This is a genomic window from Bacillus sp. B4EP4a, from assembly GCF_006680105.1.
Lineage (GTDB): Bacteria > Bacillota > Bacilli > Bacillales > DSM-1321 > Peribacillus > Peribacillus simplex_E.
On sequence record NZ_VHIK01000032.1, the window covers coordinates 1 to 56319 of the forward strand.

The 56319-nt window shown below is 40.8% G+C and carries 72 protein-coding genes and 2 other annotated features (1 of these 74 only partly in view); of the genes, 3 read left to right on the forward strand and 69 right to left on the reverse strand.

Annotated features, from left to right (window positions below; translation table 11 throughout):
* Positions 1-246: 246 nt before the first annotated feature.
* Positions 247-480, reverse strand: coding sequence for a hypothetical protein (locus FNK51_RS16550; protein ID WP_098373550.1), 234 nt, complete (start codon positions 478-480; stop codon positions 247-249).
* A gap of 132 nt (positions 481-612) precedes the next feature.
* Here FNK51_RS16550 and pdaB point away from each other — a divergent pair, with 132 nt between their 5' ends.
* Entirely contained in the window at positions 613-1365 is a 753-nt protein-coding gene (gene pdaB / locus FNK51_RS16555) for a polysaccharide deacetylase family sporulation protein PdaB (protein ID WP_141994045.1), read from the forward strand.
* Between the two features lie 92 nt (positions 1366-1457).
* Here pdaB and FNK51_RS16560 read toward each other — a convergent pair whose 3' ends face one another.
* Positions 1458-2138, reverse strand: a complete 681-nt coding sequence (locus tag FNK51_RS16560; RefSeq protein ID WP_141994046.1) for a KinB-signaling pathway activation protein — start codon at positions 2136-2138, stop codon at positions 1458-1460.
* A gap of 137 nt (positions 2139-2275) precedes the next feature.
* On the opposite strand from FNK51_RS16560, the gene gerD reads away from it, so the two are divergent.
* Complete coding sequence (gerD, locus tag FNK51_RS16565) at positions 2276-2836, forward strand: spore germination lipoprotein GerD (RefSeq protein WP_141994047.1); 561 nt, start codon at positions 2276-2278, stop codon at positions 2834-2836.
* A gap of 45 nt (positions 2837-2881) precedes the next feature.
* On the opposite strand, the gene FNK51_RS16570 is transcribed toward gerD, so the two are convergent.
* The 5 genes from FNK51_RS16570 to FNK51_RS16590 all read right to left on the reverse strand — a co-directional run bounded on the left by FNK51_RS16570 (position 2882) and on the right by FNK51_RS16590 (position 7235).
* The gene (locus tag FNK51_RS16570) at positions 2882-3940 is read right to left on the reverse strand and encodes an Mrp/NBP35 family ATP-binding protein (RefSeq protein ID WP_141994048.1); all 1059 of its coding nucleotides are present in this window, start codon (positions 3938-3940) and stop codon (positions 2882-2884) included.
* 139 nt (positions 3941-4079) lie between these two features.
* Positions 4080-4796 carry an N-acetylmuramoyl-L-alanine amidase CwlD gene (gene cwlD / locus FNK51_RS16575; protein ID WP_141994049.1) on the reverse strand — a complete coding sequence of 239 codons (717 nt, stop codon included), beginning with the start codon at positions 4794-4796 and terminating at the stop codon, positions 4080-4082.
* Positions 4797-4878: 82 nt separating this feature from the next.
* Entirely contained in the window at positions 4879-5304 is a 426-nt protein-coding gene (locus FNK51_RS16580; RefSeq protein WP_141994050.1) for a DUF2521 family protein, read from the reverse strand.
* 581 nt (positions 5305-5885) lie between these two features.
* Positions 5886-6416 (reverse strand): ECF transporter S component, encoded by a 531-nt coding sequence (locus tag FNK51_RS16585; RefSeq protein ID WP_098373557.1) that lies wholly within the window; start codon positions 6414-6416, stop codon positions 5886-5888.
* Between the two features lie 270 nt (positions 6417-6686).
* Positions 6687-7235 (reverse strand): TetR/AcrR family transcriptional regulator, encoded by a 549-nt coding sequence (locus FNK51_RS16590; RefSeq protein ID WP_141994051.1) that lies wholly within the window; start codon positions 7233-7235, stop codon positions 6687-6689.
* Positions 7236-7405: 170 nt separating this feature from the next.
* On the opposite strand from FNK51_RS16590, the gene FNK51_RS16595 reads away from it, so the two are divergent.
* Entirely contained in the window at positions 7406-8860 is a 1455-nt protein-coding gene (locus FNK51_RS16595) for a DHA2 family efflux MFS transporter permease subunit (protein ID WP_141994052.1), read from the forward strand.
* Between the two features lie 169 nt (positions 8861-9029).
* Here FNK51_RS16595 and rpsI read toward each other — a convergent pair whose 3' ends face one another.
* From rpsI to radA, 62 genes are all read right to left on the reverse strand, one after another.
* Positions 9030-9422: a 30S ribosomal protein S9 gene (rpsI, locus tag FNK51_RS16600; protein ID WP_034304957.1), complete on the reverse strand. Its 393-nt coding sequence runs from the start codon at positions 9420-9422 to the stop codon at positions 9030-9032.
* A 20-nt stretch (positions 9423-9442) separates the two neighbouring features.
* Positions 9443-9880, reverse strand: a complete 438-nt coding sequence (gene rplM, locus FNK51_RS16605) for a 50S ribosomal protein L13 (RefSeq protein WP_034304960.1) — start codon at positions 9878-9880, stop codon at positions 9443-9445.
* Positions 9881-10147: 267 nt separating this feature from the next.
* Complete coding sequence (gene truA, locus FNK51_RS16610) at positions 10148-10888, reverse strand: tRNA pseudouridine(38-40) synthase TruA (protein WP_098373560.1); 741 nt, start codon at positions 10886-10888, stop codon at positions 10148-10150.
* A gap of 14 nt (positions 10889-10902) precedes the next feature.
* Positions 10903-11700, reverse strand: a complete 798-nt coding sequence (locus FNK51_RS16615) for an energy-coupling factor transporter transmembrane component T family protein (RefSeq protein WP_098373561.1) — start codon at positions 11698-11700, stop codon at positions 10903-10905.
* Entirely contained in the window at positions 11700-12566 is an 867-nt protein-coding gene (locus FNK51_RS16620) for an energy-coupling factor ABC transporter ATP-binding protein (RefSeq protein ID WP_098373562.1), read from the reverse strand. The genes FNK51_RS16615 and FNK51_RS16620 overlap by 1 nt, the downstream gene beginning before the upstream one ends.
* Positions 12542-13378 (reverse strand): energy-coupling factor ABC transporter ATP-binding protein, encoded by an 837-nt coding sequence (locus FNK51_RS16625; RefSeq protein WP_141994053.1) that lies wholly within the window; start codon positions 13376-13378, stop codon positions 12542-12544. The genes FNK51_RS16620 and FNK51_RS16625 overlap by 25 nt, the downstream gene beginning before the upstream one ends.
* Before the next feature lie 371 nt (positions 13379-13749).
* The gene (rplQ, locus tag FNK51_RS16630; RefSeq protein WP_034304973.1) at positions 13750-14112 is read right to left on the reverse strand and encodes a 50S ribosomal protein L17; all 363 of its coding nucleotides are present in this window, start codon (positions 14110-14112) and stop codon (positions 13750-13752) included.
* A gap of 82 nt (positions 14113-14194) precedes the next feature.
* Positions 14195-15139 carry a DNA-directed RNA polymerase subunit alpha gene (locus FNK51_RS16635; RefSeq protein WP_034304976.1) on the reverse strand — a complete coding sequence of 315 codons (945 nt, stop codon included), beginning with the start codon at positions 15137-15139 and terminating at the stop codon, positions 14195-14197.
* Positions 15140-15316: 177 nt separating this feature from the next.
* Positions 15317-15706: a 30S ribosomal protein S11 gene (rpsK, locus tag FNK51_RS16640; RefSeq protein ID WP_028390438.1), complete on the reverse strand. Its 390-nt coding sequence runs from the start codon at positions 15704-15706 to the stop codon at positions 15317-15319.
* Positions 15707-15728: 22 nt separating this feature from the next.
* Positions 15729-16094: a 30S ribosomal protein S13 gene (rpsM, locus tag FNK51_RS16645; protein ID WP_063235804.1), complete on the reverse strand. Its 366-nt coding sequence runs from the start codon at positions 16092-16094 to the stop codon at positions 15729-15731.
* 22 nt (positions 16095-16116) lie between these two features.
* The gene (gene rpmJ, locus FNK51_RS16650) at positions 16117-16230 is read right to left on the reverse strand and encodes a 50S ribosomal protein L36 (RefSeq protein WP_003156543.1); all 114 of its coding nucleotides are present in this window, start codon (positions 16228-16230) and stop codon (positions 16117-16119) included.
* Positions 16231-16270: 40 nt separating this feature from the next.
* Positions 16271-16489, reverse strand: coding sequence for a translation initiation factor IF-1 (gene infA, locus FNK51_RS16655; RefSeq protein ID WP_028390440.1), 219 nt, complete (start codon positions 16487-16489; stop codon positions 16271-16273).
* A gap of 565 nt (positions 16490-17054) precedes the next feature.
* Complete coding sequence (locus FNK51_RS16660) at positions 17055-17708, reverse strand: adenylate kinase (protein ID WP_098373564.1); 654 nt, start codon at positions 17706-17708, stop codon at positions 17055-17057.
* Between the two features lie 58 nt (positions 17709-17766).
* Complete coding sequence (gene secY / locus FNK51_RS16665) at positions 17767-19062, reverse strand: preprotein translocase subunit SecY (protein WP_098373565.1); 1296 nt, start codon at positions 19060-19062, stop codon at positions 17767-17769.
* Positions 19062-19502: a 50S ribosomal protein L15 gene (rplO, locus tag FNK51_RS16670; protein ID WP_034304982.1), complete on the reverse strand. Its 441-nt coding sequence runs from the start codon at positions 19500-19502 to the stop codon at positions 19062-19064. The genes secY and rplO overlap by 1 nt, the downstream gene beginning before the upstream one ends.
* 32 nt (positions 19503-19534) lie before the next feature.
* Positions 19535-19717 (reverse strand): 50S ribosomal protein L30, encoded by a 183-nt coding sequence (rpmD, locus tag FNK51_RS16675; protein ID WP_034304984.1) that lies wholly within the window; start codon positions 19715-19717, stop codon positions 19535-19537.
* Positions 19718-19733: 16 nt separating this feature from the next.
* On the reverse strand, positions 19734-20234 hold the full coding sequence (rpsE, locus tag FNK51_RS16680) for a 30S ribosomal protein S5 (protein WP_034304987.1): 501 nt from the start codon (positions 20232-20234) through the stop codon (positions 19734-19736).
* Positions 20235-20256: 22 nt separating this feature from the next.
* Positions 20257-20619 carry a 50S ribosomal protein L18 gene (gene rplR / locus FNK51_RS16685; RefSeq protein WP_063235799.1) on the reverse strand — a complete coding sequence of 121 codons (363 nt, stop codon included), beginning with the start codon at positions 20617-20619 and terminating at the stop codon, positions 20257-20259.
* Between the two features lie 32 nt (positions 20620-20651).
* On the reverse strand, positions 20652-21188 hold the full coding sequence (gene rplF / locus FNK51_RS16690; protein WP_141994054.1) for a 50S ribosomal protein L6: 537 nt from the start codon (positions 21186-21188) through the stop codon (positions 20652-20654).
* Between the two features lie 30 nt (positions 21189-21218).
* Positions 21219-21617, reverse strand: a complete 399-nt coding sequence (rpsH, locus tag FNK51_RS16695; RefSeq protein ID WP_034304995.1) for a 30S ribosomal protein S8 — start codon at positions 21615-21617, stop codon at positions 21219-21221.
* A gap of 30 nt (positions 21618-21647) precedes the next feature.
* Positions 21648-21833, reverse strand: coding sequence for a type Z 30S ribosomal protein S14 (locus tag FNK51_RS16700; protein ID WP_034304998.1), 186 nt, complete (start codon positions 21831-21833; stop codon positions 21648-21650).
* 25 nt (positions 21834-21858) lie between these two features.
* On the reverse strand, positions 21859-22398 hold the full coding sequence (gene rplE, locus FNK51_RS16705) for a 50S ribosomal protein L5 (RefSeq protein ID WP_063235797.1): 540 nt from the start codon (positions 22396-22398) through the stop codon (positions 21859-21861).
* Between the two features lie 29 nt (positions 22399-22427).
* Positions 22428-22739 (reverse strand): 50S ribosomal protein L24, encoded by a 312-nt coding sequence (gene rplX, locus FNK51_RS16710; RefSeq protein WP_063235796.1) that lies wholly within the window; start codon positions 22737-22739, stop codon positions 22428-22430.
* Positions 22740-22782: 43 nt separating this feature from the next.
* Positions 22783-23151, reverse strand: coding sequence for a 50S ribosomal protein L14 (gene rplN / locus FNK51_RS16715; RefSeq protein WP_034305005.1), 369 nt, complete (start codon positions 23149-23151; stop codon positions 22783-22785).
* Positions 23152-23192: 41 nt separating this feature from the next.
* Entirely contained in the window at positions 23193-23456 is a 264-nt protein-coding gene (rpsQ, locus tag FNK51_RS16720; RefSeq protein WP_034305007.1) for a 30S ribosomal protein S17, read from the reverse strand.
* A gap of 18 nt (positions 23457-23474) precedes the next feature.
* A complete protein-coding gene (rpmC, locus tag FNK51_RS16725; protein ID WP_034305010.1) occupies positions 23475-23678 on the reverse strand; it encodes a 50S ribosomal protein L29 in 204 nt (67 codons plus the stop codon).
* Positions 23668-24102, reverse strand: coding sequence for a 50S ribosomal protein L16 (gene rplP / locus FNK51_RS16730; protein WP_034305012.1), 435 nt, complete (start codon positions 24100-24102; stop codon positions 23668-23670). Before rplP ends, rpmC begins: the two co-directional genes overlap by 11 nt.
* Position 24103: 1 nt before the next feature.
* Positions 24104-24760 carry a 30S ribosomal protein S3 gene (gene rpsC, locus FNK51_RS16735; RefSeq protein WP_034305014.1) on the reverse strand — a complete coding sequence of 219 codons (657 nt, stop codon included), beginning with the start codon at positions 24758-24760 and terminating at the stop codon, positions 24104-24106.
* Positions 24761-24763: 3 nt separating this feature from the next.
* On the reverse strand, positions 24764-25105 hold the full coding sequence (gene rplV / locus FNK51_RS16740) for a 50S ribosomal protein L22 (protein ID WP_034305017.1): 342 nt from the start codon (positions 25103-25105) through the stop codon (positions 24764-24766).
* Between the two features lie 17 nt (positions 25106-25122).
* Positions 25123-25401: a 30S ribosomal protein S19 gene (rpsS, locus tag FNK51_RS16745; protein ID WP_034305018.1), complete on the reverse strand. Its 279-nt coding sequence runs from the start codon at positions 25399-25401 to the stop codon at positions 25123-25125.
* A 60-nt stretch (positions 25402-25461) separates the two neighbouring features.
* Entirely contained in the window at positions 25462-26292 is an 831-nt protein-coding gene (gene rplB / locus FNK51_RS16750; RefSeq protein WP_063595511.1) for a 50S ribosomal protein L2, read from the reverse strand.
* A gap of 26 nt (positions 26293-26318) precedes the next feature.
* Positions 26319-26606: a 50S ribosomal protein L23 gene (gene rplW / locus FNK51_RS16755; RefSeq protein WP_179891199.1), complete on the reverse strand. Its 288-nt coding sequence runs from the start codon at positions 26604-26606 to the stop codon at positions 26319-26321.
* Positions 26603-27226: a 50S ribosomal protein L4 gene (gene rplD / locus FNK51_RS16760; protein ID WP_053349064.1), complete on the reverse strand. Its 624-nt coding sequence runs from the start codon at positions 27224-27226 to the stop codon at positions 26603-26605. Before rplD ends, rplW begins: the two co-directional genes overlap by 4 nt.
* Before the next feature lie 25 nt (positions 27227-27251).
* Entirely contained in the window at positions 27252-27881 is a 630-nt protein-coding gene (rplC, locus tag FNK51_RS16765) for a 50S ribosomal protein L3 (RefSeq protein WP_034305028.1), read from the reverse strand.
* 40 nt (positions 27882-27921) lie between these two features.
* Positions 27922-28230: a 30S ribosomal protein S10 gene (rpsJ, locus tag FNK51_RS16770; protein ID WP_019244375.1), complete on the reverse strand. Its 309-nt coding sequence runs from the start codon at positions 28228-28230 to the stop codon at positions 27922-27924.
* A 422-nt stretch (positions 28231-28652) separates the two neighbouring features.
* Positions 28653-29840 carry an elongation factor Tu gene (gene tuf, locus FNK51_RS16775; protein WP_034305030.1) on the reverse strand — a complete coding sequence of 396 codons (1188 nt, stop codon included), beginning with the start codon at positions 29838-29840 and terminating at the stop codon, positions 28653-28655.
* A gap of 120 nt (positions 29841-29960) precedes the next feature.
* Positions 29961-32039: an elongation factor G gene (fusA, locus tag FNK51_RS16780; RefSeq protein WP_061440380.1), complete on the reverse strand. Its 2079-nt coding sequence runs from the start codon at positions 32037-32039 to the stop codon at positions 29961-29963.
* A 44-nt stretch (positions 32040-32083) separates the two neighbouring features.
* On the reverse strand, positions 32084-32554 hold the full coding sequence (rpsG, locus tag FNK51_RS16785) for a 30S ribosomal protein S7 (RefSeq protein WP_034305035.1): 471 nt from the start codon (positions 32552-32554) through the stop codon (positions 32084-32086).
* A gap of 41 nt (positions 32555-32595) precedes the next feature.
* A complete protein-coding gene (gene rpsL / locus FNK51_RS16790; protein WP_034305038.1) occupies positions 32596-33018 on the reverse strand; it encodes a 30S ribosomal protein S12 in 423 nt (140 codons plus the stop codon).
* A 104-nt stretch (positions 33019-33122) separates the two neighbouring features.
* Positions 33123-33371, reverse strand: coding sequence for a 50S ribosomal protein L7ae-like protein (locus FNK51_RS16795; protein ID WP_034305040.1), 249 nt, complete (start codon positions 33369-33371; stop codon positions 33123-33125).
* A gap of 293 nt (positions 33372-33664) precedes the next feature.
* A complete protein-coding gene (gene rpoC, locus FNK51_RS16800; RefSeq protein ID WP_098373566.1) occupies positions 33665-37264 on the reverse strand; it encodes a DNA-directed RNA polymerase subunit beta' in 3600 nt (1199 codons plus the stop codon).
* 184 nt (positions 37265-37448) lie between these two features.
* Entirely contained in the window at positions 37449-41018 is a 3570-nt protein-coding gene (gene rpoB, locus FNK51_RS16805; RefSeq protein ID WP_048677874.1) for a DNA-directed RNA polymerase subunit beta, read from the reverse strand.
* Between the two features lie 238 nt (positions 41019-41256).
* Entirely contained in the window at positions 41257-41862 is a 606-nt protein-coding gene (locus tag FNK51_RS16810) for a class I SAM-dependent methyltransferase (protein WP_141994059.1), read from the reverse strand.
* A gap of 193 nt (positions 41863-42055) precedes the next feature.
* Positions 42056-42415 carry a 50S ribosomal protein L7/L12 gene (rplL, locus tag FNK51_RS16815; protein ID WP_053349071.1) on the reverse strand — a complete coding sequence of 120 codons (360 nt, stop codon included), beginning with the start codon at positions 42413-42415 and terminating at the stop codon, positions 42056-42058.
* 63 nt (positions 42416-42478) lie between these two features.
* Positions 42479-42979: a 50S ribosomal protein L10 gene (rplJ, locus tag FNK51_RS16820; RefSeq protein ID WP_063235792.1), complete on the reverse strand. Its 501-nt coding sequence runs from the start codon at positions 42977-42979 to the stop codon at positions 42479-42481.
* A 39-nt stretch (positions 42980-43018) separates the two neighbouring features.
* Positions 43019-43169, reverse strand: a sequence feature (ribosomal protein L10 leader region).
* A gap of 46 nt (positions 43170-43215) precedes the next feature.
* A complete protein-coding gene (gene rplA / locus FNK51_RS16825) occupies positions 43216-43911 on the reverse strand; it encodes a 50S ribosomal protein L1 (protein ID WP_057276474.1) in 696 nt (231 codons plus the stop codon).
* A gap of 104 nt (positions 43912-44015) precedes the next feature.
* The gene (gene rplK, locus FNK51_RS16830) at positions 44016-44441 is read right to left on the reverse strand and encodes a 50S ribosomal protein L11 (RefSeq protein WP_034305057.1); all 426 of its coding nucleotides are present in this window, start codon (positions 44439-44441) and stop codon (positions 44016-44018) included.
* Between the two features lie 174 nt (positions 44442-44615).
* A complete protein-coding gene (nusG, locus tag FNK51_RS16835) occupies positions 44616-45149 on the reverse strand; it encodes a transcription termination/antitermination protein NusG (protein ID WP_048677866.1) in 534 nt (177 codons plus the stop codon).
* A 258-nt stretch (positions 45150-45407) separates the two neighbouring features.
* A complete protein-coding gene (gene secE / locus FNK51_RS16840) occupies positions 45408-45590 on the reverse strand; it encodes a preprotein translocase subunit SecE (protein WP_076372883.1) in 183 nt (60 codons plus the stop codon).
* Positions 45591-45640: 50 nt separating this feature from the next.
* A complete protein-coding gene (gene rpmG, locus FNK51_RS16845) occupies positions 45641-45790 on the reverse strand; it encodes a 50S ribosomal protein L33 (RefSeq protein WP_081113075.1) in 150 nt (49 codons plus the stop codon).
* Between the two features lie 200 nt (positions 45791-45990).
* Positions 45991-46623, reverse strand: coding sequence for an RNA polymerase sporulation sigma factor SigH (gene sigH / locus FNK51_RS16850; protein WP_094246690.1), 633 nt, complete (start codon positions 46621-46623; stop codon positions 45991-45993).
* Positions 46624-46708: 85 nt separating this feature from the next.
* Complete coding sequence (locus FNK51_RS16855) at positions 46709-47218, reverse strand: NYN domain-containing protein (protein ID WP_098373569.1); 510 nt, start codon at positions 47216-47218, stop codon at positions 46709-46711.
* 4 nt (positions 47219-47222) lie between these two features.
* Positions 47223-47966 carry a 23S rRNA (guanosine(2251)-2'-O)-methyltransferase RlmB gene (gene rlmB, locus FNK51_RS16860; RefSeq protein WP_063235788.1) on the reverse strand — a complete coding sequence of 248 codons (744 nt, stop codon included), beginning with the start codon at positions 47964-47966 and terminating at the stop codon, positions 47223-47225.
* Positions 47963-48385 carry a Mini-ribonuclease 3 gene (locus FNK51_RS16865; protein ID WP_034305071.1) on the reverse strand — a complete coding sequence of 141 codons (423 nt, stop codon included), beginning with the start codon at positions 48383-48385 and terminating at the stop codon, positions 47963-47965. Before FNK51_RS16865 ends, rlmB begins: the two co-directional genes overlap by 4 nt.
* Positions 48386-48388: 3 nt before the next feature.
* The gene (gene cysS, locus FNK51_RS16870; protein ID WP_098373570.1) at positions 48389-49786 is read right to left on the reverse strand and encodes a cysteine--tRNA ligase; all 1398 of its coding nucleotides are present in this window, start codon (positions 49784-49786) and stop codon (positions 48389-48391) included.
* 1 nt (position 49787) lies between these two features.
* Positions 49788-50429 (reverse strand): serine O-acetyltransferase, encoded by a 642-nt coding sequence (gene cysE / locus FNK51_RS16875; RefSeq protein WP_483296125.1) that lies wholly within the window; start codon positions 50427-50429, stop codon positions 49788-49790.
* A gap of 93 nt (positions 50430-50522) precedes the next feature.
* Positions 50523-50771, reverse strand: a binding site (T-box leader).
* A gap of 42 nt (positions 50772-50813) precedes the next feature.
* Positions 50814-52271, reverse strand: a complete 1458-nt coding sequence (gene gltX / locus FNK51_RS16880) for a glutamate--tRNA ligase (protein WP_098373572.1) — start codon at positions 52269-52271, stop codon at positions 50814-50816.
* A gap of 90 nt (positions 52272-52361) precedes the next feature.
* Positions 52362-52841, reverse strand: a complete 480-nt coding sequence (ispF, locus tag FNK51_RS16885; protein WP_098373573.1) for a 2-C-methyl-D-erythritol 2,4-cyclodiphosphate synthase — start codon at positions 52839-52841, stop codon at positions 52362-52364.
* Positions 52842-52855: 14 nt separating this feature from the next.
* Entirely contained in the window at positions 52856-53542 is a 687-nt protein-coding gene (ispD, locus tag FNK51_RS16890; protein WP_141994056.1) for a 2-C-methyl-D-erythritol 4-phosphate cytidylyltransferase, read from the reverse strand.
* Positions 53543-53563: 21 nt separating this feature from the next.
* Positions 53564-54661, reverse strand: coding sequence for a PIN/TRAM domain-containing protein (locus FNK51_RS16895; protein WP_076372901.1), 1098 nt, complete (start codon positions 54659-54661; stop codon positions 53564-53566).
* A 225-nt stretch (positions 54662-54886) separates the two neighbouring features.
* On the reverse strand, positions 54887-55960 hold the full coding sequence (gene disA / locus FNK51_RS16900; RefSeq protein ID WP_076372903.1) for a DNA integrity scanning diadenylate cyclase DisA: 1074 nt from the start codon (positions 55958-55960) through the stop codon (positions 54887-54889).
* 2 nt (positions 55961-55962) lie between these two features.
* Positions 55963-56319: the 3' end of a DNA repair protein RadA gene (radA, locus tag FNK51_RS16905; protein WP_076372905.1), read on the reverse strand. 1032 nt of this gene lie beyond the right edge of the window; only the last 357 of its 1389 coding nucleotides appear in the window; the start codon falls outside the window, past its right edge; it ends in the stop codon at positions 55963-55965.

The following is a 56319-nucleotide window of genomic DNA, read 5'->3' on the forward strand; positions in this document are numbered from 1 at the left end:
TGTGCTCACTTAAAATTTAACGTTGGCGCTTTGTTTTGTTCAGTTTTCAAAGAGCAATTTGTTCGCTATCTCTCTTAGCGACTTTAATATCTTAACATCTTATCACCACTTCGTCAATAACTTTTTTAAAAAAAGTTTTTTTCATTCTTTTTCAAAAGCTATTACGTTGCAGCAACTTTTATAATATACCAGCGTATAAACCAATAGTCAATAGATATTTTGAATATAAATCACATTTAAATATCATTACTGATTCCACTCGGATAAATTCGTTTTCCCCCTCATATACATTAGGCATTCCTCCTCGGTGCTCACCCTTTTAAACAACCTGAAAAGAATGTTATATTTCTCGTTTATTGCCCTTTTGACTAAGTGATCGATTCTGTCATCCTGCAAATCGAATAGTATTTCATCCATCTCTCTTTTTAAAAGGTACTCCAATTCCATCTTTTCCTTGTCATTAATCAATAAACCGAGCATGGTAAACACCTCCATCAGAAAGCTTTCCCCATTCCCATCAATTTTATGAATTTTCAACTGATTTTTTTGCATAACAATAATCCTCGCGCATAAATATGAAGACAAGAGTACTTTGGACAAGGGGATGGATTAATGAAATTTTTCATGGTGCTTCAAGCCAAGAACATCAAATATTATTCGTTAATTTTGCTTACGGCACTTTTTACCGCTTGGTTTCTTTTTGTACAAAACATTCTTCATGCCCCCGTTTTTTCTACAGAAGATGGGCCGAAAGCGGTTTATAAAGGGGAAAAGAATGTTGCGATCACGTTCAATATTGGCTGGGGTGATGAGAAAGCCGCTCCAATAATAGAGACATTAAAAAGAGAAAAGATTAAATCCGCCACTTTTTTCCTTGCGGGATCTTGGGCTGAACGTCATCCGGACATAGTGGCTGAAATTGTGAAAGAAGGATATGAAATCGGCATGCTTGGTTACGATTATAAGGATTATTCCGAAATGGAAGATCAGGAAATCATCCGGGATATTTCTAAAGCCCAGGAAGCATTTAAAAAACTTAATGTAAAGAATATAGAACTTTTACGTGCTCCCACCGGTCACTTTGATAAACGCCTCTTAAAGATCAGCAAGAATTTCGGATATACCGTTGTCCATTGGAGCATCGATTCAAAGGATTGGACCAATCCAGGTGTGGATCGGATCGTTCAGAACATCACCAAGGCACAAAAGGGTGATATCATCTTATTACATGCTTCAGACTCAGCAAAACAAACGAATAAGGCTTTACCGGAGTTAGTAAGTGAACTTCGATCAAAAAATTTAAACTTCGTTAACGTTTCTGAGATGATTTCCAATTCATCAGCAAGCAGTGAGGAAATCCGCTGACTGAAAAAACTGCGTACTAATGGTCTCCAAAACCTTTAGTACGCAGTTTTTATGTTTTGACTTCCTTATGTATGGACCGACTTACAAATAGGTTAGCTGCCTTTACCTAGTTCACCGGCTTTCATCTTTCCCTTTGCCGGAGTTTGCTTACTCCCTCTTTTACTGGCCAATTCCCTTTGTGAACGTTCAATCAATTTGCTCAGAACCAATAATTGATAAGCATTGCAGACTAGCAACGGAAACAGCATGAAGTAAAGCCAGCTTTCATCATTGGCACTTAGGACAGGTATCCACTCCAAAACCGTGACCACGACCATGAAAAATAAGGCCGGTATGAACGACTGTTTATTCGTTTGTTTCATTTTGAAATAAGCTGTAATAAGCCCCGCGGCCAAAACAACCAACGCTAACACGATGTAGGAACTGATCCCCTCGCCTGAACCAAAGCTGAGATATCGCAGGTAAACAAGATCGAATACAACAAAAAGAATGAGTACAAGTTGAACGGCATTCCATAAGGAAGCGCTTTTAAATATCCCCAGACCAAAACGATGTATCGTTAAATAGGCAAAAAAGCCGGCTTGGCTTATGACACTAAAAATTAATCCAACACCGAATAACCAAATAAAAGTTGATAGGATGGCACTGACTTCAAAAGAAGAAAAATAAGGCTTAAACTCACTCCACCGAGCCAAGAACCCTACAACTCCGCCCGTTACACCACCTATAAGCAATGTTGTTAAAAACAATTTAACTAAGTTACGGCTGTTCATTGTTTTCCTCCATACATTTCTATTTCATTTCCTTAATTGTACCAACCAAATTTGGAAAAATCCACTTATTCCACCAAGGAATAATATCGCCGATTGGAACCATATTAACAGTAAGAAGGATGAAAGGGGCCCTGCGTATGAGAGTGGGAGTTGCTTTGCTTTTCACGTCATTCTTACTCGTTTGTTCCGGTTGTGCTCAAAATGGAGCAGGCGCAGAAAAAATGGAGTATGAAGAGACAAAGAAAATGGTCGTCGATATCTTGAAGACAGATGATGGAAAAAAAGCCATCCAGGATATCATTACTGATGATAAAACGAAAGCTGAACTTATTATGGATTCGGATGCCATTAAGAAATCCATTGAAGATATTGTCACTTCAGATAAAGGGAAGGAATTTTGGAAAAAGACATTTAAGGATCCCGAATTTGCTTCCGCTTATGCTAAAGCATTAGAAGATGAACATAAAAAGGTATTGAAGGACTTAACTGCTGATCCTCAGTATCGTGGAATGCTCATGGAAATAATGAAAGAACCCGATATGGAAAAAGAAATGAATAAATTATTAAAAACAAAGGAAATGCGGTCGGTCTATAAAGAGCTGATCATCGAAACCATGGAGAGTCCTCTCATTCAGGCGAAAATGCAAGAGAAATTGGATAAAGCAGCCACTAAAGCGGTAGAAAAGGAGAAAAAGTAAAAAGAATGAAAAGAAGGCTGATTCCAATCGGAATCAGCCTTCTTTTCATTGTAGTTTTTCAATGACCTTTTTGGCAATATCTTCATAAATCCTGCCGAGTCTATGGTCCGCTGCGTAAATGGATGGAGCAAAGTCCTCTTCGTTCCAATCTGGCTGTTGCAGGGGAAGTTGACCTAAAACTTCTGTACGAAGCTCTTCTGCAAGCTTCTTGCCGCCGCCTTTTCCAAATACATACTCTTTTTCACCGGTCGTTTTACTTTCGAAGAATGACATATTCTCTATGACACCGATGACTTCGTGTTCTGTCTTGATGGCCATGGCACCAGCTCTTGCCGCAACGAAAGCTGCAGTCGGATGCGGTGTCGTAACGATGATTTCTTTACATGAAGGGAGCATCGTATGAACGTCCAAAGCAACATCGCCTGTACCCGGCGGTAAGTCAAGGACCAGATAGTCCAAATCTCCCCATTCCACTTCATTAAAGAAACTGTTAAGCATTTTACCCAGCATCGGTCCTCTCCAGATGATCGGCGCGTTATCCTCTACAAAAAAGCCCATTGAGATAACTTGAACGCCAAACCGTTCTACAGGAATGATTTTTTCCCCGCGAACAACCGGTCTTTTTGTTATCCCCATCATATCAGGTACGCTGAAACCATAAATATCGGCGTCAACCAGCCCGACCTTTTTACCCAAACGAGCAAGTGAAGTAGCGAAATTCACTGAAATCGTGGATTTTCCCACTCCGCCTTTACCACTGGCGATCGCGATGAATTGTGTTTTGCTGTTAGGTCCAAGCAAACCTTGGTCCGCTTCATCCTGAGGAATGCTTTCACGATGCTTGGCTAACTCCTCTTCTGAAAGCTCCGTGAAGCGGATACCTACCGATTCCGCTCCGTTCGTTTTCAGCAAGTCCACAACTTCCGATTGCATTTGCATTTGTTCGGCAGTCCCCGTTTTCGCAATCGCAAGTTTAACGCTTACATGATTCTTTTCAGGTTTTATTTTGATTTCTATAATTCCATTTGTCTCTTCAAGGTTTTTATGTAGAAAAGGGTCTTTAAGATCCTTTAATAAATTCAGTACTTTCTCTTCTGTTAACAAGTCGAGCACCCCTTTGAATTTTATTTTCCCATTTTTCAGTATAACATATTACGGTAAGAAAGCTTATTATCTGCCCCGCATGCGAAACCTGATGATTTCCCCATTATAAAAAGGCCTTGTACCTTACAAGACCCAGACATCACTCTTCATCCGATAGTTTTTCCTCTGTAAAGTACCGTAAAATACCCATATAAATCGAACTGGCAACCTTTTCTTGATACTTATCACTGATAAGGCGTTCCCTTTCCTCGGAATTGGAAAGAAATCCAATTTCCACAAGCGCTCCCGGTTTCTTGGCATAATTCATCAAATACACATGTTTAATCGTTTTTGCATCACGCTTTGTATTTTCCAGGTTTCTTATGATTTCAGTCTGAATGAATTTTGCCACCTGTTCATTTTCCTCAAACCTGTTTGTATAAAAGGTCTGGGCACCTTTCGATGACGCTGATGGAAAAGAGTTCAAATGAATGCTTAAGAATAAGTCCGCTTCCGAATTATTGATCATTTCAACCCGATTCCGTAAGTCTTCCTGTTTCCGCAGGCGGATCCCCTTTGTATTTCCCTGTGCCAAATCCTCATCCTTCTCACGTGTCATGATGACAAGGGCACCCTGTTCCTGTAAATAGTCCCTGACCTTTAATGAAACGGAAAGGGCAATTTCCTTTTCCATAACCTCTTGTACATTTGCCCCGCCGTCCATTCCCCCGTGACCTGCATCCAGAATGATGACCTTACCTGACAACGGAAGGTTCCAGGAGTCCCAAGAATCATCTTCAACAAATTTAAAAGTCACAATTAAAAAAAGGACAAACAATCCCATAGCGATCCCTGTATATTTCAGCTTTTTGCGCATGACCGTTCCCCTTCCATGATCTCTCTACTAAAAAGTATGGGACAAACCATGAAATTAGAACAAGGAATGGGATTTTGCCTTCTTAATGCAGTTTCATTTTATATCGTTTTTCTCCAGTCTTAAAGCCGTCCAGCCACCAATCCCCAACAAACCCTTCACAACAATAAAACAAACCTTCATCGAAAGCGTTATTCGCTGTAACTTCCCGCCAATACAAAATAAAGTTAAAAAGAGTATCGACCAAAAACCTCTCTTCCTTCCAGCACCTGGACCTTACATCTTCTTCCGACTCACCATAATAGCCAAACTTACTATAGTTTGCTCCTAATAAATAAGCCTCGATGGCAACATCAAAGTAGCCTTCCTCCAAAACATCCATCAAATCCTGTCCGAAGTAACGCTGAATCCTCCCCTTCATATCCTCGATAGAAAGTTCCCTGAGCAGCCTACGTTCGAACCTCAATTGCCTTTCCCTTTGCATCTCCTGTAAACCTAATATCACAGCCATAATTCACCTCCGGGGCAATTCCCCATTTCCCAAAATTATTTCCCAAGACATAATTTTAGTTTTAGCGTTCTATTTTGAACCATTCATTTATTCTATTGGCAAAAAATAATGAGGATAGGTTCGGCAGGTACTTGAAAAAGCATATCGGTATGCAATATGGTAAGAAACCTGTTAAAGTGCAGACCGCACAAGAAACTTAATGTTAGAAAACTAGAGTTTTCTCCACTAACCCGCCACTCAGGCAGCTACCCGAGGCTGACCTTGCCGACTTGGGTCGCTCACTGCGCATGTCTCTTTGACCTTGATCAATACTGATTATTCATGTCGTGTTCTTCCTTAAACTTAAGCGAGCCATCCTCTATGACAACTTCAGGCTTTGTGGTCTATTAAGATAAAAAGGACATCCATGGTTAACGGATGTCCTTTTCTCAAATGATAAAACATTTTATAATAGCGAATTCATTTAATACCCGCTTACTTAGCAGGATGTCTTTTTAAACTGCCTAAGGTTCAGAGCGCAGTACAACATCCAAAGGTGGTGCAACACAAAGTTTGAAATGGCTTCCTATTTTTGTTTCACTTTATATCTGTCCAGCTCTTTTCTTTAATCGACCAGCAAGTGGCACTACAATTATTCCAGCTATTACGACCTGCATCACGTTTCCGGGGATGGAGCCAAATGGCTGTATCCAGTTACCATAAAGAATAACTTCGACAAAATAGTAGCCGACGATTTTAATAACCAATGCAACGGCAACGGCCATAGTGTATACCAATTCTCTTTTGCCCGGTACCTTTTCGGATATAAGGCCGGCTAGAAAGCCCATTGCTCCTACGATGACGAATGTAAACGGTGCCCATGCTGCCCAACCAGAGAAAAGATCGAAGAAGGCCATACCGAAGGCGCCTGCTATCGCTCCTGTTTTTTTGCCATAAACCAAAGCAGCTATAAAAAGGGGAACGTTACCCAGATGGATCAGGCCGCCGTTACCCATTATTGGGAGCTTGATGTTGATGAACATTGTCGCTACAAGGGTTAATGCAATGAATAGCGCATTGATGACCAAGGTTTTTGTTTTAGTTGTTTCAATCGGTGAGTATGTTGAATTCATATGAAGTCCTCTTTCTTTTTTAAGTATTATCATACTCCTAAACAGGAACTTAATAAATATGGATTTTACAAAAAATTCTGTATTACATAAATAAACTCATGTGTAAACAAATGGAACATAACCATCACCAACATATGAAGCCCCCTCACCACGGCGTTTCATTTGCATTGAGCCTGGAAGACTGGGATGGATGGCATGATATGGTCTTATTATTTTCCGGGCATAAAAAAGACTTAATGAAATTCAAGATTCTTTCAAACGGTATTGGAATCATTGCACTCTGTACATTAAATAAATTTGGTTGGCAATATAATCCGAACTAAAATGAAGCCCCTTTCTTAACCACCATATTATAATGCCTACCAATGAGGCCGTTTTAATATCAATGTCAACATAATCAGCAGGTAAATCCTTCTTGGTATTCTTCCTTCTTATTTCTACTAATTGCTTTAATAATGAAAACAATTGTTCCTCAAACTGATTCGTCTTAAATAAAATAAGTAAATAATTTCGATGGATATATAAATAATCAAGTAATTGAGTTAGCTGTTGTTTTTCTGATAAATCTTTTGCATGTATTAAAGCAAAAATTTTATCAGAAAGCTCTTTTAAAATCTCATCGGTGATTTGCGTTAGTAAATCTTGAATATCCTGATAATGCAGGTAAAATGTTGTCCGGTTTAATCCTGCTTTGGCTGCGATTTTCTGAACCGTTAAATTTGAAATAGCAGGGTCCTCGGATAAGAGAGCAATGACAGCGTTCTTAAACATTTCTCTTGACCGAATTGTACGAGGATCTTCTTTCTTGGGAATAGACATTTTTAACTCCTTTATAGATTTTCTTTGACTTTCTCAACAGCGTATATCCCTATGTCGATTAGTGAACATTTTCAAGAAAACTGTTCATGGTAAGCAACATATATTTTTGTTACCATCGATTTTATCGACACGTTGTTGAGAATGCAAGTCAAAAATAAAGGAGTTTACGAATGAGTAATGATATAACAGAAAGAAATAAAAAAATTTTATTAATTGTACTGATTGCTGGTTGTTTTTTATCAACATTAAATCAGACTTTATTAAATGTTGCATTGAGTGGTTTAATGGACGTATTTCATGTAACTGCTGCAACTGTACAATGGTTATCAACAGGATTTATGCTAGTGAACGGTGTTTTAGTGCCGATTACAGCTTTTTTAATGAAACGGTTCACAACAAGGCAGCTATTTATTAGTTCGATGTTCTTTTTGTTAATCGGATCTGCACTTTGTGCATGTGCAGAGAATTTTGGCATGCTGTTAACGGGAAGAATGATTCAAGCAATTGGTGCCGGGATTATAATGCCTCTAATGATGACAGTTATTTTATATTTATATCCTAGCGAAAAGCGTGGAAGTATTATGGGGACAATCGGCTTTGCGATAATTTTTGCTCCAGCCATAGCTCCTACATTATCTGGTTTTATCATTGAATATGTTTCATGGAGATGGTTATTTATTGGGTTAACCCCATTTATAATAATCGTCATTGTTCTAGCGTTCAAATATTTAATGAATGTTGCAGAGACAACAAAAGCAAAATTAGATATCACAAGTGTCATTTTATCAACGATTGGTTTTGGCTGCATATTATTTGGATTTAGCAGCGCAGGAAGCAAGGGGTGGGATAATCTCGTTATCATTACTACAATAATCGCCGGAATAATCGTGACGGCTCTATTCTGTTTACGTCAAATGAAATCCAGCGATCCATTATTAAATTTATCTGTATTTAAGTACAAAGTTTTCACGCTCACATCTTTCCTCAATGTACTAATTACGATGATTATGTATGCGGATTTAATTCTTTTACCAATTTACTTGCAGAATGGACGAGGTTTTACACCATTTGAAGCAGGTTTACTGTTATTGCCTGGAGCTGTGATTAATGCCTTCTTGTCCCCTGTCACTGGTAAAATGTATGATAAATATGGTGCTAAACCACTCTTTATTACAGGTTTAGTATTTATCATTGTTTCGATGTGGGGAGTCATAGATATAAACGAATCCACAACCTATATCTATTTAATGGCCCGTACCATTATATTACGAATTGGATTAAGCTTTATTACCATGCCTTTAAATACAGCAGGGCTGAATGCTTTACCAAGAGAATTGGGTTCCCATGGTTCAGCTGTAAATAATACCATTCGCCAATTGTCAGGTGCTATTGGAACAGCAGTTGTCATCACAGTGTATACAATGCAAGCAACTTCACATGCCTCTGAGCTAACAGTGCAAAATGAAAACATTACAGCAATACAACTAGAGGCATTAGCTTCTACCTTCGGCTCAAGTGATGCCTATGTTTTTATGTTAATCCTATCTTTTGTGGCGTTAATTTTTGCATGCTTTATGCCGAAAAAAGCCGCAATTAAAAAAAGTGAAAGTGAATCCCCTAACTAAAATCGTTAACAATACGTTATTTAAAATAAAGCATATCTGGGATATCCCGGATATGCTTTATTATTTTTAATATATAAGTTCATGGAGCGTGATGTGATCAAAATCTTTTTCCGGACAAAAAAAGACCCCCAACCAAAATGGTTGAGAGCCTTTCGAAACGGTAATAGAATTAACGTTTTGAGAACTGAGGTGCACGACGTGCGCCTTTAAGACCGTATTTTTTACGCTCTTTCATACGTGGGTCACGAGTTAGTAAACCAGCAGTTTTAAGAGATGGACGGTATTCTGGATCAACTTGTAGCAATGCACGAGCGATACCGTGACGGATTGCTCCAGCTTGACCAGTGTATCCACCACCGCTAACGTTTACTAGAACGTCGTAATTTCCAGTAGTTTCTGTTGCAACTAGTGGTTGGTTAACAACTTCACGTAATGCTGCGAAAGGAATATATTCATTAATGTCACGACCGTTAATAACGATGCGACCTTCGCCTGGTACTAAACGTACACGAGCTACTGAGCTCTTACGGCGACCAGTACCATAATATTGAACTTGTGCCAAGATAGTAACCTCCTTAGTAATTATCCGCGTAATTCGTATACTTCTGGTTGTTGAGCAGCGTGTGGGTGCTCAGCTCCAGCGTATACGTGTAATTTTTTGTAGATTTGACGACCAAGAGAATTCTTTGGAAGCATACCTTTGATAGCAAGTTCAAGCATTCTCTCAGGGTAGTTTGTACGCATTTCAAGAGCAGTTCTAGTTTTAAGACCGCCTGGATGCATAGTGTGACGGTAGTAAATTTTGTCTGTCAATTTTTTACCAGTCAAGTGGATTTTTTCAACATTGATAAGAATTACATGATCACCAGTGTCAATGTTCGGTGTAAAAGTTGGTTTATGTTTACCACGTAAGATGGATGCTACTTCAGTAGAAAGGCGACCTAAAGTTTTGCCTTCAGCGTCAATCACATACCATTTACGTTCTACTTCATTAGCTTTCGCCATAAATGTCGTACGCATGGTTAACCTCCTAAAAAACTTTTTAATTTTTTATATTTATTTTCAATCACAATAAACTTCCGGGGCTTATCGTGGGATTAAAATACATACCATATTATATTAACTTCTCCCAGATTCATTGTCAAGGGAATGTTACACTAGGATAAGTTGTCTATAAAACACTCTCTGCAACTCCATGAAAAGGTCAGTATAGCGACAAACCGCTCCATTACTGATTTCATCCCGTTTTCCAGTTGTAAAAAAACTGGTATCACTTCGAAAATATTTTTATTTGTAAAATACTTTCCATAAATATAAGCCTTGGGCTGGCGCTGTTTTCCCTGCAAAACTGCGGTCCTTTTTCTCCAAAATCCCGCTCATGTCACGGGGTGACATCTTGCCGCTGCCGACATCCAGGAGCGTCCCAACCAGGATACGGACCATATTATACAAAAAACCTTCGCCAACGAAGCGGAAAACCATGAAATCATCGCTCTCTTCAAAATCCATTTCTTTTATGGTTCGAACTTTATCGACCACTTCCGTTTTTGCCGAACAAAAACTTGTAAAGTCATGTGTCCCTATCAAATAGGAGATTGCTTCCCTCATCGCCTCCCCATCTAATGGGTAGGGATAATGATAGGCGTAATTCCGCTTAAACGGATCCCGTAGTTTCGAACGGGCTATGATATAACGGTACTCTTTCCCAGTCGTATGGAACCTCGCATGAAAATCGTCAGGCACGATATCGACTTCCAGAACGATGATATCGGTCGGAAGAAGGGCGCTGAACGCCTTTACCCAGTTTTCAGTAGGGAATGTAAGGGGCGAATCAAAGTGAAGCACTTGCCCCTTTGCATGGACCCCTGAGTCTGTCCTGCCTGAAGCAGTCACTTTTATAATTGTGCCTTTATGCATTTGGGCCAAGACTGCCTCGAATTCACTTTGTATGGTGCGTTTCTCTGGCTGCACCTGATAACCAGCAAAATCCGTGCCGTCATAAGCGATCACACATTTATATTTTGGCATAGTTCTCTTCCTTATTATGAACGTAATAAAAATAACATGACCGTTAGAACACCTATTGAGACCATCAAAAGACTATCACTCGTCTTCCAGTCCAATTGGCGATATTTCGTGCGGCCTTCCCCGCCACGGTATCCTCTTGACTCCATGGCAGTTGCCAACTCCTCCGCCCGTTTGAACGAACTGACAAATAAAGGAACAAGCAGCGGTACAATCGATTTAACCCTGTCCTTTATCGGGCCAGATGAAAAGTCAACGCCCCTTGCAGTTTGGGCCTTCATGATTTTTTCCGTTTCCTCCATTAGCGTTGGAATGAATCGAAGGGCAATGGACATCATCAATGCCAGTTCATGTACAGGCATCTTCCACTTTTTCAAGGGCCCCAACAGCTCTTCCATCCCATCTGTAATGGATATCGGGGATGTCGTCAAAGTTAAAAGTGACGTAACAAGGATTAGTAAAGTAAATCTAACGGATATGAAAAAACCTTGAATCAGACCGCCTTCATAGATTTCAAACCAACCGTATTCAAAAAGCAATTCCCCTTCTTTCGTAAACAATATATGGAGAAGGAATGTAAAAACGATCAAGAAAAAGATTGGTTTTAACCCATTATAAAGATAGCGAAGCGGTATTTTGGAAAGACTGATCAAAAGGATGGTGAATACAGCAAGCAACCCGTAAGAAACGACATTATTCGCCAAAAAGACGACACAAACGAACAGGAACACGAGGAGCAATTTAGCCCTTGGGTCCATCTTGTGCATCAGTGAATTTGCAGGGACATAACGCCCGATGATCATTTTATCCAGCATCAGCGGTTCCCCCGTTTCATGGCTTTATCTATTTCTATCGCTAAATCACCGATATTAAGACATGGATGATCAAATCGAACACCAAGTTCCTTCTGGAGCTTTAGCTGAAAACGGACCGTATCAGGAACATCCAGGCCAAGCTCCATTAATTGTTCCGGCTCTGAGAAAATTTCCTGGGGGGTTCCTTTTTTGAACACCGTACCCTTATGCATGATAATGATGTCATCCGCATACTTGGCTGCATCCTCCATGCTATGTGTCACAAGAATCGTTGAAATGCCCCTTACTTTATGCAGATCATAAAACATATCCATGATTTCTTTGCGTCCTCGCGGATCCAGTCCCGCAGTGGGCTCATCAAGTACCAATACTTCGGGCTCCATGGCAAGTACCCCAGCAATGGCCACCCGTCGCATTTGTCCGCCGGATAAGTCGAATGGTGATTTTTCAAGAATTTCCTCATCCAATCCGACTTGCGCGATGGCTTTCCTGGCCAGTTTCTTAGCATCGATTTCAGAAACGCCAAAATTCATAGGTCCGAAACATATATCCTTTTCAACCGTTTCATCAAATAACTGATGTTCCGGAAACTGAAAAACAATTCCGACCTTTTGTCTTATTGGCCGCAAAGCCTTTTCTTTTCTTCCGGCTTCAATCGTCCGATCCCCAATGAAAACCCGACCCTTCGTCGGTTTTAAAAGAGCATTCAAATGTTGCAGTAGCGTGGATTTCCCGGACCCTGTATGCCCGATGATTGCGGTATAGGTTCCCGGCTCCATTGAAATATTGACATCATGAAGGGCTAGATGTTCAAAAGGAGTATTCACCTGATAGCGGTATTCTACATCATCGAGTGTAATTCGCATAAATCCTTCACCAACTCTTCCTCTGTCAAATGCCCATCAACTACACGAACACCATTTTTTTGTAACTCCTTGGTTAGTTTCACTGAAAAGGGAATATCCAGACCAAGAGCAATCAATTCATCCTCTAACTCAAAAATAACCTGAGGCGGTCCTTCACGATATAACCGACCTTGGTTCATCACTATCATTCGATCAGCTTTCGCAGCTTCCTCAAGATCATGGGTGATTGATATGACAGTGATCTCGTTTTCCTGTTTTAATTCCCTAACTGTTTCAAGCACTTCTTCACGGCCTCTTGGGTCAAGCATGGAGGTTGCTTCATCTAAGATGATTATGTCTGGCTGCAAGGCTATTACACCTGCTATGGCCACTCTTTGCTTTTGACCGCCGGATAGATGGTGCGGCTCTTGATTAAGAAAGGCATTCATTTTAACCTTATTTAACGCACCATGAACACGCTCCACCATAACCTGCTGAGAAACACCGGCGTTTTCTAAACCAAAAGCCACATCATCCTGAACTGTAGTGCCTACAAATTGATTATCTGGGTTTTGAAAAACCATGCCAATTTTCTGGCGTACATCCCAAACGGATTCTTCTGTCAAAAGTTGATCATTAATAGTAATGGTACCTGAGTTAGCGAACTGAAGACCATTCAGTAACTTCGCTAATGTCGACTTGCCAGAGCCATTATGTCCGACAATCGCAAGCCACTCCCCCTGATGAATATCAAAAGAAACATCATCCAAGGCGTTTCGAGACTGACCCTCATATTTAAAAACAATATTATTTAAAGAAACCAGCTTCTTCACCGTGTGGGCCTCCTCATCCTCGACTGCACTCGTCTAATCTAAACTCTGCTCACTCAATATAAATATAGTAGTTTTTCCTTCTGAAAATATAAAAAAACGCTGCACCCCTTCCACCGAAAGAATTTTCGGTAAATTAAGAGCAGCTAACAGCGGGCCTGTTACGAAAAACAGGTTATCTTATAATCGCTTATCAAAAGCGGGAAGGGATGCTTGAGCTAGACGTGAAGGCTCCCTGAACAATCCAGGTTCCGCCAGCCATCGTAACACTCAATGCGAATTTCTAAATGACAGAATTTCTATTTTAAAAAAAAGAAAAAGGGCATAGAACAAGTGAGTATATTCATTTGTCCCGCCCTTTTTCATCGTTGTTATTAAACTAATTCAATAACCACGACTGGTGCACCGTCACCGCGGCGTGGACCAACTTTCATGATACGAGTGTATCCACCTTGACGTTCTTCATAACGTGGAGCCACGTCACTGAATAGTTTTTGAAGGGCATCTGTGCCATTCTCAGCGTCAGCGATTTCGTTACGGATGAAAGATGCAGCTTGACGGCGTGCATGCAAGTCACCACGTTTACCAAGAGTGATCATTTTATCTACTACAGAACGTAATTCTTTTGCACGTGCTTCAGTAGTTTCAATGCGCTCATGGATAATAAGATCCGTAGCTAAATCACGAAGTAATGCTTTACGTTGTGCGCTAGTGCGTCCTAACTTTCTGTAACCCATTAGAGATTCCCTCCTTTGTTGAAGTTCTATATTGTGTGTCTATAACAAGGCTCACAACATAATGGATTGATCCGCCATGTTATCAGTCGTCTTTACGAAGACCTAAGCCTAATTCTTCTAGTTTCGCTTTCACTTCTTCAAGTGATTTACGTCCTAGATTACGTACTTTCATCATATCTTCTTCCGTTTTATGAGCTAGCTCTTGAACGGTATTGATTCCAGCACGTTTCAAGCAGTTGTAAGAACGAACAGAAAGGTCTAATTCTTCGATCGTCATCTCAAGAACTTTTTCTTTTTGATCTTCTTCTTTTTCAACCATGATTTCAGCATTTTGAGCTTCATCGGTTAAACCAACAAAGATGTTTAAATGCTCTGTTAAAATCTTAGCTCCAAGTGCTACCGCTTCTTGCGGACCAGTACTGCCATCAGTCCAAACATCGAACGTTAACTTGTCAAAGTTAGACAACTGTCCAACACGTGTATTTTCAACTTGGAAAGATACGCGTGAAACTGGAGTGTAAAGAGCATCGATTGGAATTACACCAATTGGCTGGTCTTCTCTCTTGTTTTGAACAGCAGGAGTGTAGCCGCGGCCGCGACGTGCAGATAAACGCATACGCATATGACCGTTTTTACCAATTGTAGCAATATATAAATCCGGATTAAGAATTTCTACATCACTATCATGAGTGATATCAGCAGCCGTGATGACTCCGTCACCTTGAACGTCAATTTCCAGCGTCTTCTCTTCATCAGAGTAAATCTTAAGAGCTAGTTTTTTCACATTAAGAATGATAGATGTTACATCTTCCACGACGCCTTCAATTGTTGAGAACTCATGTAGCACTCCATCAATTTGTATAGCTGTGACAGCAGCACCTGGGAGTGAGGATAAAAGGATACGACGTAAGGAGTTACCCAATGTAGTACCATACCCACGCTCTAGTGGCTCTACGACGAATTTACCGTATTTGGTATCGTCGTTGATTTCAACCGTTTCGATTTTTGGTTTTTCTATTTCGATCATCAATAAACCCTCCTTCAAAACGTCAAAACCCCGGCAAGTAAACGAAGTCACTTAAACCGAAATTCCCCATGTATACGTTCCCGCTGTGCGCAACAACTGAAAATTAATCCTCTGTAAGAACGCAAACTCAGTATTATATCCCATTATTGACAGGAATACAAAATCTATACAGAAAAATTAAACACGGCGACGTTTTGGTGGACGGCATCCGTTATGTGGAACTGGAGTTACATCTTTAATTGCAGTTACTTCTAGGCCAGCGGCTTGAAGTGCACGAATAGCAGCCTCACGTCCAGCACCAGGTCCTTTAACTGTAACTTCAAGAGTTTTCATACCATGTTCAATTGATGTTTTAGCAGCTGTTTCAGCAGCCATTTGTGCAGCGAATGGAGTGGATTTACGAGATCCACGGAATCCTAGAGCTCCAGCACTTGACCATGAAATAGCATTACCATGAGAGTCAGTGATCGTAACGATAGTGTTATTGAATGTTGAACGAATATGAGCAATACCAGTTTCTATATTCTTTTTCACACGACGTTTACGTGTATTAGTTTTACGTGCCATGAAAAGTAACCTCCTTTACTAATTATTTTTTCTTGTTAGCTACAGTACGACGAGGTCCTTTACGCGTACGAGCATTGTTTTTTGTATTTTGACCGCGAACAGGAAGACCACGACGGTGACGTAAACCACGGTAAGAACCGATTTCCATTAAACGTTTGATGTTTAGGGAGATTTCACGACGAAGGTCGCCTTCTACTTTAAGCTTGTCAATGATATCACGAATTTTGTTCAATTCGTCTTCCGTTAAGTCACGAACGCGAGTTTCTTCAGAAATGCCTGCTTCTGCAAGAATCTTAATCGCTGTTTGTTTTCCAATACCATATATATATGTTAATGAGATAACAATCCGTTTGTCACGGGGAATATCTACTCCAGCAATACGTGCCATGCTTGAGTGCACCTCCTTCTATTTAGCCTTGTTTTTGTTTATGTTTAGGGTTTTCGCAAATAACCATAACTTTACCTTTTCTGCGGATAACTTTACACTTTTCGCAGATTGGTTTGACTGATGGTCTGACTTTCATTGCTATCTAACCTCCTTATACAGATCGGAGCGTAACCGGATTATTTGAACCGGTATGTGATTCTGCCGCGAGTTAGATCATACGGGGAAAGCTCAACCGTAACTTTATCTCCAGGCAAAATGCGAATAAAGTGCATACGAATTTTACCGGATACATGAGCTAAAACAGTATGACCATTTTCTAATTCTACCTTAAACATTGCATTTGGCAAAGTCTCTTGTACTGTGCCTTCTACTTCAATTACATCATCTTTCGCCATTAAAGTGATTCTCCCTTCTCTATGCGTGAACCTATTAAAGGTACACATCTTTCCGTCAACATTACTACAGTCCAATTATCCTCATAAGTCTTACAATTCTGCATCAAGTATTCACCATTTTGTAGAACCAGGCTTAAACTGAGGACCTTTATCAGTTGGACCGAAATGAGGATTTTATGGGTCCTCATGTAAGTCTTGACCGATTCCGTGACCGACATACTCTCGAAATAGAGAAGCAATTAGTCTCGACATAGGTTTGAATAGCATGGGAGATGTTTGAAAGGCGCACGCCTGACATAGCTTCTTTCAACCCTCTATATCACGACTCTTTAGGAATCCCAATAGAGTCACTGCATTTCTTCATCAATTTTGCCGACCGGATATGTCCATGAAGATCACTTAAAAAGTAATCGCCCAATTCAGGGAATACCAAGTACAAGAACCTGATTAATAAATGTGCGAATGCTCTCGCGAAATCCATTATACCCTTTGTATTATAGGAATGCACCAAGTTTAATAAGTAAGTTATAAAAATGGTATGAATTTCATAAATCAATACGAATGATTAATTTTGTAAAGCACCAAGCAACACATCGATATTTTCAAATACCTTATTAATATCTTGCTGTCCGTTAATGTTGACCAAGTATCCTTTGTCTCCGTAGAAATCAAGAAGTGGTTTGGTTTGTTTCAAATTCACATCTAAGCGATTTTGAACCGTTTCTGCATTATCGTCGGCACGTTGATATAATTCTCCGCCGCAGCGGTCGCATACATCATCTTTAGCAGGAGGATTGAATACAAGATGGTATGTCGCACCACATGATTTGCAAATACGACGTCCTGTCAATCTTTCCATTAAAATGTTTTTATCAACATCGATATTAATGACAAAATTTATTTTGCGATCTAAATCAGTTAGAATGCTTTCAAGTGCCTCTGCCTGTGCCACAGTACGTGGAAATCCATCAAGCAAAAATCCTTTTAGGCAGTCTTCCTTGCTTAAACGTTCACGAACGATGCCAATGGTAACTTCATCAGGTACCAATTCGCCTTTGTCCATGAATGATTTCGCCTTTAGACCTAATTCTGTTCCATCTTTGATAGCTGTTCGGAACATATCTCCAGTAGAAATATGAGGGATATTATATTTTTCTACGATTTGTTCAGCTTGAGTGCCCTTACCAGCACCCGGCAGACCCATTAACACTAGATTCAATTTTCTTCCCCCTCAAACTCTATAATGGGTAAAGGGAACAAGCCGTTCCCAAAACTCATTACTTTATAAAGCCCTTATAGTGTCTCTTCACAAGTTGTGATTCCAGCTGCTTCATCGTATCAAGGGCAACCCCCACTACGATCAGCAAACTGGTACCGCCAATCTGTGCAGATTGAGGTAAATCAGCAAGCTTAATGAAAAATACCGGTAAAACGGCAATGATGGCTAAAAATATAGAGCCTACAAACGTTAAACGGTATAAAACACGTGTTAAATATTCTTGTGTACTCTTACCTGGACGAATCCCCGGCACATAGCCACCTTGCTTTTTCAAATTCTCAGCCATTTGTTCAGGGTTAACCTGAATGAATGCATAAAAATACGCAAAAGCAATGATAAGAGCAACATATATGATCATACCAATTGGCTTGGTGTAATCAAGATTTGTTGATATCCAACTAGTCACGCTGTTCTTTCCAAAGAAAGAAGCGATTGTAGTGGGAGTAATGATAAATGCCATTGCAAAGATTACCGGAATAACCCCCGCAGCATTTACTTTCAATGGTAAATGAGTAGACTGGCCACCCATTTGTGTACGACCTACCGCAGCACGTTTCGCATACTGAATAGGAATTTTTCGTAATGCCTGCTGAATGAAAATAACAGCAACCACGATTGCTAATACTGCTAAAACAATGAGGATAATCGATATGATTCGTAAGAATAATTGATCACCGGCATTTTCAAATTGTTGGGCGTAAATCTGATTTGCCGTATTTGGCAAACTAGCTACGATACCAGCAAAGATTATGACGGAAATCCCATTACCCACACCCTTAGCAGTGATCAGCTCCCCTAACCACAAAAGAAAAGCTGTTCCTGCCGTTAAGACAGTCGCAATAAGCAAGTATGTTGCAATTCCAGGATTTTCAATCAACTGGCCACCTGACATATTATTGAACCCATAAGACATACCAACTGCTTGGATGAATCCTAGGATAATAGTGAAGTAACGAGTGAATTGAGCTAATTTACGGCGCCCTGCTTCTCCTTGTTTAGACCATTCAGTGAACTTAGGAACAACATCCATCTGTAACAGCTGAACGATAATGGATGCCGTGATGTACGGCATGATACCCATCGCTAATATAGAAAAGTTTTGCAGCGCTCCGCCGCCAAAGGTATTTAAAAGACCGATGACGCTCAGCTGGTCCTGTTCAGCGAGAAAATCGGCATTCACATGCGGTACAGGTATAAATGTACCGATGCGATAGACGATTAACATTAGAAGGGTAAAAATAATCTTATTCCTTATTTCACCCACGCGCATAAAATTGGAGATCGTGCGAAACATTAGATCACCTCTGTATTACCGCCAGCAGCTTCGATAGCTTCTTTAGCAGTAGACGAGAATTTGTGAGCTTTAACAGTAAGCTTTTTCTCAATGCTTCCTTTGGCAAGAATTTTGATTCCTGCTTTTTCTTTACTTACAACCCCAGTCTCAAGTAAAAGAGCTGGTGTTACTTCAGTACCGTCTTCGAAAAGATTTAACGTATCAAGGTTCACGATAGCATAGTCTTTACGGTTGATGTTGGTAAATCCACGTTTAGGTAAACGTCTGAATAGAGGAGTTTGACCCCCTTCAAATCCAAGACGCACACCGCCGCCGGAGCGAGCGTTTTGTCCTTTGTGTCCTTTACCTGCTGTTTTACCGTTACCAGATCCAATACCGCGACCTTTACGTTTACGTTCTTTACGAGAACCTTCTGCAGCTTTTAACTCATGAAGTTTCATGTTGGCACCTCCTTGTTAAGTTAAAAATTATTTTATTGTTCTTTTACAGTAACAAGATGAGCAACTTTGGTAATCATACCGCGAATCGCAGGGTTATCTTCTTGAACAACCGTTTGATGCATTTTGCGTAAACCCAAAGTGTTAACTGTAACACGTTGATCTTCAGGACGACCAATCAAGCTGCGAGTGAGGGTGATTTCTAATTTATTAGCCATAATTCGATTTCCCTCCTTATCCTAACAGTTCTTGTACTGATTTTCCACGTAACTTAGCTACGTCTTCAGCACGTTTCAATTGCTTCAATCCTTCAATTGTTGCGCGAACCATATTAATAGGTGTATTAGTACCTAGTGATTTAGACAAGATATCGCTAACTCCGCCTAATTCAAGTACCGCACGAACAGGACCACCAGCAATTACTCCTGTACCTTCAGAAGCTGGTTTCAATAGAATGTGACCTGCGCCATAGCGACCGTTCACAAGGTGAGGAATAGTAGTACCAACCATTGGTACAGTAATTAGATTTTTCTTAGCATCCTCAATAGCTTTACGGATAGCATCCGGAACTTCTTGAGCTTTACCAGTACCAAATCCAACATGACCATTTTTATCACCAACAACAACTAGTGCAGTGAAACGGAAACGACGTCCGCCTTTAACAACTTTAGCTACACGATTTACTGTAACTACGCGTTCTTCAAGTTCTAATTTATTAGGATCAATGCTACGCATCTGTTATGTCCCTCCTTATCCATTAAAATTCTAAGCCGTTTTCACGAGCAGCGTCAGCCAATGCTTTTACACGACCATGGAAGAGGTAACCACCGCGGTCAAATACCACAGCTTTGAAACCTTTTTCAACAGCACGTTTCGCAATAAGTTCGCCAACTTTTTGAGCTGCTTCAGCATTGCTACTAGCTTCGATACTGATCTCTTTATCAAGAGTTGAAGCACTTGCTAATGTTACGCCTTTTGCATCGTCAATTAATTGTGCGTAAATGTGTTTGTTTGAACGAAACACATTTAAACGAGGACGAGCTTCTGTTCCAGAAAGCTTAGCACGTACACGCGCATGTCTTTTCTGACGAGTAGCATTTTTATCAAGCTTCGTAATCATTTACGTCACTCCTTTCGTTTACTTATGCGGCATTACTTACCAGTTTTACCTTCTTTACGACGAACGAATTCGCCTTCGTAACGGATACCTTTACCTTTATACGGTTCAGGTGGGCGAACATCACGGATATTAGCTGCTAGAGCTCCTACACGTTCTTTGCTTGCACCTTTGATGATTACTTTTGTATTAGAAGGAACTTCAACTTCAACGCCAGATTCTGGCTCTATTTCTACAGGGTGGGAATATCCTACGTTAAGGACAAGCTTGTTACCTTGCTTTTGTGCACGGTACCCAACCCCAATAAGTTCAAGTGATTTTACGAATCCTGTTGATACACCTTCAACCATGTTAGAGATAAGTGCGCGAGTAGTACCGTGTAAAGAACGGTGAGCCTTCTCGTCAGACGGACGTGTAACAGTTAACACGTTCTCTTCAACAACGATTGAAAGGTCAGGATTGAATGATCTAGTTAATTCACCTTTAGGTCCTTTAACAGTTACTTCACTTCCAGTAACAGTAACTGTCACGCCTGCAGGGATTTCAATAGGTTTTTTACCTATACGAGACATAATGTGCACCTCCATTCTTGTGAAAATGTATTACCAAACGTATGCTAAAACTTCTCCGCCAACTTGTTTAGAGCGAGCTTCCTTGTCTGTTAAAACTCCGTGAGAAGTAGAAACAATTGCGATACCTAAACCGTTAAGAACGCGTGGTACCTCTCCAGTTTTTGCATATACACGCAAACCAGGTTTGCTGATACGTTTTAGACCAGTGATAACACGTTCGTTGTTTGCACCGTATTTTAAGAAGATACGGATGATACCTTGTTTGTTGTCTTCGATTAATTCAAAGTCACGTACGAAGCCTTCACTTTTTAAGATCTCAGCAATTTCCTTTTTGATCTTTGAAGCAGGAACTTCCAGTTTTTCGTGACGAACCATATTCGCATTACGGATGCGAGTAAGCATATCTGCAATAGGATCTGTCATGACCATTATATTTTACCTCCTTCCCAAACTCGGGTTTTACCAGCTAGCTTTTTTAACGCCAGGAATTTGTCCTTTATATGCAAGTTCGCGGAAACAAATACGACAAAGTTTAAATTTACGTAATACAGAATGTGGACGTCCGCAACGTTCGCAACGTGTATATTCTTGTACTTTAAACTTTTGTTCGCGTTTTTGCTTTACGATCATAGACTTTTTAGCCACGATTTCGCCTCCCTTTATTTAGAGATTACTTTTGGAACGGCATTCCAACTTGAGTAAGTAGTTCACGAGCTTCTTCGTCAGTGTTGGCAGTCGTTACGATAACGATGTCCATACCACGAACTTTGCTCACTTTATCGTAATCAATCTCAGGGAAGATAAGTTGTTCTTTAACGCCTAATGTATAGTTTCCACGTCCGTCAAAAGATTTCTTTGAAACGCCACGGAAATCACGTACACGCGGTAAAGATACAGATACTAGCTTATCAAGGAATTGATACATACGTTCTCCACGTAATGTAACTTTCGCTCCAATAGGCATACCTTCACGCAAACGGAAGCCTGCGATTGATTTTTTTGCTTTTGTTATAACAGGTTTTTGACCAGTGATCAATGTAAGTTCTTCAACAGCTGTATCTAAAGCTTTCGAGTTAGATACTGCGTCACCCACACCCATGTTAATAACGATTTTCTCAATGTTTGGTACTTGCATTACTGATTGATAGTTGAATTTGCCCATCAATGATGGTGTAATTTCACTTTTTAATTTTTCTTTAAGGCGGCTCATTGCTTAGTGTACCTCCCTTCATTTATGACTTATTTATCTAAAGTTTCACCTGATATTTTAGCTACGCGTACTTTTTTACCATTTTCAATCTTATATCCAACACGAGTCGGTTTACCTGATTTAGGATCAAGTGGCATTACATTGGATACGTGAATAGCAGCTTCTCTGCTGATAATTCCACCTTGTGGATTAAGTTGAGATGGCTTGGAATGCTTTTTCACGATGTTAATTCCTTCAACAAGCACACGATTTTGTTTCGGATATGCAGAAAGAATTGTTCCTTGTTTGCCTTTGTCCTTACCAGAGATGACTACGACTTTGTCACCTTTTTTAACATGCATTAGCTTGGCACCTCCTTGAAAGGCTTTATACAAATTTTACATATTATAGAACTTCTGGAGCTAGAGAAACGATCTTCATGAAACTATTGTCACGTAATTCACGAGCAACAGGTCCAAAAATACGAGTTCCACGTGGGCTCTTATCGTCACGGATAATTACACATGCGTTTTCATCAAAACGAATGTAAGAACCGTCAGGACGACGCATACCACGTTTTGTACGGACAACAACAGCCTTAACGACTTCACCTTTTTTAACAACGCCTCCTGGTGTTGCCTGTTTAACTGTACAAACGATGATATCACCGATGTTTGCAGTTTTACGGCCAGAACCACCTAGGACTTTAATTGTTAGCACTTCACGAGCACCTGAATTGTCAGCGACTTTTAAACGAGATTCTTGTTGAATCATGTACGGTACCTCCCTTCGGAATTAGCTTAATCCGAACTATATTAAATGATTACTGCTTTTTCTACTACTTCTACAAGACGGAAGCGTTTTGTAGCTGAAAGTGGACGAGTTTCCATGATACGTACTACGTCGCCTGCTTTAGCTTCGTTTAGCTCGTCATGAGCTTTTAACTTTTTAGAGTATTTCACGCGTTTACCGTATAAAGAATGCTTTTTATAGGTTTCTACAACTACTGTAACTGTTTTATCCATTTTGTCGGATACTACGCGTCCAGTGTAGATTTTGCGTTGGTTGCGTTCGCTCATTCTGCAAACCTCCATTCATTATCGATTAGTGACACCGATCTCTCTTTGACGAACAACTGTTTTCATACGAGCAATCGATTTGCGAACTTCACGGATGCGAGCTGTATTTTCAAGTTGTCCAGTAGCTAACTGGAAACGAAGATTAAATAGTTCTTCTTTAAGAGATTTTAGTTTTTGTTCAATTTCAGCAGTGGTTAGATCTTTGATTTCATTAGCTTTCATTTGTTTCACCACCAATTTCCTCTCTTTTTACAAACTTGCATTTGATTGGAAGTTTGTGTGCTGCAAGGCGCAATGCTTCTCTTGCCACCTCTTCAGATACACCAGAGATTTCAAACATAACTTTGCCCGGTTTAACTACTGCTACCCAACCTTCAGGAGCACCTTTACCGGAACCCATCCGTACTTCAAGCGGCTTAGCTGTGTAAGGTTTGCTTGGGAAGATTTTGATCCAAACTTTCCCTCCACGTTTCATATAACGAGTCATCGCAATACGGGCTGCTTCGATTTGACGGTTCGTGATCCAGGAAGCTTCTTGAGCTTGAAGTCCAAATTCTCCGAAATGAACTTCAGTGCCGCCTTTAGCCATCCCTCTCATCTTACCGCGGTGTTCACGACGGTATTTTACGCGTTTTGGCAATAACATATTATTTTCCTCCTTCCTCAGATTTCTTCTTAGTAGGAAGAACTTCTCCACGGTAGATCCAAACTTTCACGCCTAGCTTACCGTAAGTAGTATCTGCTTCAGCATGAGCATAATCTATGTCTGCACGAAGTGTGTGAAGTGGAACTGTTCCTTCGCTGTAATGTTCAGCACGAGCAATATCAGCACCGCCAAGACGACCAGAAACTTGAGTTTTGATTCCTTTAGCTCCAGAACGCATAGTACGTTGGATAGCTTGCTTTTGAGCGCGACGGAATGAAACACGGTTTTCTAATTGACGAGCGATGTTTTCAGCAACCAATTTTGCGTCAAGATCTGCTCTTTTAATTTCGATGATATTGATATGAACTCTTTTGCCAGTCAGCTGGTTCAAAGCTTTACGAAGTGCTTCGACTTCAGTACCGCCTTTACCGATAACCATTCCTGGTTTAGCAGTGTGGACAGATACATTGATACGGTTAGCTGCACGTTCGATTTCAACCTTTGAAACTGAAGCATCATTTAGACGTTTCGCGATATATTCACGAACTTTAATGTCTTCATGCAAAAGAACTGCGTAGTCTTTATCAGCGTACCATTTGGATTCCCAGTCACGGATTATCCCGATACGCATACCGATTGGATTTACCTTTTGACCCACAGATTACCCCTCCTTCTTTTCTGATACAACGATTGTAATATGACTAGTACGTTTGTTTATAGCACTCGCACGACCTTGAGCGCGAGGACGGAAACGTTTTAATGTTGGTCCTTCGTTAACGTATGCCTCTGAAACGACTAGGTTATTAATATCCATTTCGTAGTTGTGTTCTGCATTTGCGATAGCAGATTTCAGAATTTTTTCTACGACTGGAGAAGCAGATTTTGGTGTTAAGCGAAGAATCGCTACTGCTTCACCTACTTGTTTTCCTCGAATTAAATCTGCGACTAAACGCACTTTACGAGGAGCAATACGAACTGTTTTAGCGACAGCTTTAGCTTGCATGAGATGCCCTCCTCTCATTAACGTCTTGTTTTCTTGTCATCACTTGCGTGACCTTTATAAGTGCGTGTAGGCGCGAATTCGCCTAGTTTGTGACCTACCATATCTTCTGTTACATAAACCGGCACATGCTTACGACCGTCATAAACGGCGATTGTGTGTCCGATGAATTGCGGGAAGATTGTTGAGCGACGAGACCAAGTTTTTACTACCTGTTTCTTGTCAGCTTCATTTAATTTTTCAACTTTTACCAATAAATGATCATCAACAAAAGGCCCTTTTTTTAAGCTACGACCCATGCGAGTACCTCCCTTCGTGACTGTTCTACGGTTCTATATATGAACCGTAGCTCAATCCCGTTATTTTTTACGACGACGTACGATAAATTTATCGGATTTATTTTTCTTCTTACGAGTTTTGAATCCAAGAGTAGGTTTACCCCATGGAGACATTGGTGATTTACGTCCGATTGGAGATTTACCTTCACCACCACCGTGTGGGTGATCATTCGGGTTCATTACAGATCCACGAACTGTTGGGCGTTTACCTAACCAACGGTTACGGCCAGCTTTACCAATGTTGATAAGTTCATGTTGTTCATTACCAACTTGACCGATTGAAGCACGGCAAGTAGCAAGAATCATACGAACCTCACCTGAGTTTAAACGTACAAGTACATAACGACCTTCTTTACCAAGTACTTGAGCAGATGTTCCTGCTGAACGGACTAATTGTCCACCTTTTCCTGGTTTAAGTTCGATGTTATGAATTACTGTACCAACTGGGATGTTAATAAGAGGTAGAGCGTTACCCACTTTAATGTCAGCTTCTGGACCTGACATAACTTCCAAACCTACTTCTAGGTTTTTCGGAGCTAGGATATAACGTTTTTCTCCATCAACGTAATTAATTAATGCAATGTTTGCAGAACGATTTGGATCGTACTCAATAGTAGCAACGCGTCCAGGTATACCATCTTTATTCCGTTTGAAATCGATGATACGGTATTGACGCTTGTGGCCGCCACCTTGATGACGAACTGTTAACTTACCTTGGTTATTACGGCCGCCTTTGCTGTGTAAAGGAGCAAGTAATGATTTTTCCGGTTTGTCTGTAGTGATCTCAGCAAAATCCGAAGTTGTCATATTACGTCGACCGTTAGAGGTAGGTTTATACTTCTTAATCGCCATTTGTATTTCCCTCCTTCTCTAATGAATTAAGCTTCGAATAGCTCGATTTCTTTGCTGTCAGCAGTTAATTTAACAATAGCTTTACGGCGCTTGTTAGTATAGCCTGCATGTTTGCCCATGCGTTTGAATTTACCTTTGTAGTTCATGATGTTTACTTTCTCAACTTTAACGCCGAAAATTTCTTGAACAGCATCTTTAACTTGAGTTTTATTAGCTTTAACATCAACTTCAAAAGTATATTTCTTTTCAGCCATTACGTCTGAAGAGCGTTCAGTGATTACGGGGCGCTTAATGATATCGCGTGCATCCATTATGCAAGCACCTCCTCTACTTTTTCGACAGCTGATTTAGTCAAGATCAATTTGTTGTGTGAAACAACATCAAGAACGTTAAGACCAACAGCTTCAACTACAGTAACACCAGGGATGTTACGTGCAGAAAGAGCAACTTTCTCATCTAAACCGTCAGTAACGACTAACGTTTTAGTATCAACAGAAAGATTTTTAAGTACTGCTACAAATTCTTTTGTTTTTGGAGCTTCGAAAGACAAGCTTTCAAGTACCAAAATGTTCTCTTCCAATGCCTTTGCAGACAATGCAGATTTAATAGCTAAACGACGTACCTTTTTAGGTAGCTTGTAAGCGTAAGATCTTGGAGTAGGTCCAAAAACAACGCCACCGCCACGCCATTGTGGAGAACGGATAGAACCTTGACGCGCACGTCCAGTTCCTTTTTGTTTCCAAGGTTTACGTCCACCGCCTGCAACTTCAGAACGGTTTTTAACTTTATGAGTTCCTTGACGTAAGGAAGCTCGTTGCATGATGATTGCTTCAAATAATACATGATTATTAGGTTCGATACCAAAGATGGATTCATTTAGTTCGATGTCGCCAACTTGTGAACCTGTTTGGTTGAACAATGTAACTTTTGGCATTCTATTGCTCCTCCTTTCTCAGAAATTACTTTGCTTTAACAGCAGTTTTAACTTTGATCAATGCTTTTCTAGCACCAGGTACATTACCTTTGATCAATAGTAGGTTGCGTTCAACATCAACTTTAACGATAGCTAAGTTTTGAACAGTAATTTGTTCTCCACCCATACGTCCTGGTAATAGTTTACCTTTGAATACGCGGTTTGGAGCTACAGGACCCATTGAACCTGGGCGACGGTGGTAACGAGAACCATGAGACATAGGTCCGCGAGATTGTCCATGACGCTTGATAGAGCCTTGGAAACCTTTACCTTTTGAAATTCCTGATACATCTACTAAATCGCCTTCAGCGAAAATACTAACATTGACTTCTTGACCGATCTCATATTCAGTAAGATCCGTTCCGCGGAATTCGCGAATGAAGCGCTTAGGAGTAGTATTTGCTTTTTCAACATGGCCCTTTTCAGGTTTGTTAGAAAGCTTTTCGCGTTTGTTTTCAAAACCAACTTGAACTGCTTCATAGCCATCAGTTTCAACAGTTTTCTTTTGAAGAACCACGTTATTAGCAGCTTCGATAACTGTTACCGGAATAAGTTCACCGTTTTCAGCAAAAACTTGAGTCATACCGATTTTTCTTCCTAAGATTCCTTTGGTCATAAGTCACACCTCCTAGAGTAATTGTTCATATTTATATGAATTATAATTTGATTTCAATGTCAACGCCTGATGGTAAATCTAAACGCATCAATGAATCAACTGTTTGTGGAGTTGGATTAACGATGTCGATTAGACGTTTATGCGTACGCATTTCGAATTGTTCACGAGAATCTTTGTATTTATGAACCGCACGTAGGATCGTATATACCGATCTTTCAGTAGGTAATGGAATTGGACCAGATACAGCCGCACCAGAACGTTTTGCAGTTTCAACAATTTTCTCAGCAGATTGATCAAGAATTCTGTGATCATATGCTTTTAAACGGATACGAATTTTTTGTTTTGCCATAATTTTCCCTCCTTTTCGCCTATTTTAAAATAGACCTTCTCAATGGAAATTTCCCACACACTCGCCATGGCAAAGCGGCCGGGTGTGTCAGCAACCTTCCATATCATCGCAGTCAAAGACCAACATTGTCTATTATACATAATGCACAAGTAAAATGCAAGTTAAACTTAAACTTTTCTTGTGCAACACACTTTTATTATTATACATACTATCACAAGTATTTACAAGTAGATTCTACATGGTCTTTCATATCCATTTTCTTCAATTCGAAAATCCTCATGAAACTTAATAAATCCACTAATTTTTTTACCGATATTATAGAAGAAAAAAATGAAAAACCTTTAGAAAATAGAAAAGAAGCAGATGGCGTCCCATCTGCTTCTCCCGGAAGGCGTCCCTTCCAATATTGTTTTATGAATCAATTACTCTGTGATTGTAGCAACTACGCCAGCGCCTACAGTACGTCCACCCTCACGGATAGAGAATTTAGTACCTTCTTCGATAGCGATTGGAGCGATAAGTTCTACAGTCATTTCGATGTTGTCTCCAGGCATAACCATTTCTACGCCTTCTGGAAGGTTACAAATACCAGTTACGTCAGTTGTACGGAAGTAGAACTGAGGACGGTAGTTTGTAAAGAATGGAGTGTGACGTCCACCTTCTTCTTTAGAAAGAACATAAACTTCAGCTTTGAACTTTGTGTGTGGAGTGATTGTACCTGGTTTAGCAAGTACTTGTCCACGTTGGATATCTTCACGGGATACACCACGAAGTAGTGCACCGATGTTGTCACCAGCTTCAGCATAGTCAAGAAGCTTACGGAACATTTCAACACCAGTTACTGTTGTTGGTTTAGACTCTTCGTTGAAACCGATGATGTCAACAACGTCACCGACTTTAACTTGTCCACGCTCAACACGGCCAGTTGCAACTGTTCCACGACCAGTGATTGAGAATACATCCTCAACTGGCATCATGAATGGTTTTTCAGTGTCACGAGTTGGTTCTGGGATATACTCGTCAACAGCTGCCATTAATTCATGAATTTTTTCTTCCCAAGCTTCGTCTCCTTGAAGAGCTTTTAGTGCAGATCCTTTGATAACTGGAATGTCATCGCCAGGGAATTCGTATTCAGATAGAAGATCACGGATTTCCATTTCTACTAATTCAAGAAGTTCTTCGTCATCAACCATATCGCATTTGTTCATGAATACTACAAGGAATGGTACACCTACTTGACGAGAAAGAAGGATGTGCTCACGAGTTTGTGGCATTGGGCCATCAGCAGCAGATACTACTAGGATACCGCCGTCCATTTGTGCAGCACCTGTGATCATGTTTTTAACATAGTCAGCATGTCCTGGGCAGTCAACGTGTGCATAGTGACGAGTAGCTGTTTCATACTCAACGTGTGCAGTAGAGATTGTGATACCACGTTCTCTTTCTTCTGGAGCACCATCGATTTGGTCATAAGCGCGAGCTTCTGCGCCACCAGATTTAGCAAGTACAGTTGTGATTGCAGCAGTTAGAGTAGTTTTACCATGGTCAACGTGACCAATTGTTCCAACGTTAACGTGCGGTTTTGAACGATCAAATTTAGCTTTTCCCATTAGGAATTCCTCCTTAAAATTATAAATAAAAGATTAAGTATATAGGGCTGTGAAAGAAGACTAATTCTTCCATCACAGCTTACATAAGATAGTTATACTTTAATAAGAGATGAAAATCAATTATTCACCTTTATTTTTTTTGATGATTTCTTCAGAAATGCTCTTAGGTACTTCTTCATAATGATCGAAGTGCATTGAGAATGTTCCGCGTCCTTGAGTGTTAGAGCGTAAAGATGTAGCATATCCGAACATTTCAGATAGTGGAACCATCGCTTTAACCATTTGCGTGTTACCGCGAGCTTCCATACCTTCTACGCGACCACGACGAGATGTGATATCTCCCATGATGTCGCCTAGGTAATCTTCTGGAATTACTACTTCCACTTTCATGATTGGTTCAAGGATGACAGGCTTACATTTAGATGCTGCATTTTTAAGTGCCATTGATGCAGCAATTTTAAATGCCATTTCGTTGGAGTCAACGTCATGGTAAGAACCGTCAAATAATTTTGCTTTGATGTCGACTAGCGGGTAACCAGCAAGTACACCACGGTCAAGTGAATCAACTAATCCAGCTTGTACAGCAGGGATATATTCACGTGGTACTACACCACCGACGATAGCATTTTCAAATTCGAATCCTTTACCTTCTTCGTTTGGACCAAATTCGATCCATACGTGTCCGAATTGTCCACGACCACCTGATTGGCGAACGAATTTACCTTCAACTTTAGCTGAACCACGGAAAGTTTCACGGTATGCTACTTGAGGAGCACCAACGTTAGCTTCCACTTTAAATTCGCGACGCATACGGTCAACAAGGATGTCCAAGTGAAGTTCACCCATACCAGCGATAATCGTTTGACCAGTTTCTTGGTCAGTATGCGCACGGAATGTTGGATCTTCATCTTGTAGCTTTTGTAAAGCTTGACCCATTTTGTCTTGGTCTGCTTTGGATTTCGGTTCAACTGACAGTGAGATAACTGGTTCTGGGAATACCATGGATTCAAGAATTACTTGGTTCTTGTCGTCACATAGAGTATCACCAGTTGTAGTATCTTTCAAACCAACAGCAGCAGCGATATCCCCTGCATATACAGTTGAGATTTCTTCACGGCTGTTTGCATGCATTTGAAGGATACGTCCAATACGTTCACGCTTACCTTTTGTTGAGTTGATTACATAAGATCCTGATTCTAATGTACCTGAGTACACGCGGAAGAATGTAAGTTTACCAACGTAAGGGTCAGTCATAACTTTAAACGCTAAAGCGGAGAACGGTTCAGAATCATCTGAATGGCGTTCTACTTCATCTTCTGTATCCGGTAGAGTACCTTTAATAGCCGGCACGTCTAATGGAGATGGAAGGAAGTCGATAACGTTATCAAGCATTAATTGAACACCTTTGTTTTTGAAAGCTGATCCACAGATAACTGGGAAGAATTCAACGTTAACAGTTGCTGTACGAATAGCTGCTTTTAATTCAGCAATGCTGATTTCTTCGCCGCCAAGGTATTTTTCCATTAAGTCTTCATTAACTTCTGCTACTGCTTCAATTAACTTTTCACGGTATTCTTCAGCTAATTCCCTATGTTCTTCAGGAATTTCACCAACAGTGATATCAGTTCCTAGATCATTGGCATAGAAATGAGCTTTCATTTCAATAAGGTCAATGATTGCAGAGAATTGATCTTCAGCACCGATTGGTAACTGAACCGGGTGGGCATTAGCTTGTAGACGATCGTGGATTGTTCCAACTGAATATAGGAAATCCGCACCGATTTTGTCCATTTTATTTACGAATACGACACGTGGTACACCGTAAGTTGTAGCTTGGCGCCAAACTGTTTCAGTTTGAGGCTCAACACCTGATTGGGCATCAAGTACAGCTACAGCTCCATCAAGTACACGCAATGAACGTTCAACTTCAACTGTGAAGTCTACGTGTCCTGGCGTATCGATGATGTTTACACGGTGACCTTTCCACTGTGCAGTTGTTGCAGCGGATGTGATCGTGATTCCACGTTCTTGTTCCTGTTCCATCCAGTCCATTTGTGAAGCACCTTCGTGTGTTTCACCAATTTTATGAATTTTACCAGTATAGTATAGAACGCGTTCTGTTGTTGTCGTTTTACCAGCATCGATGTGAGCCATGATACCGATATTACGAGTATTTGCTAAGGAGAACTCTCTTGCCATTTGTCTTTCTCCTTCCTTTTATAAGGATTTTATAGTGATATATCTTACCAGCGATAATGAGCGAATGCTTTATTAGCTTCAGCCATTTTGTGTGTATCTTCACGTTTCTTAACAGCTGCTCCAGTATTGTTAGCAGCATCCATGATTTCATAAGCTAAACGCTCTTCCATCGTTTTTTCTCCACGAAGACGAGAGTATTTCACTAACCAACGAAGTCCTAGAGTTGATTTGCGGTCTGGACGCACCTCAACTGGTACTTGGTAGTTAGCTCCACCTACACGGCGTGCTTTTACTTCTAATACAGGCATGATGTTTTTAAGTGCTTGATCAAAAACTTCGATTGATTCATTGCCAGTACGTTCTTTGATTAAATCAAATGCAGAGTAAAGAATTTTTTGTGATTTACCTCTTTGTCCATCAACCATTAATTTGTTGATTAAGCGAGTCACAAGTTTAGAATTATAAATCGGATCTGGTAATACGTCTCTTTTCGTTACAGGTCCTTTACGAGGCATTATATTTCCTCCTTTCAAGAAAGTTTAATTTTTGTTTGAGATTATTTTTTTGCTGCTTTCGGACGCTTAGTACCGTATTTAGAACGGCCTTGCATACGATTGTTAACTCCAGCTGTATCAAGAGCACCACGTACGATATGGTAACGTACCCCTGGTAAATCTTTTACACGACCGCCACGGATAAGAACCACGCTGTGTTCTTGTAGGTTGTGACCGATACCTGGGATATAAGCTGTTACCTCGATACCGTTTGTTAAACGTACACGCGCATATTTACGTAACGCGGAGTTTGGTTTTTTCGGTGTCATAGTACCCACACGAGTGCAAACACCACGTTTTTGCGGAGATGATACGTTAGTTTGTGCTTTTTTAAAGCTGTTGTAGCCTTTGTTAAGTGCTGGAGATTTTGAATTAACCTCTTTAGACTCGCGTCCTTTACGCACTAATTGATTAATAGTAGGCATTACATTTTTCCTCCCTTCACGTTTTCATTTCTAGTACCACACATCCAGGTGGTTCATAAATGGGTAAAAACAAAGTCTTTGCAAATATAATTGCAAAAACATTTTTACTTTTTAATGGCAACAGTTGCTGCTCCGACATCAATACCACATGCTTTGCCAAGCATTCTCATCGAATCAACATATGTGATAGGAACATCCAATTCTTTGGCGGTCTCAACGACACGCCCAGTCAAGTATATATCTGCATCATCAGCGATGATAACTTCTTGAATTAAATTGTTTTTAAGAGCTCTAACTGCTTGTTTCGTCCCTATAATCACTGACTTTGCCTGTATTACTTTTTCATAAGACATGGTCCATATCCTCCAAAGTTACAGGGTAACATAGGAGCACCTTTGCTATAGTATCATTATTAGTCGGATACTGTCAACTTCTTTCAAGAAAATAATTTCAGCAAAAGGTTTTCCTTACATAATTCTATTAAGATAATCAATTTGCCTAAAGGAAATATTTCTGATCCTCGTAAGGCTGTTCAGTCAGCCATGAGTAATAAGAGAGACCAGCTCAATAAATTCTGATCCTTCAGCTCCAATAGGAAACAGGAGTGCGGTTTTCAGTTTAAATTATTGAGCTGGTCCTTTTTCCTTTAATCCACTGTTACTGTATCGGCACTTTCATCACCAACAACGACAGGGTTTGCTTTTCTGTATCTAAGCATTCCCGTTCCTGCAGGGACAAGTTTACCGATGATGACATTTTCTTTAAGTCCAAGCAATTCATCACGTTTTCCTTTTATTGCTGCATCAGTCAAGACTCTGGTTGTTTCTTGGAATGACGCGGCGGACAAGAAGGAATCCGTTTCTAGAGATGCTTTTGTGATACCTAGCAATACTGGACGACCTGTAGCTGGTAACTTGTTAGTCAGCAATGCATCTGTGTTTGCAGTAGTGAACTGGTTAACATCCAATAATGTTCCTGGAAGCACTTCAGTTTCGCCTGCATCAAGCACACGGACTTTACGCATCATTTGTCTAACCATTACCTCGATATGTTTATCACCGATCTCAACACCTTGCATCCGGTATACTTTTTGAACTTCATGAAGCAGGTATTCCTGAACAGTAAGCACGTCTGTAACCTTAAGCAATTCTTTCGGATCGATGGAACCCTCTGTTAACTCTTCACCACGACGGACAGGAGTATCAACAGTTACTCTTAAACGGGCAGTGTATGGCGCAGTATATGTGCGTGATTCAACTGCACCTTGAACAACGATTTCCTGTTGTTTATCCCGAATTTCATTAATCGAAACAATCGTTCCTTCGATTTCGGAAATGACAGCTTGACCTTTAGGATTTCTCGCTTCAAATATTTCTTGGATACGAGGAAGACCTTGAGTGATATCATCCCCAGCAACCCCACCTGTATGGAATGTACGCATCGTTAACTGTGTACCAGGTTCTCCGATTGATTGAGCGGCAATAATACCGACTGCTTCGCCCACTTCAACTTCTTGACCTGTAGCCAAGTTGCGTCCATAACATTTTTTACATACACCATGGCTGGTGTTACATGTAAAGGCAGAACGGATCCATGCTGTTTCAATTCCAAGTGATTCAATATAATTAGCAAGATCTTCAGTAATAAGATCATTTTCAGCCACGATTACATCATTTGTTTCTGGATGTTTGATCGCTTTTCTTGCATAACGGCCAATTAGGCGCTCTTCAAGATGCTCAATTATTTCAGTGCCCTCTCTCAAGGCTGAAATTTTCAAGCCGCGGTCGGTTCCACAATCGTCATCACGGATGATAACATCTTGGGCAACGTCAACAAGTCGACGAGTAAGGTAACCGGAATCGGCTGTTTTAAGTGCTGTATCGGCAAGACCTTTACGCGCACCATGTGTAGAGATGAAGTACTCCAACACTGTTAAACCTTCACGGAAACTTGATTTGATCGGTAATTCAATGATACGTCCAGCCGGGTTGGCCATCAAACCACGCATACCCGCAAGCTGCGTAAAGTTGGAAGCATTACCACGGGCACCGGAGTCACTCATCATGAAGATTGGGTTGCGTCGGTCCAGTGAGTCCATAAGTTTGGACTGAATGGTATCCTTGGCAGCACTCCAAATTGAAATGACGCGATCATAACGCTCATCCTCAGTAATAAGACCGCGTCTGAATTGTTTCAAGACATTATCCACTTTGGTTTGAGCCTCAGTAATGATTCCTTGTTTTTCTTTTAAAACGACAATATCAGCCACACCAACGGTAATACCAGCTTTTGTCGAATATTTGAATCCAAGATCTTTCATCCGGTCAAGCATTTTGGATGTTTCGGTAATTTTAAAGCGTTTAAAGACTTCCGCAATGATATTTCCAAGAATTTTTTTCTTGAAAGGATCAATAGCAGGTTGAGCCTCAATCAATTCAGGGATATTAGCGCCTTTTTCCACAAAATATTTCTCCGGAGTTTTCGTTTCCAAATTATATCGTGTTGGTTCGTTAATATACGGGAATGATTTTGGTAAAATTTCATTGAAGATCAATTTACCGACAGTGGTAATTAGAAGTTGGCCGTTTTGTTCTTCAGTGAATGTTTCATTATTTAGTGACGATGCATGTACAGCACAACGGGAATGCAAGTGTACATATCCGTTTTGGTATGCAAGTAATGCTTCACTTGTATCTTTAAAGATCATACCTTCACCGATAGCGCCTTCTCTTTCCAATGTTAAGTAATAGTTACCTAATACCATATCTTGAGAAGGTGTAACGACAGGTTTACCATCTTTAGGGTTCAAAATGTTCTGTGCTGCAAGCATAAGCATGCGTGCTTCGGCTTGGGCTTCAGAAGATAGAGGAACGTGGACCGCCATTTGGTCACCGTCAAAGTCAGCGTTGTAAGCTGTACATACGAGCGGATGCAACCGAATTGCGCGACCTTCAACCAACGTTGGTTCAAATGCTTGGATACCAAGTCTATGAAGTGTCGGTGCACGGTTCAATAGTACTGGGTGTTCTCTAATAACTTCTTCTAGTACATCCCATATTTCAGGAGATAAACGTTCAATTTTACGCTTAGCGGATTTGATGTTATGCGCTAAACCTCTTTGAACAAGCTCCTTCATAACGAATGGTTTGAATAATTCAATCGCCATTTCTTTCGGAAGACCACATTGGTACATCTTTAAGTTTGGTCCGACTACGATAACGGAACGGCCAGAATAATCAACACGTTTACCAAGAAGGTTTTGACGGAAACGGCCTTGTTTACCTTTTAACATGTGAGATAAAGATTTTAACGGACGGTTACCAGGTCCAGTTACCGGACGGCCCCGACGGCCATTATCGATAAGAGCATCGACAGCTTCTTGCAGCATACGCTTCTCATTTTGAACGATAATGCTTGGTGCTCCAAGATCCAGTAATCTTTTCAATCGATTATTACGGTTGATAACACGGCGATATAAATCATTTAGATCAGATGTGGCAAAACGTCCTCCATCAAGTTGAACCATAGGACGAAGTTCCGGTGGAATGACCGGAAGCACGTCAAGGATCATCCATGAAGGCTCATTTCCGGAGTTACGGAATGCTTCAAGCACTTCCAAGCGTTTGATTGCACGGGTTCTGCGTTGTCCTTGAGCTGTTTTAAGCTCCTCTTTCAACGACTCTACTTCCTTTTCCGTATCAATATCTTGTAAAAGTTTTTTAATAGCTTCCGCACCCATGGCAGCTTGGAATTTCTTACCGTATTTTTCACGGTATGTACGATATTCCTTTTCAGAAAGAAGCTGTTTCTTTTCTAAAGTTGTATCGCCCGTTTCAGTTACGACGTAAGATGCAAAGTAAATAACTTCTTCCAAAGCCCGTGGAGACATGTCAAGCACAAGTCCCATACGGCTAGGAATTCCTTTAAAATACCATATGTGTGAAACTGGAGCTGCCAGCTCAATATGACCCATACGCTCACGACGTACCTTAGCACGAGTGACTTCAACGCCACAACGGTCACAGACTACGCCTTTATAACGAACACGTTTATATTTTCCGCAATGACATTCCCAGTCCTTTTGAGGTCCAAAAATTCTCTCACAGAATAAACCGTCTTTTTCTGGCTTTAACGTACGATAGTTGATTGTTTCTGGTTTTTTAACTTCTCCATGGGACCAAGAACGAATCTTGTCTGGTGAAGCAAGACCAATTTTCATATACTCAAAATTATTAACGTCTAACAAGGGGCCTACCTCCCTTTTAATCTCCAGGTTTAACCCTTGATTGCCGTCAAATATCAGGCAATCTTACACCGGATGATGGTTGATTGAATCAATAAGGCTCTAACAAGGCAGCATGATCTTCAAACGAACATCTCGCTGCCAGTCAGAGCAGGTAATATATAACTAGATATGTTTATATTTAATTTTATTCTTTGACAGGTGCCCCTACTTCGGAAGCAACCATATCTTTAGTTTCTGAATCAAGGCTTAATTTGTCTGCTTGGTTGGCTTCATCTTCATCTTCCAAGTCACGCATTTCGATTTCACGATCTTCGGCATTGAGAATTTTAACATCCAATCCTAAACTTTGAAGCTCCTTAATCAATACTTTGAAGGACTCAGGAACGCCTGGTTCAGGGACATTTTCACCTTTGACGATCGCTTCGTACGTTTTAACACGACCTACGACATCATCTGATTTAACGGTTAGGATTTCTTGTAATGTATAAGCAGCACCATAAGCTTCAAGTGCCCATACTTCCATCTCACCGAAACGCTGTCCACCAAATTGCGCTTTACCACCAAGTGGTTGCTGCGTAACAAGGGAGTAAGGTCCAGTTGAACGTGCATGAAGTTTATCATCGACCATATGTGCCAGTTTGATCATATACATGACACCGACTGATACACGGTTATCGAATGCTTCACCTGAACGGCCGTCATAAAGGACAGTTTTTGCATCACGGGACATCCCGGCTTCTTCAATCGTACCCCAAACATCTTCCTCAGTAGCACCATCGAATACAGGAGATGCTACATGAATGCCAAGTGCGCGTGCAGCCATACCTAAGTGAAGCTCCAACACCTGACCGATATTCATACGTGAAGGTACACCCAATGGGTTTAACATGATGTCGACTGGAGTGCCGTCTGGTAAATAAGGCATATCTTCTTCAGGAAGAATCCTGGAGATTACCCCTTTGTTACCATGTCGTCCAGCCATTTTATCGCCTTCATGGATTTTACGTTTTTGAACGATATATACACGTGCGAGTTGGTTTACACCAGGAGGCAGTTCATCGCCGTCTTCTCTGTTAAATACTTTAACATCAAGAACGATTCCGCCGCCGCCGTGAGGTACACGAAGTGATGTATCCCTTACTTCACGTGCTTTTTCACCGAAGATTGCATGTAATAGACGTTCCTCAGCAGTCAGTTCCGTTACACCTTTAGGCGTGACTTTACCAACGAGAAGGTCTCCGTCTTTCACTTCAGCACCCACACGGATTATTCCGCGCTCATCAAGATTACGAAGCGCATCTTCCCCTACGTTAGGGATATCACGTGTGATTTCTTCAGGTCCTAATTTTGTATCGCGTGATTCAGATTCATATTCTTCAATATGAATGGAAGTGTACACATCATCTTTAACCAATCGTTCACTCATGATGATGGCATCTTCATAGTTATATCCATCCCATGTCATGAAGGCAACCAATACGTTACGTCCAAGTGCCAACTCACCTTTTTCCATTGAAGGACCATCAGCAAGAATTTCACCTTTTACAACGTTGTCGCCAACACTTACGATAGGGCGTTGATTATAGCACGTTCCTTGGTTGGAACGAATGAATTTTAATAGACGGTATTTATCAAGGTTTCCTTTTACTTGCTGTCCGTCAACCTCACTTACCCTACGTACCCATACTTCACGTGATTCAACGTGCTCTACGATACCAGGGTGTTTACAGATTACAGCAGCACCGGAGTCTTTCGCTGAAACATACTCCATACCCGTTCCTACTCGAGGGGCTTCCGGTTGCAGCAAAGGAACTGCTTGACGTTGCATGTTCGCTCCCATAAGGGCACGGTTGGAGTCATCATTTTCCAAGAAAGGAATACATGCTGTCGCAGCAGATACAACCTGTTTAGGAGATACATCCATGTAATCTACGCGGTCACGCGGAACAACGGTATTTTCACCGCGGAAACGTGCAACAACATCATTATCAAGGAATGAGCCGTCATCTGACAGTCGTACATTCGCTTGGGCAACTACATAATTATCTTCCTCATCAGCTGTTAAGTAGTCAATTTGGCTTGTGATTTTACCTGTTTCAGGGTCCACACGGCGGTATGGTGTTTCAATGAAGCCATATGGGTTAACCTTTGCGAAACTGGATAATGAGTTAATCAAACCAATATTCGGTCCCTCAGGCGTTTCGATCGGACACATGCGGCCATAGTGGGAATAATGAACGTCACGTACTTCAAAGCCAGCACGCTCACGTGTCAGACCACCAGGTCCCAATGCAGATAGACGACGTTTATGCGTCAATTCAGCCAACGGATTCGTTTGATCCATGAATTGGGAAAGCTGTGAGCTTCCAAAGAACTCTTTAATGGATGCAATGACCGGGCGAATGTTGATTAGTTGCTGTGGAGTAATTGTATTCGTATCCTGAATGGACATTCTTTCACGGACAACACGCTCCATACGGGATAAACCAATTCTGAATTGGTTTTGCAGCAATTCACCAACGGAACGCAGACGACGGTTACCTAAATGGTCAATGTCATCCGTGATTCCCACACCATGCAATAAATTAAAGAAATAACTGATTGAAGAAATGATATCAGCCGGTGTAATGTTTTTGACCTGGTCGGTCACATAGGCATTACCGATGATATTGATCACTTTTTCGCCTTCAGCATCGTTTGGCGCAAACACTTTAATAGGTTGAAGAAGAGTTTCTTCCTCTACTACACCGCCTGATGGATGGAATGTTTTGAATCCGATTCCACCTTCGATATGAGGCAGGATCCTATCAAGAGTCCGACGATCAAGCATTGTCCCTTTTTCAACGATGATTTCACCTGTTTCAGGATCAATCAAAGTCTCTGCAATACGTTGTCCGAATAAACGGTTCTTGATATGCAGTTTTTTATTAATTTTATAACGGCCTACATTAGCTAAATCATAACGTTTCGGATCAAAAAAGCGGGATACTAAAAGACTTTTCGCGTTTTCGACAGTAGGCGGTTCACCTGGGCGTAGACGCTCATAGATTTCTAGTAATGCTTTTTCTACACTCTCGGTGTTATCCTTTTCAAGAGTGTTGCGAAGGTATTCGTTGTCTCCGATTAAATCGATGATTTCTTGATCTGTTCCGAATCCAAGGGCACGCATCAATACCGTAATCGGTAATTTCCTGGTGCGGTCGATCCTAACATACACAACATCCTTGGCGTCTGTTTCATATTCGAGCCATGCGCCACGGTTAGGAATAACGGTCGCAGAGAATCCAAGCTTACCGTTTTTATCCATTTTCCCGTTGTAGTAAACACTCGGTGAGCGCACTAATTGGGATACAATTACCCGTTCAGCACCATTGATGACAAATGTACCTGTTTCAGTCATCAGCGGGAAGTCGCCCATAAATACATCCTGGTCTTTCACTTCCCCTGTTTCTTTGTTAACAAGGCGCACTTTCACACGAAGTGGTGCAGAATACGTAACATCGCGTTCTTTTGTTTCTTCCACAGAATACTTCGGCTCAGCTAAGCTGTAATCGATGAATTCTAACGATAAATTACCTGTAAAATCCTCAATAGGAGAAATATCCTGGAACATTTCCTTTAAACCTACATCTAGAAACCATTGATAAGAAGCTGTTTGAATTTCAATCAGATTCGGAAGATCCAAAACCTCACTGATTCTTGCATAACTTCTACGTTGGCGGTGTCGTCCATACTGAACAAGTTGACCTGTCAACTGATTCACCCCTTAAATCAAGCGTTATAAGGATCCATTTGCCTCGGAAAAGGAATCATTTCCATAGACAAAAAGAAAATGGTTTTTATTTTAAAAACCACTATTTCTCATAAAACGAACTATTATTTATATATTTTTCCCATATTATCCATTGGTTATACACCAATGGTATAAAAATTGCATAGTTACGGAATTATATATATGCATTTTATAATACTAACATAGCGAAAATTTAGAGTCAAACCTTTTTGGCTAATAGTATATAGTAACCTTTTTTCTTAACAGTCACTTCAACATTTCCAAATAATCGCTCCATTTTATCCATTGCGGATGGAGCCCCTTGTTTTTTTTGAATGACAACCCATAGTTCTCCACCAGCTACCAAACTGCGATAGCTTTCTTCTAAAATTTCGTGGACTACACTTTTGCCTGCGCGAATGGGAGGGTTCGTAAGAATTGCCGCGAATTGATTGGAGCCAACTTTGTCAAAACGATCACTTTCGTAAATTTTCACATTTGCGATCCCATTAGAAGCGGCATTCTCTTTTGACAATTCAACTGCTCGGCTATTTATATCAATCATTTCTATCGTTCTCTCGGGATAAGCTGCCGCAATCGATATTCCGATTGGACCATAACCGCAACCAACATCGAGAATATCTCCTTCCACAGCTTCATTAAGGTTAAAACTCTCAACCAAAAGACGCGATCCGAAATCAACTTCCTTTTTCGAAAAAACACCATTATCACTTTTGAAGCGAAATGTACGTCCCTTTAATGTGAAATCCCAAAATTTCGGATTGCTTACGACATCCGGTTTATGTGAGTAGTAATGCTCTGTCAGAGTCATCTCCCCCTATCAGAAAGGAATATTGAAGATTTAATGAGAGAAGAGAATTGAAGAATGGATACTTGCACGCCGGAATGTTCGAATAACGAAATCCTCGTTACCAAACCATTAACGGCTAGTTTTCATCATTTCTTTGAAAATGAAGAAAAAAGCCCGCCAGTGATAGCGAGCTTTTTTTTATGCAAGATTACTTAACTTCAACGCCAGCTCCAACTTCTTCAAGTTTAGCTTTAACTTCTTCAGCTTCTTCTTTAGAAGCGCCTTCTTTGATTGCTTTTGGAGTGTTGTCAACAAGTTCTTTTGCTTCTTTAAGTCCAAGACCTGTTACTTCACGTACAGCTTTGATAACTTTGATTTTTTGATCTCCAGCAGATGTAAGGATTACATCAAACTCAGTTTGCTCTTCAGCAGCAGCGCCACCAGCAGCAGCTACAGCTACAGGTGCAGCAGCAGTTACGCCAAATTCTTCTTCGATTGCTTTTACAAGGTCGTTTAATTCTAAAACAGTCATGTTTTTAACTGCTTCTAAGATTTGATCTTTAGTCATTGTTATTTCCTCCTCGAAATGGTTGGTTTTTTTTTGAATCATTAGGCTAAATAAGCGATTAGCTTACGCGCCTTGTTCTTCTTTTTGATCTGCAACTGCTTTTGTAGCAAGAGCAAGTCCGCGCATAGGCGCTTGTAGCACGCTGAGTAGCATTGAAAGTAGGCCTTCGCGTGAAGGTAGTTCTGCAAGAGCTTTAATTTCTTCAGCAGTTGCAACATTTCCTTCGATAACTCCAGCTTTGATTTCTAAAGCTTCATGTTTTTTCGCAAAATCGTTAAGGATTTTTGCTGGCGCAATAACATCTTCAGTTGAGAATGCAATTGCGTTTGGTCCTGTTAATGATTCGTTCAAAGCGCTAAGTTCAGCACTTTCCGCAGCACGGCGAGTCATAGAGTTTTTGTAAACTTTAAACTCAACGCCAGCTTCACGAAGTTGCTTACGAAGTTCTGTTAATTCAGCAACAGTCAATCCACGGTAGTCAACAACTACTGTTGATTGGCTTGCAGTTAATTTATCAGTAATCTCAGCAACGATTTTTTGCTTTTGTTCAATAATTGCGTTCATCCTTACACCTCCTGTAGATTTGCTTGAAAACATTTATACCGTTTCAAAGAAAAAGCCTTCATCTCTATTGCAGACATGAAGGCAGTAATTTCAAAAGTCATAGTCAAGGACTATTATTATCGAATTACCTCGGCAGGGAATTAAGCTCGTAACGAGCACCTACTGTCTACGGTACAAATGATATTCATTTATTCACAACAAAACTTATTATAACAATAATAGTTTTGGAATGTCAATTATTTATTGAAAGTAGAAGGATCAACTTTCACGCCAGGGCCCATTGTAGTTGTTACAGAAACGTTTTTCATGTAAGTTCCTTTAGCAGCCGCAGGTTTAACTTTCATTAATGTATCATAGATAGTAGTGAAGTTTTCCACTAGTTTAGCATCCTCGAAAGATACTTTACCGATTGGAGCATGGATGTTTCCAGCTTTATCTACGCGGTATTCAACTTTACCAGCTTTGATTTCATTAACAGCTTTTGTTACGTCGAATGTTACTGTGCCAGTTTTAGGGTTAGGCATTAATCCTTTAGGTCCTAATACACGGCCAAGTTTACCAACTTCACCCATCATGTCTGGAGTCGCAACGATTACATCGAATTCGAACCATCCTTGTTGGATTTTGTTGATGTAGTCAGATTCGCCAACGTAGTCAGCACCAGCAGCTTCAGCTTCTTTTGCTTTTTCGCCTTTAGCGAATACTAATACGCGTTGAGTTTTACCAGTACCATTCGGCAGAACAACTGCTCCACGAATTTGTTGGTCAGCTTTCTTAGGGTCTACGCCTAAACGGAAAGCAACTTCAACAGTCGCATCGAATTTTGCGAAGTTTGCTTTTTTAGCAACTTCGATTGCTTCAGTTACAGCATAAGCCTTAGAAACTTCTACAAGCTTAGCTGCTTCAAGATACTTTTTACCTTTTTTCGCCATGATATAAATCCTCCTAAATTGTGGTTTTAACGGAATGACCTCCCACGAATAAAGGTTGCGAGTATCAATCGCAACCCCGTAGAAACAAATAGCAATTACATGGATTAGTCTTCGATGACAATACCCATGCTGCGAGCAGTACCTTCAACCATACGCATTGCAGCTTCAACGCTTGCAGCGTTTAGGTCAGGCATTTTAGTTTCAGCAATCTCGCGCACTTGATCACGCTTGACTGTAGCAACTTTATTACGGTTAGGTTCACCAGAACCAGACTCGATACCAGCTACTTTCTTAAGCAATACTGCAGCCGGCGGAGTTTTTGTAATGAATGTAAATGAACGGTCTTCAAATACCGTGATTTCAACAGGAATAATTAGACCAGCTTGATCTGCTGTACGAGCGTTGAACTCCTTACAGAATCCCATGATGTTTACACCAGCTTGACCTAATGCAGGACCGACTGGCGGTGCCGGATTCGCTTTACCAGCAGGAATTTGCAATTTAACCATTTTAATTACTTTTTTAGCCACGAGACACACCTCCTTATAAGTCCGTGATGTGGTAATAGGGTAATACCCTCCCACTCATCTTGAATTCTTTATATATTAATAAAGAATGCTTGTATCGTTGAGGCCTAAAAATTGAAACATACTGACCTTTGAAATTTTACCACTTTCTAAAGGCAATTTCAAGTTTTTTTCCGTTTATAATTTTTCCACTTGATTAAAATCAAGTTCAACCGGTGTATCACGACCGAACATATTGACTAGGACCCTTACTTTCCCTTTGTCTTTATCAAGTTCTTCAATCGGCCCTGCAAAGGTTGCGAAAGGTCCTTCTTTAACTTGAACCGTATCACCGATTTCAAAATCAACTTCGATTTTACTTTCATCCACGCCCATTCGTTTAAGGACGACTTCAATTTCTTCCGGAAGCAATGCAGTCGGTTTTGACCCAGCTCCAGATGAACCTACGAAACCTGTTACGCCAGGCGTATTCCGGACAACGTACCATGAATCATCCGTCATGATGATCTCAACCAATACATAACCTGGAAATACTTTCTTTTTGGTCACTTTCTTTTTGCCATCTTTCACTTCTGTTTCTTCTTCTTCTGGAACTACAACGCGAAAGATCTTGTCTTCCATCCCCATAGTTTCAACACGTTTTTCCAAGTTAGCCTTAACCTTGTTCTCATAACCTGAATAAGTGTGAACTACATACCAATTCTTTTCCATGTGTTAGGACTTTAACGTCCTTCCCTCCCTGCAATCAATCATTTTCTTTATTAATCTTTATCTTTGAACGTTTTAGCCAAAAAACCATACCGGCGTCATCCTGACTTAACTAGAAAATATTGTGATGATTCATATTTACAGCAGTGCTCGATTTTGAGCTTCTTCACTTATTAAAAAAGACAAATTAAAAAACCCGTTTCCGGGCTTTTCTGCTGACACATATTATTCTATCACTATTATACCTTATTTTCGAATCTCTTATTCAATAACTAAGCGAATTAATTCGGAAATGCCCAAATCGACCACTGTAAAGAATAAAGCCATAAACAATACAGTCGTTACTACCACGATTGTATATTTGGTAAGCTCCTTGCGTTTCGGCCAGCTTACTTTTCGCATTTCGCGAGCGACTCCGCTGAAAAATTCGGTAAAACGTTTCATGAATGTACCTCCAAGCATTAGAAGCTTCTGTCAATCTATTTATAAAACGGTTATTTCGTTTCTTTATGAATCGAGTGTGAGTTGCATGTACTGCAAAATTTCTTGATTTCCAGTCGTTCGCCGCTTGTCGATTGTTTGCTCTCATAACTATAATTTCTTGAACCGCAATCAGTGCATGCAAGAACTATTTTTTTTCGCATTAGATACACCTATCCTATCTACTATATCCATAAAACCTTATCACGGCTGTTTTTTATTGTCAATATCAAAGCGGGTTTCACCTATTACGGACACCGGAAATCAAAACATCGGTTACTTAACATCCATTAAAAATTTTAGTGAATAATAAACATCCTTGTGGAGAAGGGACAGATGAAATTAAGCGGAAAAAGCGGAGGGATTATAAACTGATTTCCCTTACTTCCAGATAGCGCTCGAGCTTTCTTTTCACCCGCTGAAGGGCGTTGTCGATTGACTTAACATGCCGGTTCAACTCTTCCGAAATTTCTTGGTAGGTTTGTCCATCCAGGTAAAGAGCTAACACTTTTCTCTCAAGATCACTCAGGAGCTCGGCCATCTTTAATTCGATATCGTCAAACTCTTCTTGGTTGATGATCAGTTCTTCCGGGTCCAAAACTTTCGTACCCGATATAATATCCATTAGAGTTCGGTCCGATTCCTCATCATAAATGGGCTTGTCCAGGGAAACATAGGAATTGAGCGGAATATGTTTTTGACGTGTTGCTGTTTTGATAGCTGTAATGATCTGCCTCGTAATGCATAGTTCTGCAAATGCTTTAAAGGAAGATAATTTATCCCCTTTAAAATCACGGACGGCTTTATATAAACCAATCATACCTTCTTGCACGATGTCTTCCTTATCGGCACCAATCAAGAAATAAGTCCTTGCTTTCGCTCTTACAAAATTACGATACTTTTGGATCAAATAATCCAGCGCCTCACTGTCTCCAGTGTGCACCAACCCTATCAATTCATCATCCTCAAACTGCAGATACTTTTCGTTCAGCTTCATTCCGAATTTGAGACCCACATTATATCCCCCTGACCTGACTCAGATAGAAATATTATACAGCAGGTAAATTTTACCCGTCAATGGTTCAAATTTTACCTCGGCGCCATTTTTCAAAAATTTCTGCCACTTCTTCACTTAAAGGAATTTTGGCCACAGGTCTTATCGTCGTTGTTTTTCGTACATCTTTCTTGATTTCGCCTTGAATTTCTTCCATTTCAATAAGCAGTTCACGAGCGGATTTCCTTAGGGCCCCTTGGCCAAAGATCACCCACTGTTCCGTGAAGTCAGAGGTTGCCACTTGAATTTGCGTTTTGACATTATTCAGTTCAATGGCCATCTTTTCTATTCTTTCATCCGCAGTTTCATTTTCTTTTGTAAAAATTACGTCAACCTTGTGATTTTTGAATATGCGGGCAATTCCCTGAACATATTGAGCGTCAAATACGATAATTACACGGTATCCGGTAAATGCTTGATATTCCGCCATCATTTCTATCAACCGGTCTCTTGCAGCAGCAAGATCCCGTTCTTTTAATTCTCTCAGTTCCGGCCAAGCTCCAATAATGTTATAACCGTCCACCAACAGAATATTCATTCCATCATTGCCCTAGAGGATTTCTTTTTCTATAAACCTCATACATCAATAAACCGGCCGCTACCGATGCATTTAACGAAGTTACTTGTCCTGCCATAGGGAGACGGATGAGAAAATCACATTTATCCTTCATTAGCCGTGCCATGCCTTTTCCTTCGCTGCCGATAACAAGTCCGATAGGCATTTTTCCGTCCATGTTACGGTAATCATCGCTGCCTTTCGCATCGGTACCGACTATCCATACCCCTCGCTCTTTCAACTCTTCAACCGCTCGTGCCAAATTTGTAACGCGAGCTACCGGAATATATTCGATTGCACCCGTCGAAGCTTTTGCCACTGTTGCCGTCAAGCCCACCGCTCTTCTTTTTGGGATGATGATTCCATGGGCCCCAACTGCATCAGCCGTCCTCATGATCGAACCTAAATTATGCGGATCTTCAACTTCATCAAGGATCATGAAAAAAGGTGCTTCGTCCCGTTCAGCCGCTTTTGCGAATAAGTCATCCAGCTCCACATATTCATATGCAGCCACTTGTGCGATAACGCCTTGATGGATGCCTTCTGCCATTTGGTCAATTTTTTTCTTCGGTACGATTTGCACGAATACCTTCTTTTCCTTCGCCAGACCGATTAGTGGTTGCATCGAGCCTTTTTGCGAGCCCTCGGCTATCCAAATTTTATTAATATCCCGTTCGGAGCGAAGTGCTTCCAATACGGGGTTTCTGCCAATGATATATTCTTCGCTCATGGGTTACTCCCCTTTTCTTCTTCAATGTATTCAATGGATTTTTTGATGAGTTCTTCCATTCTTTCTATTCGACCGGATAAATACAAAAATCCCATAAGTGCCTCGAAGGCTGTACTGTAGCGATACGTTTGCACATCTGTATTCTTCGGTACCGTTCCGGATTTTGCATTTCGGCCGCGCCGAACGACAGCGGATTCCTCTTCCGATAACCAATCTGACTCCAGGAAAAAGTGGATGATTTTATTTTGCGCTTTAGCAGCTACAAAAGATGTAGCTTTTTTGTGTAGTAGATTGGGCTTGACCGCTCCTTTTTGAATGAGGTGATGCCGTATATACGTTTCGTATACAGCATCACCTATATATGCCAAAGCAAGACTGTTCAGCATTTTTGCATCTACCTTACTATCGTAATGAAGCATTAATTACCCTCTTTTCCATCTTGTACCTTGAGGGGTATCCTCTAATATGATATTCATGTTTTTCAAGCGATCACGAATTTCATCGGACAACCCAAAATTGCGGTCTTTCCGCGCTTGAATTCTCTGCTGTATCAAGCCTTCAATTTCTTCATCCAAAAGCCCCTCTTCTTCAAGGGACAACCCTAGGACAGAAAATAAGATGTTGAATTTATCAAGGAAAGCATCAATCACTTCCTTGTCTGTGTTTTTCTCCATCAAGTAATAATTTGCCTGTTTGGAAAGTTCAAAGAGCATGGATATTGCATTAGCTGTGTTGAAATCATCGTCCATTTCTTTAATGAATTGTTCATGTAATTCATTCAGCTTCCCCAACCAAACATCATTATTCTCAGTCAATCCGTCACTAACTTGAAGGCGATGCTTTAAGTTTTGATAAGATGTCCTTAAGCGATCGAGGGACGCTTTTACATTTTCAAGCACTTCTTCACTATAATTGATGGGATGACGGTAATGTACAGATAACATAAAGAAGCGTAACACTTGTGGATCATGCTTCTGAATGATGTCGTGCACAAGGACGAAATTGCCTAAGGACTTAGACATTTTTTCATTCTCAATATTTATATACCCGTTATGCATCCAATAATTCGCAAAAGTCTTACCCGTCAATGCTTCGGATTGTGCAATTTCATTTTCATGATGCGGGAAAGCCAGATCTTGACCTCCGGCATGAATATCGATTGTATCACCCAAATACTTTTTGACCATTGCGGAGCATTCGATATGCCAGCCAGGACGCCCTTTACCCCATGGGCTCTCCCAAGATATTTCATCATCCTTTGCCGTTTTCCAAAGGGCAAAATCAAGGGCATCTTGTTTTTTCTCCCCTATTTCAATACGTGCCCCCACTCGCAGCTCATCGATGGACTGATGTGAAAGTTTTCCATACCCCTCAAACTTACGAGTTCGGTAATACACATCCCCTTCGGATTCATAAGCGAATCCTTTCTCAATTAATGCCGAGATGAATTCAATGATTGCATCCATGTTCTCCATTACGGTTGGGTGAGCATCGGCTTTTTTGCAGCCCAATGCCGACACGTCTTCAAAATAAGCCTTGATGAAACGCTCTGATATGGTTGGGACATCTTCCCCCAATTCTTTTGCCGCACGAATCAGCTTATCATCCACATCCGTAAAGTTCGAAACGAATTGCACATCATATCCACGGTAATCCAAATACCTACGAACGGTATCGAATACGATTGCCGGTCTTGCATTACCAATATGAATGTAATTATAGACAGTGGGTCCGCATACGTACATCTTCACCTTTCCCTCTTCCATCGGGACGAAGGTTTCCTTTTTTCTTGTAGCTGTGTTATATATTTTAATCGCCATATTATAGACTCCTTTCCTTCTGCTTCTGTTCAGCCATCTTCGCTCTTAAAGCCCTGATTTCACTATCCAATTCCTTAAAGCGATCAGCGATTGGATCAGGAAGATCACAATGATTTAGATCTTTGTTGATTTTGATACCATCTTGAATGACCACTTTACCTGGAATACCCACCACTGTGGAATTAGGTGGCACTTCCTTTAAAACGACCGATCCTGCACCGATTTTTGAGTTTTCCCCAACAGTGATGGAACCCAGCACTTTTGCTCCTGTAGCAATCAAAACGTTATCCTTTATCGTAGGATGACGTTTTCCCTTTTCCTTTCCTGTCCCCCCAAGGGTTACACCTTGAAAGACAGATACATTGTCGCCAATTTCACAAGTTTCGCCAATGACGATCCCCATTCCATGGTCAATGAAGAAACGACGGCCAATCGTAGCCCCTGGATGAATTTCAATTCCGGTAAAAAACCTACTGATCTGAGATATACTTCTTGCCAGGAAAAAGAACTTCTTCTTAAATAGTGCATGAGCCATCCTATGACTCCAAATCGCATGTAAACCCGCGTACGTCAATATGACTTCCAAATAGCTGCGCGCAGCAGGATCTTGATCAAAAACCACTTCGATATCCTCTTTAAACATCTTTAACAAAATGATTCCCCCCTATGTTGCGTTCTTTTCCAACATCCCCTTTGAAGCTTTTAAAGCATATAAAAAAGCGTCTCTGTCCAAATAGACAGAGACGCTTTAAGCGCGGTTCCACTCTGTTTGGAATGTACGAAGCAGGTAAAGCTTTTTCCTGTTTTTTCATCCCCAACTTTAATCCCTGTAACGGAGGACATTCCGCCTGTGCCTACTATAGGTTAGTTCAGCAAAGGACTCAAGGGTGCATTTCAGAAAACGAGAGGCTTGAACCACTTTCAGCAGGTTATGGTTCTCTCTAAAAAGCTTCGTTTACTTACTTCTCCCCATCTACGCGTTCTTTTGTAAGATTATTAAATACTATATTACATTTTTGACAAATTGTTAATATAAAATACTCTGAATACGCTGTTTAATTTTTTCTTTGCCCAGTAATGAAATCGCCTTAGGCAAGTCAGGACCATGTGTTTGACCCGTGACGGCCGCCCTTATCGGCATGAATAATTTTTTCCCTTTATGGCCTGTGCTTTTTTGTACGGCTTTAATCGACTTCTTGATTTCATCCGCGTTAAATTCTTCAAGGCCATCGATCTCCTGAAGGAAAGCTTTCATGACTTCCGGTACCTGTTCTTCAGCCAGTACTTCCTTGGCTTCTTCTTCGAACACGACCTCATCCATGAAAAACAGTTCAGATAGCTCGACTATTTCCGCTCCATAGCTCATCTGCTCTTGAAAAAGGGAAACTAGCCCATGTACCCACTCTTCTTCTTCGGCGGTCAGTGTCTCTGAAACCTTCCCGGCTTTAATTAAGTGAGGCATTGACAATTCCACTGCACGATTTCCGTCCAATTGCTTCACATATTGGTTATTCATCCATGTAAGCTTTTGTTTATCGAAAAGTGCAGGTGATTTAGACAGCCGATCAGCATCGAAAAGATTAATGAATTCTTCCTTCGTGAAAATCTCTTCTTCCCCGACCGGAGACCATCCTAATAATGTAATGAAATTGAATAAAGCTTCAGGTACATAACCAAGCTCTTCATATTGCTCAATGAATTGAATGATGGACTCATCACGTTTACTCAGTTTCTTCCTGCTTTCGTTTACAATCAGCGTCATATGTCCGAATACCGGCGGTTCCCAGCCGAAAGCTTCGTAAATCATCAGTTGTTTGGGAGTATTGGAGATATGATCATCACCGCGAAGGACATGGGAAATCTTCATCAAGTGATCATCGACGGCCACTGCAAAGTTATAGGTTGGAATGCCATCTTTTTTAACGATGACAAAATCACCAAAGCCATCCGCTTCAAACGAAACCTCATCCTTAACCATATCTTTGAAAGTAAGGACCTTCCCAGCTGGAACGGCAAAGCGAATGCTCGGTTTTCTTCCTTGAGCCACTAGTTCCGCTTGCTCTTCTTCAGTTAAATGCTTGCACTTCCCTGAATATTTTGGCGTTTCATTCCGTTCGACCTGTCCTTCACGCTCTGCTTCAAGCTCTTCTTCCGTACAATAGCATTTATATGCCAAACCCTTATCTAAAAGCTCTTGATACAATTCCTGATAAAGGTCGTTCCTTTCGGATTGACGATATGGCCCGAATTCACCGCCAACATCAACACCTTCATCCCAATCCATACCAAGCCATTTCAAATATTTAAGCTGACTTTCCTCTCCGCCTTCAATATTTCTCTTTTGGTCGGTATCTTCAATACGGATGATGAATTTCCCGCCTTTATTTCGTGCGTATAAATAGTTAAATAAAGCAGTCCGTGCATTACCAATATGTAAATGTCCAGTCGGACTCGGTGCATAGCGAACTCGAATATCGCTGCTCATGATATATATAGACCTCCCAGTCGTTCTATTCTATTGTATATATTATCATTTAAATACATTGGGATAAAGGCATCCACTCTAAAAACGAAATTAGTTTGATTTAACCAATAAAACCACAGCCTGTGCCGCGATTCCTTCGCTCCTGCCTGTAAATCCAAGTTTCTCGGTAGTGGTCGCCTTTACATTGATTCTGTCTATCGGCGCATCTAAAAGTTCAGCAATCCTGCCGCGCATTTCCTCAATATACGGTGCCATTTTCGGGCTTTGTGCAATGATTGTACAGTCCGCATTGCCTAGGGAATATCCTTCTTTTTTTACGATCGCCCAAATATACTGCAGCAGTTTTGCCGAATCGGCATCTTTAAATTCAGGATCGGTATCCGGAAAATGCTTACCGATATCCCCTGCACCAATTGCCCCCAAGCAGGCATCAGCAACAGTATGCAGAAGGACATCCGCATCCGAATGACCTAGCAAACCTTTCTCATACGGAATCGTAATCCCGCCAATAATCAAAGGTCTCCCCTCCACAAGCTGATGAACGTCATATCCTTGTCCTATTCTAAACATATCATTCTCCCCAATCATCTTTTTCCATGTTGTTTATGTAAAATCGCTTCTGCAAAATAAAGGTCTTCCTGAGTCGTAATTTTAATATTATCATAATTGCCCTCAATAATAACTACCTGTTCATTGATCCGCTCTAGCAAACTTGCATCATCCGTCCCTAAAAATGCTTCAGCTTCTGCCTGTTCATACGCGCTTTTTAATATGGATACACGAAAAGCTTGTGGAGTTTGTACCGCCCACAAGCTAGATCGTTCCACTGTTTCCACTACCTTATTGTTTGACGCTTTTTTAATCGTATCCTTAACGGGCACTGCAATTACGGCACCTCCATGAAGGGAGGCGGCAGTAGTCAATTCACTGATTTGCCCAACATTGATAAAAGGGCGGGCACCGTCGTGGACCAGGACGATTTCTTCTCCTGCATGTTGCAGTCCATTATAAACGCTTTGTTGGCGCTCCTTGCCACCCATGACCAGTTTCTTGACCTTTTTAAGCCCATATGCTGCAATCAATTGACTGAAATAATCCTTTTCTGCCGGGTTTATCGAAAGGATAATCCCCCGACAGTCAGGATCTTCTTCGAAGACACGCAGTGTATAAACAATGATCGGGATACCCGATAGTTCAATAAAAAGTTTATTCTTGCCCGCCTTCATTCTTTTGCCTTGTCCAGCTGCAGGTATCACTACTTCATAAAACATAACGGTTTCTCCTACTCTTCTTTATAATGCTTTTTCTAATAGTTTCGGTTTAGCGAATATCATACGGCCTGCAGAGGTTTGCAATACACTTGTGACAAGTACATCGATGCGTTTCCCGATATGGTCACGGCCACCCTCGACAACGATCATGGTGCCATCGTCTAAATAAGCGATGCCCTGGTTCTGCTCTTTCCCGTCCTTGATGACCTGAACATTCATCTCTTCCCCAGGAAGCACAACAGGTTTTACGGCATTGGCAAGGTCATTGATATTAAGGACCGCCACATTTTGAAACTCGCATACTTTGTTTAAATTGAAATCATTGGTAACGACCATTCCGCCCGATATTTTGGCAAGTTTCACTAGTTTACTGTCCACTTCCTGAATGTCTTCAAAATCCCCCTCGTACATCTCCACTTTAATCGGAAGATCTTTTTGAATCCGATTCAAGATATCCAAACCACGTCTTCCACGATTCCTTTTCAATGCATCAGATGAATCGGCAATGTGCTGCAGTTCGTTTAATACGAATTGAGGAATGACTATGGTACCCTCCAGAAAGCCTGTCTGACAAATATCCGCAATTCTACCATCAATGATGACGCTTGTATCGAGAATCTTCAGCCGCTTGCTATACCCCTCTTCATCCTCTTCGCTCGCTTCACCATCAGTGTTCTTTTTCTTATTGCTTTTCGTGAATAAACTCAATAGCTCATCACGCTTTTTAAAGCCCACCTGAAAACCAAGATAACCAAATAAAAGCGTAAGGATGATGGGAACCACTGTATTTAAAATAGGAACCTTGATGGCACTGAAGGCGGAGCCAACCAAGAACGCCGCAAGCAGTCCCACTAAAAGACCGACGCTGCCAAAGATTATATCCGTAATTGGTATCTTTACAAGCTGTTCCTCCAGCCACTTCATAAAATAGATCACATGATCTACTGCCCAAAAAGTTATAAGATAAAAGATAATGGCACCCAACAGTACACTTACATAAGGATTGTTTATTAAAGCAATATCATCTGCATGTAAAACAATTAATAATTCTGGAATAAGTAACATACCAAGTGTTCCGCCGACTATTAAGAAGCATGCTTGTATAATGCGTTTTAACATCCCTTTCACCTCCTTCTATTCATTATTGACCAATAAAATAAAATGAAACCTTCGAAAATTCGTTTTCATTATATACGTTAAATTCACTTAAGGAATTAGTGGATTTACAAATATGATTTTTTCTCTTTTTCGTAATATTAGCCTAGCACCCTGAGTTTTGAGTGTCAAAAATAAACACCAATCAATTTCAAGCTAGTTCAGGGGAATTTAAAAGGCCAGCTGCACCTACATCCTTCTATTTGTGACAAGCTGATTTTTCAAAATCCGGAGTCCTTCTTTGATTTTATTGGCGCGGACTTCGCCTATGCCCTCCACATCGTCAAGGTTTTCAACCGTAGCTTTATTGACTTCACTAAAGCTTCCGAACTGTTTCACTAAATTTTCGATGATCAAACCCGGCAAGCGTGGGATTTTATGAAGAATACGGTAACCACGGGGATGTACTGACTCATCAAGGTGTATGTATCCATGATAGCCCAGCACCTTTAGAAGAATGCTTTCATCCAGTTTTTCCTGCATGGCCAACTCTTGAAGCCTAAAAATGATTTCCTCGGGATTTTCATCATTACTGGAGGTATAATCCTTGATAAGCCATTTTCCTTCCGTTTCAATATCTGCCAGGATTTCATTCATTTGCAAACGGATCAATCTTCCTTCCGTACCAAGCTCATTAAGGTACGTTAATAGCTCCGCCTTGATTCTGAGCACCATTACATATCGGTGAAATACCTGCAAAAGGTCGGCATAGGTCACGATTTCCTCAAACTCGAGTGCTCCTAAAACCGATATGCTCTGCTGCAGGACCACCTTGTATTTTTCCAAGGTCTGGATGGCTAAATTAGCCTTGGCAAGTATGACTCCTATATCTTTAAGGGCGTATCGGAAATTTCCTTGATATAAAGTGATGACATTCCGACGTTGTGAGATTGCGATGACCAACGACTTGGTCTCCCTTGCCACACGTTCCGCTGTCCTATGCCGCATTCCCGTTTCTGTGGAAGGTGTACTGTTATCCGGCACTAGTTGGGCATTTGCGAAAATGATCTTATCGGCTGTTTCATTTAAAATGATGGCCCCGTCCATCTTTGCCAACTCATATAATGTGCTGGGGGTACAGCTGCAATTGATTTCGAAGCCGCCATCCACGATCACTCGCACCTTCTCATTATATCCGACCACTATCAAACCACCTGTGTTTGCCCTCAGGACATTTTCAATCCCCTCCCGAAGCGGGGTACCTGGAGCAACAATTTGCAGAATTTCCAATTTTGTTTTCTCATACCCTTTTTTATCTGTCATACTTAACCCCCTAACGATTGTTTAAGAGCCTCCGAAACAGATGAAACACCAACGATCTTAATACCCTTCGGCGCGGTCCATCCCCCTATATTATTAGCCGGTATGATAACCCGCTCAAACCCTAATTTTGCTGCTTCCTGCACCCTTTGTTCAATTCTTGACACCCTTCTTACCTCACCAGTCAGCCCCACTTCACCAATGATGCAATCGGCAGGGTTTGTTGGTTTATCACGGAAGCTTGAAGCAATGCTTATTGCGACAGCGAGGTCAATTGCAGGTTCATCCAGCTTGACACCACCGGCAACCTTTAAATACGCATCTTGGTTTTGAAGAAGCAAGCCCACTCTCTTTTCCAGAAC

Excerpts from the sequence above, each read along its gene's own strand:
- FNK51_RS16550 (WP_098373550.1), bottom strand. The coding sequence starts at position 480 with ATGCTCGGTTTATTGATTAATGACAAGGAAAAGATGGAATTGGAGTAC.
- pdaB (WP_141994045.1), top strand. The coding sequence starts at position 613 with ATGAAATTTTTCATGGTGCTTCAAGCCAAGAACATCAAATATTATTCG.
- FNK51_RS16560 (WP_141994046.1), bottom strand. The coding sequence starts at position 2,138 with ATGAACAGCCGTAACTTAGTTAAATTGTTTTTAACAACATTGCTTATA.
- gerD (WP_141994047.1), top strand. The coding sequence starts at position 2,276 with ATGAGAGTGGGAGTTGCTTTGCTTTTCACGTCATTCTTACTCGTTTGT.
- cwlD (WP_141994049.1), bottom strand. The coding sequence starts at position 4,796 with ATGCGCAAAAAGCTGAAATATACAGGGATCGCTATGGGATTGTTTGTC.
- FNK51_RS16580 (WP_141994050.1), bottom strand. The coding sequence starts at position 5,304 with ATGGCTGTGATATTAGGTTTACAGGAGATGCAAAGGGAAAGGCAATTG.
- FNK51_RS16585 (WP_098373557.1), bottom strand. The coding sequence starts at position 6,416 with ATGAATTCAACATACTCACCGATTGAAACAACTAAAACAAAAACCTTG.
- FNK51_RS16590 (WP_141994051.1), bottom strand. The coding sequence starts at position 7,235 with ATGTCTATTCCCAAGAAAGAAGATCCTCGTACAATTCGGTCAAGAGAA.
- FNK51_RS16595 (WP_141994052.1), top strand. The coding sequence starts at position 7,406 with ATGAGTAATGATATAACAGAAAGAAATAAAAAAATTTTATTAATTGTA.
- rplM (WP_034304960.1), bottom strand. The coding sequence starts at position 9,880 with ATGCGTACGACATTTATGGCGAAAGCTAATGAAGTAGAACGTAAATGG.
- truA (WP_098373560.1), bottom strand. The coding sequence starts at position 10,888 with ATGCCAAAATATAAATGTGTGATCGCTTATGACGGCACGGATTTTGCT.
- FNK51_RS16615 (WP_098373561.1), bottom strand. The coding sequence starts at position 11,700 with ATGCTGGATAAAATGATCATCGGGCGTTATGTCCCTGCAAATTCACTG.
- FNK51_RS16620 (WP_098373562.1), bottom strand. The coding sequence starts at position 12,566 with ATGCGAATTACACTCGATGATGTAGAATACCGCTATCAGGTGAATACT.
- rplQ (WP_034304973.1), bottom strand. The coding sequence starts at position 14,112 with ATGGGTTACAGAAAGTTAGGACGCACTAGCGCACAACGTAAAGCATTA.
- FNK51_RS16635 (WP_034304976.1), bottom strand. The coding sequence starts at position 15,139 with ATGATCGAAATAGAAAAACCAAAAATCGAAACGGTTGAAATCAACGAC.
- rpsK (WP_028390438.1), bottom strand. The coding sequence starts at position 15,706 with ATGGCACGTAAAACTAATACACGTAAACGTCGTGTGAAAAAGAATATA.
- rpsM (WP_063235804.1), bottom strand. The coding sequence starts at position 16,094 with ATGGCACGTATTGCTGGAGTAGATATTCCCCGTGACAAACGGATTGTT.
- rpmJ (WP_003156543.1), bottom strand. The coding sequence starts at position 16,230 with ATGAAAGTCAGACCATCAGTCAAACCAATCTGCGAAAAGTGTAAAGTT.
- infA (WP_028390440.1), bottom strand. The coding sequence starts at position 16,489 with ATGGCGAAAGATGATGTAATTGAAGTAGAAGGCACAGTACAAGAGACT.
- secY (WP_098373565.1), bottom strand. The coding sequence starts at position 19,062 with ATGTTTCGCACGATCTCCAATTTTATGCGCGTGGGTGAAATAAGGAAT.
- rplO (WP_034304982.1), bottom strand. The coding sequence starts at position 19,502 with ATGAAACTTCATGAGTTAAAAGCTGCAGAAGGTTCTCGTAAAGAACGT.
- rpmD (WP_034304984.1), bottom strand. The coding sequence starts at position 19,717 with ATGGCTAATAAATTAGAAATCACCCTCACTCGCAGCTTGATTGGTCGT.
- rpsE (WP_034304987.1), bottom strand. The coding sequence starts at position 20,234 with ATGCGTAGCATTGATCCTAATAAATTAGAACTTGAAGAACGCGTAGTT.
- rplR (WP_063235799.1), bottom strand. The coding sequence starts at position 20,619 with ATGATTACGAAGCTTGATAAAAATGCTACTCGTCAGAAAAGACATGCG.
- rplF (WP_141994054.1), bottom strand. The coding sequence starts at position 21,188 with ATGTCTCGTATAGGTAAAAAACCTATTGAAATCCCTGCAGGCGTGACA.
- rpsH (WP_034304995.1), bottom strand. The coding sequence starts at position 21,617 with ATGGTCATGACAGATCCTATTGCAGATATGCTTACTCGCATCCGTAAT.
- rplE (WP_063235797.1), bottom strand. The coding sequence starts at position 22,398 with ATGAGCCGCCTTAAAGAAAAATTAAAAAGTGAAATTACACCATCATTG.
- rplX (WP_063235796.1), bottom strand. The coding sequence starts at position 22,739 with ATGCATGTTAAAAAAGGTGACAAAGTCGTAGTCATCTCTGGTAAGGAC.
- rplN (WP_034305005.1), bottom strand. The coding sequence starts at position 23,151 with ATGATTCAACAAGAATCTCGTTTAAAAGTCGCTGACAATTCAGGTGCT.
- rpsQ (WP_034305007.1), bottom strand. The coding sequence starts at position 23,456 with ATGAGCGAACGCAACCAACGCAAAATCTACACTGGACGCGTAGTATCC.
- rpmC (WP_034305010.1), bottom strand. The coding sequence starts at position 23,678 with ATGAAAGCTAATGAAATCAAAGATCTAACCACTGCTGAAATTGAACAA.
- rplP (WP_034305012.1), bottom strand. The coding sequence starts at position 24,102 with ATGTTATTGCCAAAACGCGTAAAATACCGTCGTGAACACCGCGGTAAG.
- rplV (WP_034305017.1), bottom strand. The coding sequence starts at position 25,105 with ATGCAAGCTAAAGCTGTCGCTAAAACAGTTCGTATTGCTCCTCGTAAA.
- rpsS (WP_034305018.1), bottom strand. The coding sequence starts at position 25,401 with ATGGGTCGTAGCTTAAAAAAAGGGCCTTTTGTTGATGATCATTTATTG.
- rplB (WP_063595511.1), bottom strand. The coding sequence starts at position 26,292 with ATGGCGATTAAGAAGTATAAACCTACCTCTAACGGTCGACGTAATATG.
- rplD (WP_053349064.1), bottom strand. The coding sequence starts at position 27,226 with ATGCCAAAAGTTACATTGTTCAACCAAACAGGTTCACAAGTTGGCGAC.
- rplC (WP_034305028.1), bottom strand. The coding sequence starts at position 27,881 with ATGACCAAAGGAATCTTAGGAAGAAAAATCGGTATGACTCAAGTTTTT.
- rpsJ (WP_019244375.1), bottom strand. The coding sequence starts at position 28,230 with ATGGCAAAACAAAAAATTCGTATCCGTTTAAAAGCATATGATCACAGA.
- tuf (WP_034305030.1), bottom strand. The coding sequence starts at position 29,840 with ATGGGAAAAGCTAAATTTGATCGTTCAAAACCGCACGTTAACGTTGGA.
- fusA (WP_061440380.1), bottom strand. The coding sequence starts at position 32,039 with ATGGCAAGAGAGTTCTCCTTAGCAAATACTCGTAATATCGGTATCATG.
- rpsG (WP_034305035.1), bottom strand. The coding sequence starts at position 32,554 with ATGCCTCGTAAAGGACCTGTAACGAAAAGAGACGTATTACCAGATCCG.
- rpsL (WP_034305038.1), bottom strand. The coding sequence starts at position 33,018 with ATGCCTACTATTAATCAATTAGTGCGTAAAGGACGCGAGTCTAAAGAG.
- FNK51_RS16795 (WP_034305040.1), bottom strand. The coding sequence starts at position 33,371 with ATGTCTTATGAAAAAGTAATACAGGCAAAGTCAGTGATTATAGGGACG.
- rplL (WP_053349071.1), bottom strand. The coding sequence starts at position 42,415 with ATGACTAAAGATCAAATCTTAGAAGCAGTTAAAAACATGACTGTTTTA.
- rplJ (WP_063235792.1), bottom strand. The coding sequence starts at position 42,979 with ATGAACGCAATTATTGAACAAAAGCAAAAAATCGTTGCTGAGATTACT.
- rplA (WP_057276474.1), bottom strand. The coding sequence starts at position 43,911 with ATGGCGAAAAAAGGTAAAAAGTATCTTGAAGCAGCTAAGCTTGTAGAA.
- nusG (WP_048677866.1), bottom strand. The coding sequence starts at position 45,149 with ATGGAAAAGAATTGGTATGTAGTTCACACTTATTCAGGTTATGAGAAC.
- secE (WP_076372883.1), bottom strand. The coding sequence starts at position 45,590 with ATGAAACGTTTTACCGAATTTTTCAGCGGAGTCGCTCGCGAAATGCGA.
- rpmG (WP_081113075.1), bottom strand. The coding sequence starts at position 45,790 with ATGCGAAAAAAAATAGTTCTTGCATGCACTGATTGCGGTTCAAGAAAT.
- sigH (WP_094246690.1), bottom strand. The coding sequence starts at position 46,623 with ATGAAGCTGAACGAAAAGTATCTGCAGTTTGAGGATGATGAATTGATA.
- FNK51_RS16855 (WP_098373569.1), bottom strand. The coding sequence starts at position 47,218 with ATGAATATTCTGTTGGTGGACGGTTATAACATTATTGGAGCTTGGCCG.
- rlmB (WP_063235788.1), bottom strand. The coding sequence starts at position 47,966 with ATGAGCGAAGAATATATCATTGGCAGAAACCCCGTATTGGAAGCACTT.
- FNK51_RS16865 (WP_034305071.1), bottom strand. The coding sequence starts at position 48,385 with ATGCTTCATTACGATAGTAAGGTAGATGCAAAAATGCTGAACAGTCTT.
- cysS (WP_098373570.1), bottom strand. The coding sequence starts at position 49,786 with ATGGCGATTAAAATATATAACACAGCTACAAGAAAAAAGGAAACCTTC.
- cysE (WP_483296125.1), bottom strand. The coding sequence starts at position 50,429 with ATGTTTAAAGAGGATATCGAAGTGGTTTTTGATCAAGATCCTGCTGCG.
- gltX (WP_098373572.1), bottom strand. The coding sequence starts at position 52,271 with ATGAGCAGCGATATTCGAGTTCGCTATGCACCGAGTCCGACTGGACAT.
- ispF (WP_098373573.1), bottom strand. The coding sequence starts at position 52,841 with ATGTTTAGAATAGGACAAGGATATGACGTTCATCAGCTTGTGGAGGGG.
- ispD (WP_141994056.1), bottom strand. The coding sequence starts at position 53,542 with ATGTTTTATGAAGTAGTGATACCTGCAGCTGGACAAGGCAAAAGAATG.
- FNK51_RS16895 (WP_076372901.1), bottom strand. The coding sequence starts at position 54,661 with ATGTTAAAACGCATTATACAAGCATGCTTCTTAATAGTCGGCGGAACA.
- disA (WP_076372903.1), bottom strand. The coding sequence starts at position 55,960 with ATGACAGATAAAAAAGGGTATGAGAAAACAAAATTGGAAATTCTGCAA.